This is a genomic window from Scopulibacillus darangshiensis (assembly GCF_004341035.1).
GTDB classification, from domain to species: domain Bacteria; phylum Bacillota; class Bacilli; order Bacillales; family Sporolactobacillaceae; genus Scopulibacillus; species Scopulibacillus darangshiensis.
Genome location: NZ_SLXK01000027.1, coordinates 1 through 57,671 on the forward strand (window position 1 = coordinate 1; position 57,671 = coordinate 57,671).

Consider the following 57,671-nt stretch of genomic DNA (forward strand, 5'->3'; position numbering starts at 1 on the left):
CTTTTTTCATTTATTTGATGCGTAATAGTATGACGAAATCGCTTGATGGGTAAGCATTTCTGTCTTATTGAGGATTTTCTATGAATAATCTAGGACCAATGTTGTTGGTGTTTCAGCTGTGCGAGACCTATATGGAACTGTACTTAATGAAGGTGCCACTAAAGGAATCTTAGTTTCAACCGCTGATTATGGACCAGATGCTTATAGTTTTGCTAAAGATAAACCGATCACACTTTTGAATGGAAATAACCTTTTACATTTACTGCAGAAACATGGTCATAAAGCAAAAATCGATTTGAAATTGGCCAAAAAAGAATTACTAGAGAGGGCAAAGGACGAAAATTAGATTGTTTTAACGCACCTCAACATAAGCATATTGTTAGGATTTCTATCGGACTGTCGTTCCGCTATTTGTGACAAAATGCTATATTTTATGAGCGTATAGGACTGTGGTTCCGTTATTCGGGGAGTCAAGAGGTCATTTGAGTAGAATTTGGGCAAATAGCGGAATCCGAGTCCTATAATTTCAGGAAAGTGGCACTTTTTATAGAAAAAGCGGAATCTGAGTCCTATAAATGAATGAGTGAAGCTTTCATCGAGTTTGTAAGTTCATTATCATTAGCATTTGCTATGACAATGAAAATTCAATGGAGAAGTCAAATGCAATCGATCGTCCATTAATAAATCCCGAAGCAGCAACTCCAGCTTCGGGATTGTCCAATCTATTACTTAACCTTCCAAATATCCAGCAAATCATTGACCTGCCCACTCAATGCATCCTTAGCATCAGAGGTAATATACTCTTGCATGGCTTTGTTGTTCACGGCCTCTAAGAAATCCTCCAGATGGCTGACAGCATGGTCAGTCGAACCGGCCTCAAGCTGGTGTTCGGCTTGCTGTAATTTGTTCATTAGTTGCCCCTTGAGCGGGTCTTTTAAGTCGCCGGATGCACCATAGCTCTCAGTCAATTCACGAACCTTGGCTAACTTTTGTTCTTTGTCTTTGAACATATTAAGAATCTGCATCCTATCAAGGGCGTAGCTGCCGTTGAGATATTTTTCGGCGCCGGATTCAAATATAACGTACAGTTCCCCGCCCTGTTCCCTCATTCCGCCGGATAACGGTGTCATCGTTAAAGAATCCTTATAGGTTTGGCTGTCGAGAAACCAAACGGGTACGGAATTGCCGCTTAGATCTATGGTTTTATGTGGATTCTCGCTTAGCGGATTTTTATAAAACCAAAGGTAGCTTTTATTAAATCGTCCATAGGATTCACTTAAGACAAGTTCATTGTCCAAGAAGCCCATACCTTGAATTTTGTCCGGAATTGATAAGACCAAATCCGGGACGATTGAGCCATCGGGGTTCTTGGGTTTACCTTCAGGAATAAGCTCCCGCTTCTCATCCAAACGATAACCGGCCACCCATCCCGTATAAAGCTCGTTGTCCCGATTCACAATATGATGACTTTCCTTTGTCGGGTATTTGTCGCCATTGGCAAAATCCCCGACCCAAAGGACACCGTTCTTATAATCAACAAAAGAGGCCCTGGAATCTACGTGAAAATGACCTTCAAAAGATATGAGCTTTTTGTTGCTATGAATAATATCTGCTAGCTTTATATAATTCACTTCGCTTCCTGAAGCAATCCACAGATGCCTTTTACTGACTGTGGCGACACCGCCGGAATGTAAGACGTAAGGCGTGCCATCTTCATTTTCCAATTGAAAAGACTTAATAAGCAATCCTGTTTTGGCATCGACGATCGTGATCATGCTCGATAAGTCGCCGTCCCGGTAGTTGGAAATCACGAACCAGTCTTTCGACTCAATGTAATCCACGTCCTGTGGAACTAGACCCTGTTTCAAACCCGGAACGATTGGTCCTTCTTTCTTCAAATCAAAAAATCTTTGATAGTCATCCGACCACACCGCATTGCCTTGCACTTCTTCTTGCGTAATCCCATTGTCATCTGCTTGTCCACCGCTTTTCGCATCTGCATGTTTGGTAAACGACAATGTCCCGATTAACATAACACAACAAAAATAAGCAACGGCCTTCCTTATCGACTTTGCCCCTGATAAATAAATGATCTTTCGCCTCCTTAGAGATTAAGACATGAAAAAAACCACACAAAGTTCCCGTAAGAGGAATTTGTGTGGATCTCCGTGTCTCCATATCCAGTAATATGTAATTAACTCTATTAAAGCAGGATAGAAAATGGTTGTCAATATATTTTTAAAATTAAAAAAGGTTAGGCACCCTATTCACTCAAATATTTACATTCACAATTAAAAAGCTTATGATATAATAAAAAGTGTGAAAATTCATATTAAGGTCTGAGACGAAGAGAGGCCGCAGTATCCCCTTTAAAAAGGGATGTCTGCGGCCTTTTTGTTTTAAACAATGAAATAAAAGGTTTGAGTCCAGAGAAGCCATTACCAAAACCATCATATGATGGTCATTAAGTGATGGCTTTTTTACGTGTGAAAAAAGAATTAGAGCTGTAAGGGTTTTGTCTGGCTTCAGCGCTTAGCCCCTCGAGTCACTTCGGTCCCCTGCGGCGGCGACAGCCTCCTCGGAGGCCCTCCAGTGCTTTTCGGGGCTGACCAAGGCGCTTACGCCTTTCTTATAAAAAGCGGATATTAAAGGATGTGTGGGAATGGTGGAAGACCGAAATTTAGCGTTCATTTTTGATCTGGATGGGACATTATATTTGGGTGATGAGATCTTGCCGGGAGCAAAGGAGACCCTGATATGGGTCCGGCAATTGGGTGCCAAGGTCCGGTTTGTGACAAACAATCCAAGATACGGCCGTGATACGTATTCAAAAAAGCTGATGAGGCTCGGTATCCCGGCATTGGTTGACGAGGTGGTCACCTCTGCGCAGCTAACGGCTGATTATTTAAAAGCCAATCAGGAATTTGGGAAAATATTCATTATAGGCGAGGACCAGTTAAGGTACGAATTATTGTCGGCGGGGCTAGACATCACGAACAGCCCGAATGCGGACACGGTTCTAGTCAGCTTTGATACAACATTAACGTATGAAAAGATCATGACGGGCTATCAAGCATTAAAAAATGGGGCGAGATTCATTGCAACAAATCCTGATCCCGTCTGCCCGAGTCCAGATGGAGGGCTCGTTGATGCTGGAGCAATTATTGCGGCCTTAGAAGCAGCTACTGGCAGGGAAATTGAAGTGATCGTTGGCAAACCATCGAAACTCCTCGGCCTATGGCTGTCCGACCAGTTAAAGACACCCCCGAAGAACTGCATTGTTGTAGGGGACCGCTTAAATACAGATGTTCGATTGGGGAAACAGGCGGGCATGATCACCGCCTGGATTAATCCGACAAATGAAAAATGTATTGATGCAGAGCTGAAGCCGGACATAATATTGGCATCCATTGCAGAGCTTCCGGATGCCTTGTCTCAATTTTTTAAACAAGGCAATGGAAAAAGAGGCCTCACGTATTAAAGGCCTCTTGTGTTTCAGCATTTTTAAGTTTTTGCTTAATTTTTGATGAAAGATGCCATAGTTCGGTGCTGCTTCCAGAAACACCTTTAGCGCCATTTTTTAAAATGTATAAGGACTCATCCTCCGTGTTGATAAGTCCCCCGGCGATTACAATTTGCTTAATATTATTTTTAAGTTGGCCGCGAATGTGGGGGACCGCGATGCCAGGCAGGATTTCAACAGCATCAGGATTCGATTCACGGACAGATTTGAACCCTTGTTCAATTGAAGCGGAATCGAGAATAAACACACGTTGTATGGTAAGTAACCGGTATCGTTTGGCGGCGGGAATGAGGTTCATATGTGTCGTCACTATTCCGTCGATGCCAACATGTTCTGCGAGATATCGAATACTTGAAGCATCTTTTTTTAACCCTTTCATAAGGTCGATATGTACAAAAATCAATTTATCGGTTTCTTTAATGCGTTTAACAATCTGGTTTAAAGTACAAATATCCGCATGAATAAGAATGATAATACTGCTTTCCGCAACCAAGGCTTTTTCCAGATCATCTTGATCAGTTAAAGAGACAATAATTGGATGCCTTGATAAAGCGTATTCAAGAGTGTCCATAGTCCTTACCCCTCAATTGATGGATTTTTCCTTAGTTAATCAGAAAGTATAAACTTTCTGACGCACATAAGTGCAACTAAGCCTCTGGCTACGCCATTTTAAAGGCTCGCCAATCGGCAAGTTTTCTTTATAATAACACAGAAGTACGCAGGCCGTATACACTCAGTGTTGCCAGTTTAAAAACAATTTAGAAAAAACAGATTCCTATATTGACAAAATATTTCCTATTTGATTTAATAAATATAAGTTAATAAAACGGATGGAGACATGAGATCCACACTAGCTTTCCGTATAGGAGGAGCTGTGTGGATTTTTTGCTTTTGAAAATCTTCGAAAGGGGGCGCGTGTTGTGGAAATAGAAAGAGATACGAATCATTCAATCATTTATTCTAAAAAGGCCCGGAAAAAGGAGGAGCGAAAGTTATTAGGCATTGGTTTAATTTACTTGCTTCCTGCTCTAATTCTGTTAATTGTCTTTTTATTTTATCCCATTTTGAAAACGGTTTATTTTAGTTTCTTTGTCGTTAAAGGCGGCGGCACAACAGAAGGATTTGTGGGTTTTCAACATTATAAGGATTTGATTATGTCACCGGAATTTAGAAAAAGCATGGCAGCCACATTTTTATTTATTATTTACACCGTTCCCGCGGAGATTATTATTTCTCTTTTTCTAGCCATGATAGCCAGTGAGAAATTAAAAGGCATCGGTTTTTTTCGAACGATTTTCTCGTCAACCTTGGCGGTATCCGTCGCGGCAGGTGCATCAATCTTTCTTTTCTTTTTTGATCCGTCAGTTGGCATCCTTAATCATTTTCTAGGTCTTATAGGGCTGTCAGGTGTTGAATGGCTGACGTCACCAACATGGGCGCTGGTTTCAGTAGCCCTAACAACTGTCTGGATGCATATTGGCATTAACTTTATCTTGCTGCTTGGCGGGTTGCAGAACGTATCAGAAGAATTGTATGAGAGTGCAAAGATCGATGGTGCGGGGTATTTTCAGCGCTTGTTTAAAATAACATTGCCGATGCTTTCGCCAACTCTTTTCTTCGTTCTGATTATAGGTATGATAAGTTCCTTCCAAACATTTGGACAGATAGACATCCTAACCGGAGGGGGGCCGGCTAATTCTACCAATCTCATTGTTTATTCGATTTATAAAGAAGCATTTGCCTATAATAATTACGGCTTTGCCAGTGCTCAAGCGATTGTCCTATTTTTAATTATTCTTATTGTGACTGGACTGCAGTTTCGAATCGGGGAAAAGAAGGTGCATTACCAATGATACTGATAAGGAAAACGCTTTTTTATGTGCTGCTTATTTTGTCGGCCTTGGTTCTCTTTTTTCCGATTTTGTATGCTGTTTCGGCAAGTTTTATGTCACCGGCAGAAATTTTCGGAGGGAAGGTCCTGCCCTCTTCATTTAGCTTTGATGCTTTTAAAGAAGTCATGCAAAGCATTCCCTTGCTTCATTTTATCTTGGTGAGTTTTTGGATGTCCTTTTCAATCATGATTGGGCAATTAATTGTTTGCAGTCTCGCTGCCTATGCTTTCGTTTTTATTCCATTTAAGGGAAGGAACATGATCTTCTATTTATTTTTATCAACGATGCTTATTCCGTGGGAAGCAACCATCATTCCTAACTATTTGACGATTCTTCACCTGGATTGGGTAAATACGATCCAAGGGCTAGTCTCACCGCATATCGCTTTGCCGTTCGGGATTTTTCTGCTCAGGACGCAGTTCCTCACTATTCCTAAGGAGTTATGGGAATCGGCAAAAATGGATGGCTGCTCAAGGATCCGATTCTATTGGTCTTTTGCATTGCCCCTTTCAAAATCATCATTAAGTGCACTTGGAATCTATGGCTTTTTGAAAGCTTGGAATGAATACCTATGGCCGCTTCTTGTAACCAATGACAATAGTTTGCGACCAGTGCAAATCGGATTAAAAATGCTTATTTCTCAGGAAAATTCAACGGCTTGGAACCAGGTTATGGCTGCTGTAGTCATTATTTTATTGCCTACATTGCTATTATTGTTTATCGGCATTAAATACATTCGCAAAGGCTTAACTGCAGGAGCCTTAAAAGGCTAAAAAAAATAAAAGGGGCGGGTAAAATGAAAAGAACGATCAGTATCTTCGCTTCACTGTTGTTAGTTGTCGTATTGGGGCTTTCAGGGTGCAGTAATGATCAGCATAGTTCAGGTAAAGCAAACAGCGGCAAAACAGAAATTGCTTTCTGGCATTCAATTAGTGGTGATAATGGCAAAGCATTGGAAAAAATCGTTGAGGCATTTAATAAACAATCTAAAGATGTTCACGTCAAACCAGTTTACCAAGGAAGCTATACCGACCTATTGAACAAGATACAAGCAGCCGGCGGCGGTGGCTCTAATGAAATGCCTGCTGTCATGAACACCTACGGACCGGCAACGAATTATGTAGCAAACAGTGACTTTATTACGCCGATGTACCAGTTTATCAAAAAGGATAACTTTGATATATCAAAAATTGTAAAGAATGTATCCGCGCACTATGAGGTGAATGGCAAACTCTATTCCATGCCATTTAGCGCTTCAAATGCGGTGATGTTTTATAATAAAGACATGTTCAAGAAGGCAGGGCTTGACCCAAATGATCCGCCAAACACATATAGTGAAATAAAAAAGGCTGCGGAAAAGCTGACGGTAAAAAAAGACGGCAAAACAATGACCTATGGATTTTCAATGGCAACAATCGGATGGTTTTTCGAAGAATTATTAGCCAATCAAAATGCTTTATATGTTAACAATGAAAATGGGCGAAGCGGTAAGCCAACGAAAGCATTGGTGAACGAAGAGCCTGGCCTTAAGGCATTTAAATGGCTAAACGACATGAATAAGGAAGGTGTTTTTAAAAACTATGGCCGCAAATACGATGCGCCTAGAGCAGCTTTTTATTCAGGACAATTGGCAATGTTTGTGGACTCTTCTGCTAACACAAGACAGAATATCAAAAACGCCCCGTTTGAGGTAGGTGCAGCCTATTACCCAGCGGCTGATGATGCCCCTCCCCATGGTTCCACAGTTGGAGGGAACCAAAATTGGATAACCAATAAGGTTTCCAAAAAGAAACAAGAGGCGGCATGGGAATTTGTAAAGTATCTCGTTAAACCCGAAGTTCAAGCTGAATGGGATGCAGCAACAGGCTATTTCCCGGTAACAACCGATGCAACTCATGTTGATGAACTGAAGAATGTCTACCAAAAGTATCCGCAAATGAAGGTTGCTGTCGATCAGCTTAATGACACAAAATTAGGGCCGGCCACGGAAGGACCGCTAATGGATATTTATGAGGAATCAAGAGGCATTATTGAGGATGCGCTGGAAAAAATGTATCAAGGGACAGCACCGCAAAAAGCGCTCGATGATGCAGCCAAACGAATTGATCAAGCGCTAAAAAAATAAAAAAGTATTTTTAAAACATTATTAGCAGAGGGAGTTTTATCTTGACTATCTATTTTGCCCATAGAGGTTCAGTGACTGAAGCACCGGAAAACACGTTATCATCCTTTCAAAAAGCGTTAACGCACGGAGCAAAGTTCTTAGAGCTTGATGTTCAATTAACAAAAGATAATGAACTGATTGTGTGCCATGATCAAAGACTAGACCGTGTTGCTAAAAATAAGAAAGGGTTAATTAAAGATTTTACACTGGCTGAAATTAAGGAGATTGATGTCGGGTCTTCATTTTCAAAGGAATACGAAGGTGAACCCTTAGCGACACTTAGTGAAATTCTAGATATTTGTCCTTCTGAGGTTTTCCTAAATATTGAAATTAAAAATATCCCCATCGTTTATGAAGGGATAGAAAAACGGGTTTTAGACTGTGTCGGTCATCACAGGACGACGGACCAATTTATGGTTTCTTCATTTGATCATTTGGCACTAAAAAGAGTCGAAGTATTGGATCCATCAGTTAAATTGGGATTGTTGTCAATGGACCGATTAATTGAGCCGTGGCATTATGCCGAGAACTGTGGGTTGAATATATATAGCCTCCATCCCCGGCATGTTTTTGTTGATAAAGAATATATAAGGGAAAGCCATGCGGCGGGATATAAAGTATATCCTTGGACAGTGGATAAATTCGATGAATTGGATCGTTTATTAAAATTGGATGTGGACGGGGTTATCACTAACAATCCTGAAATGTTTGGGTCTAAATAAGGGAATGCATCAAATGATACCGTATCGGCAATCATTAACAGGTATACTTCGATTAAATTTAATTAGATCATAAAAGCGGGCTTATTGGAAAGGGGAGTGATTTGGCAATTATTTAACTTCGGATTAAGCAATACAAAAATTAACCAGTTGACAGTCTGTCTGCAATAATTTACAATCAATTTAATGTTTTTAGTATAATTCAAAAGTATATCGGTAGTAGTTATAAGACATTAGTAAATACCAGTTAAACCTATGGTTACTAGGTAATTGAATATCACTTAGCTCAAAGTAGCAAGTTAATAGGGAGCGGTGTAGTGCAGGAAAATGTGCTATATTGCCCCTTTTTTGCATTTTTTGGGAAGGGTGCACTTCAAAGTGAATGAAATATTGAATCCAGGCAGTTTGGATGCAATGATGTACATGGTATTATTAGATGATGTCTTATATCTTCTGCTAGAAAAGAGAGTGGTTATATTATGCCATTAGATCGAAATCAATTAATTGGTAAAGAGGCCATCTTGCTTCTTTTACAGGATAAGGATCAATTACCGGAAAGACTGAGACAACTTAATTGGAAATTCTGCAAGGGAAAAGTCGGAGCGATGGATGGGAAAAAGGTTGTGGCCGCAGTTGAGACAGCTGCAAAAAATCAAGGTATTGTAAAACCCGATCTTTACCGGGAAACACACGCCTTGTATCATGCCATCCTTGAGGCAGTAAGCGGTGTTACACGCGGGAGCAACCAGATTGGCACTTTGCTTCGAACCGTTGGACTGCAATTCGTGATCGTGCGCGGCAACCCTTATCAAGATAAGGCAGAGGGTGAATGGCTTGCTGTCGTCCTCTATGGAACCATCGGCGCTCCAGTTAAGGGCTTGGAGCACGAAGCGATCGGACTTGGAATTAATCACATATAATCAGGACGCAAAAATCCCAAGGCGCGCATAAACCATAGGTGCATAAATTAAAGTGACTCCATCTTTTATTAGATGGAGTCACTTTTACATATTCCCTTCAAATCCCCCCATACTGAAAGCGTTTTATAGTATAATTATAGTTGAAAGAGTATCAGAATTTTCTACCATATAAAGATATGCATCTTGGGGGGGAAGCAATTGACCATACAATATGATTCTATGAATCAGGTTATTGACAGGGTAATAGAAAATGTAGAGAAAGTGCTGGTGGGCAAAAGGCATACTGCTGAGCTTGCTATTGTCGCCTTGCTGGCAAATGGGCATGTGTTATTGGAAGATGTGCCGGGGGTTGGGAAAACCATGCTCGTTCGTGCCATTGCGAAATCGCTTGGAGCTGAGTTCAAAAGAATCCAGTTCACACCTGATTTGTTGCCTTCCGATTTGACAGGTATGTCAATATATAACCAAAAAGAGATGAATTTCGAATTCCGTCCGGGACCGCTGCTGGCAAACATTGTGCTGGCTGATGAAATAAATCGGACATCCCCCAAAACCCAAGCTGCATTGCTGGAAGGGATGGAAGAAGGCAGTGTGACGGTTGACGGCGAGACCCGCGTTCTGCCGAGACCTTTCTTTGTCATGGCAACCCAGAACCCAATTGAATATGAGGGGACATTTCCACTTCCGGAGGCCCAGCTTGACCGATTCATTATGAAGATTTCAATGGGCTACCCGACAAGGAGTGAAGAAGTGGAAGTGTTAAACAGGATGATTACAAGCCAGCCTATCGAGGACATTAAACCGGTTATTACCATCGAGGAAGTCCTTCAGTTACAAGAAAAAACAAAAGAGGTTCATGTTGAAGATAGCATTAAGGAGTATATTGTAGAAATCATTACAAGAACGAGGCATCATCATGATATCTACCTTGGTGTCAGCCCGCGGGGGTCTTTAGCTCTTTTAAAAGCGTGCCAAGCCTATGCCTTGATTAATGAAAGAGATTACGTCATTCCGGATGATGTCAAGCATCTGGCGCCGTATGTCCTTGGCCATCGGCTGATTCTAAAGCCGGAAGCCAAATTTACAAATGTTGAGGTCGGAGAAGTTATCGCTGATGTCATCAAGCGGGTGAAAGTGCCGATCTTCAAAAGGGGCGGGACCGCATGAAAAGACTGCTAAAAGGAAGAACGGTAATAGGAGTCATTTGGACTTTGGTTCTTTTTATCATTGCTTTTATGTATGCGATGTTCCAAGGAGGCTTTGTCAGCTGGTTTGTTTTTTACAGCTTCTTGCCAATCCTCTTTTACGCTCTTATTATAAACTTCTATTCTTTAAAAGACTTTAAGGCCGAAAGAGAAATTGTCAATCAATCCCTTCAGGCTGAAGATACGCTTCAGGTTAAAATCACTTTGACAAGAAAATGGCGGGTGCCGCTTTTTTACCTTATTGTTGAAGACCATTTACCCGACAAGCTGCTCAAAAATCAAAGTGGAAAAACAAAGGGATTATTCTCTGTTAACTTTCGCAAAAAGATCGTTTTAACTTATGACATTACATCATTGCCCCGAGGGGAATATCGGTTGAATGAGATTGTTTTAAAGTCGGGGGATATTTTTGGCTTTATTCAAAAGAAAATATCTTTGGAGCTTGAAGATACCATTATTGTCTATCCTAGAATCCGCCCTTTGCCTCATTGGTTTCCGGCCGATCACTCAGCAGGCGGCCATCATCGCTCAAAAAAGCAATTTGAGCATGATTTAACCGCCATTTCAAGTGTACGGGACTATAAGCCTGGAGATCGCTTAAGCTGGTTGGATTGGAAAACGACAGCAAGGACAAACAAACTGGTAACGAAGCAATTTGAATTTCCACTGAACCGTGATGTGATGGTTGTGCTGGACCGGACCCGGCGGAGCCCTTCTGTGTCTGAACAATGTTTTGAACGATCTGTTTCTTTAGCCGCATCATTTATCCAACGATCCCTGCATGTCGGTTCAGCGGCGGGACTGATCTCGGTCGGCGAAAGGCACACCTTTTTTCCATTAGAGGAAAGTGACCAGCGGCCTTGGCAAATTCAGCGGCATCTAGCCCGAACCAATATGGAAGGACATTTACACCCCGCCCCAACTATACAAGCTTATTTAAAAAGAATCCCCTACCAGACCACCCTTTTATTTGTCAGTCAGACCATTGATGATCAGCTTGTTGCCTTATTTTCAGAATGTGCTTATCGGGGGATAACTGTCCGGCATTATCTTGTTGGCAATCATGAAAGACTCTCTAACGAACAGCAATGGCTGCTGCAATCTCTTCCAGGTATGGGTATCGGTTCGTATCTGATAGATAGCGGTCATTTTGATGAATTATTGAGGGCAGGTGGACGCCGTGCGACAAGTTAAATCCAAATATTATTCGCTGCTTCTGTACCTGCTCGGGTTCATGCTGTTTTGGGAATGGCTCCGGCCTATATCAGAAATAGCCCATGTTAATGACACGTATCTGTTTCTTTTTTTCACGGCCTTTTGTTTTATCTTATCTTATATGAGATGGCCTTTATGGCTGACTTTCCCTATGAAGTTTGTTGCAATGCTGTTTTGTCTTCATACGTTATTTTTTATTAACAGCTCTATTATAAATGTCGAGTGGCTCATTTATGTGGTTGAAGACACTATTAAGAACATCTCCTTTATGTTTTACGGTAATTGGGAAGGACTCAGCGATCTTTTCAGGACGTTTCTCTTCTTCGTCCTGCTATGGCTTGTAAGCTTTCTCATGCATCATTGGCTAATCCAAACCCGAAGATTGTTCCTATTCTTCTTTATCACCGTTTTCTACTTGGCGGTAATTGATACCTTCACACTTTATCACGCTGATCAGGCCATCGTCCGGACGATTGTCATTGGGCTCGTGCTTCTCGGTTTGCTGCGGATCGCCAGCATCCAGGAGAGGGAAAATGTAACGTTCGAAAGAGGCAGGCTGCCTATTTCGTTATTTGTCACTTTGGCGGTCACAATCCTTTTGGCATCCGTCGTCGGCTATGCGGCTCCCAAGACTGGACCGCAATGGCCTGACCCAGTTCCTTTTATCAAAAAAGCTGCAAATGGCTATGGAGACAAAGAAGAAGGGGGCGGCCAAGGCGTACAAACGATCGGTTATGATGAGGACGATACCCATCTTGGAGGACCCTTTCAGATGGATGATACGCCGATTTTCGATACGATAACGAAGGAATCAACATACTGGCGGGTTGAATCGAAGAGCGTCTATACGGGAAAAGGGTGGGAGTCTGCGGAAGACGACAAAATTAATATGGACAAAACACCATATAACCGTATGTATGCTGCTTTGGATTTATACGGAAAAGGCGTAAAGACAAAGGATGTTAAAGCCGATATTTCATTTAAAGGAGAAAGTTTTCCGCAGCTGCTCTATGACGGTGAATTAGAAAAGGTGACAGGAATCGGCGGGAAGCTAATATTGAATCAAATAACAGGGAAAATAGAACCGATGAAGGTCAGCCGCCATATCACACCAAAAAATTATACACTCACTTATCAATATCCAACCTTTTCTGTCGGAAAGTTAAAGAGCATCACTGATGACAGCCATGATCCTGATTCTGTAAAAGAGCGGTATCTTCAGCTGCCGAAGTCGTTGCCGGAGAGGGTCAACAGGCTGGCATTAGACATCACAAAGGGAGAGACAAACCGTTATGCTAAGGCTAATAGCATTGCTGACTATTTCGCCACTGGGGATTATGAATATAATACTAAAGATGTGGCTGTTCCAAAAGGCGGGCAAGATTATGTTGACCAATTCTTGTTTGAATCAAAGCGGGGATACTGCGACAACTTTTCATCTTCAATGGTCGTCATGCTAAGGACGCTCGGCATTCCGGCAAGGTGGGTTAAGGGTTTTACACAAGGTGAATATAAGGATGCCACCGAGGACGGCCGTTTCAAGTTTGAAATCAAAAATTCTGATGCACACTCCTGGGTTGAAGCCTATTTTCCTGGAAGCGGCTGGGTGCCTTTTGAACCGACGAAAGGATTTAATAACATTTATTCCTTCGATCACAATTCAGACACAGACGCCTCCAAAGCATCGGCTGCTGTGAAAGGAGAGCCGAAGTCAAAGCCTGAGCCAAAGAAGGAACAACCGGTGAATAAGGAAACGGATCATAACAGCAGCACGTTGTCACTAAAGGATCAGTCGCTTAAAGCGATTGTTTTAGCCTGTATTGCTTTTACTGCAGCTATCCTTATAATTGCGGCGGTTTTTTACAAAACACGGAAAAAGTGGCTGCCGAAAGTTATTTTACGGCGGTATCGTTATAGGAAAGACAAAGACGCTTTTGAAAAGGCCTATGTGAGTTTGATGAAGCTGCTTAATATCTATGGCATCAAGAAAGAAGATAATCAGACACTTAGAGAATACGCTTATGTTGTGGATCGGAAACTAGATACAAGAAATATGCGTGACCTTACACTAGATTTTGAAAGGCAGCTATATGGCAATCAACAGACAAAAGGGCAATGGCTGCAATCGAAAGAATTATGGGAAAATATAATTAAAAAATTACAAGCTTGAAGAACGCTTCCGACATTGGTAGAATGGTTCCATGCAAAAAAGTATAATTCCTTCATATATGCTTAAGAATAAGGCTTAGGCGTTTCTACAAGGGCACCGTAAATGCCCCCGCTATGAAGGTAGCGATCTTCTTCTTATGTTGTTCAAACAAGAACTAGATTTCTGCCTTCATTGCAGAGTCTAGTTTTTTTACGATAAATATTTAATATTCGGGGTGACGTTATGGAGCAGCAAGATATGATTATCGTTATTGACTTTGGCGGTCAATATAACCAGCTTATTGCACGAAGAATCCGTGATTTTGGCGTTTACAGTGAATTATTGCCGAACACGATGACAGCTAAAGAAATTGCGGAGAAAAAACCAAAGGGTATTATTTTTTCTGGCGGACCAAACAGCGTTTATGGCGAAAATGCCCCTACGTGCGATCCCGCCCTTTTTGACTTGAACGTCCCAATTCTAGGGATTTGCTATGGCATGCAGCTTATGAGCGCACATTTTGGCGCTAAGGTCTCACGGGCTAATCATCGTGAATATGGCAAGGCTATGATCGACGTTGATCCGAACAGTGTATTCTATAAGGACCAGCCCGAGAAGCAGTCTGTATGGATGAGTCACGGTGATTTAGTTGAAGCTCCCCCTGAAGGCTTCGAGGTCGATGCTAAGAGCATATCTTGCCCAGTGGCAGCTATGAGTGATGCGTCCCGAGGGCTATACGGTGTTCAATACCATCCAGAGGTCCGTCATAGTGAATACGGGAATGACTTCTTGAAAAACTTTGTTTTTAATGTATGCCATGCAGATGCGACATGGACGATGGAACACTTTATCGATGAAAAGGTTGAAGAGATTCGGCAAATTGTCGGAGACCGCAAAGTATTGTGCGCACTCAGCGGCGGTGTGGATTCTTCCGTTGCAGCGGCATTGGTGCATAAGGCGATTGGCGATCAATTGTATTGTGTATTTGTTGACCATGGCCTCTTGCGAAAAGGAGAAGCTGATGGGGTTACGGAGACATTTAGTAAAGATTTCCACATGAACTTTATAAAAGTTGATGCGAAGGACCGTTTCCTCACCAAGCTGGAAGGTGTCAGCGATCCAGAAAAGAAACGAAAAATCATCGGTAATGAATTTATTTATGTATTCGAGGAAGAAGCAGGCAAGCTAAAAGATATCTCATATCTTGTTCAAGGCACGTTATATACGGATATTGTGGAAAGCGGCACACACTCAGCTCAAACAATCAAGTCACACCACAATGTGGGCGGGCTGCCTGAACGAATGATGTTTGATTTGATTGAGCCGTTAAATACATTGTTCAAAGATGAAGTACGCCTATTAGGTTCCGAACTTGGTCTTCCAGATGACATTGTTTGGCGTCAGCCGTTCCCAGGTCCTGGGCTTGGGATTAGGGTTTTGGGCAGCATTACAGAAGAAAAGCTGAAGATTGTTCGTGAATCAGATGCGATTCTCCGCGAAGAAATTGCTGAAGCTGGTCTTGATCGAGACATTTGGCAATATTTCACCGTTCTTCCGGATATCCGAAGCGTTGGTGTTATGGGTGATGCAAGGACTTACGATTACTGTATCGCCATTCGTGCGGTGACATCCATCGATGGCATGACATCAGACTGGGCCCGGATACCATGGGATGTATTGGAGAAAATTTCGACGAGAATTGTAAACCAAGTGGATCACATCAATCGTGTCGTTTATGACGTAACATCTAAGCCGCCGTCAACAATCGAATGGGAATAATCTCGAACGATTTACTCTAAATTCACCTTATTGTTCGGTTTCTCGTTGACTGGTCCAATGGGCCTTGGTATAATGAACGAGAAGCAATAATGTTATGGTTATTGTTTCGTATAATCTTGGGAATAGGGCCCGGGAGTTTCTACGAAGTCACCGTAAATGACTTTACTACGAAAGCGGCAGTCGTGTTCACAACAATTGCCGGATCCTTTTGTTGTTTAGGAAGCTCCAGGTCATAGACCTGGAGCTTTTTTGATGCGTTAATCAGAAAGTATAACTTTCTGACGCACATAAGTGCAACTACGCCTCTGTCTTCGCCAAAGGCTTGCCAATTGGCGAGTTTTCTTTAAAGAATCGATTTTCTAAGGGGGAAGGACCTTGAATAATAATTGGCTTGCCCGCTACTTTCGTTTTTCCGAGTTAAATACGACGATGCCGCGAGAGGTCATTGCAGGCTTGACTACATTTTTGTCAATGGCTTACATTCTTTTTGTTAACCCGGTTGTTCTTTCGGAAGCGGGAATGGACAAGGGTGCTGTTTTTACGGCAACTGCTTTGTCTGCAGCTTTTGGAACGCTCGTCATGGGGATATTAGCAAGATATCCTATAGCTCTTGCACCCGGAATGGGGTTGAATGCCTTTTTTACTTATTCTGTTGTCATTGGCATGGGTATTTCTTGGCAAACAGCTTTAGCCGGTGTTTTCATTGCAGGTGTTATCTTTTTAATTATTACTGTCTTTCGCATTCGTGAAATCATTATCAACGCGATCCCGCCGGAACTAAAGTTCGCGACGGCGAGCGGGATTGGTCTTTATATTGCTTTTATAGGATTTAAGAATTCCGGTATTATTGTGTCAAACCAGGATACTTTTGTAGCTTTAGGCGATTTGACTGATCCAGGGACACTCCTTGCTGTTATTGGGGTCGTTATAACTGTCATTCTTATGGTGAGACAGGTCAAAGGTGCTATTTTTTATGGAATGATCATTACCGCCATAGTTGGTATGGTGTTTGGCGAAATTCCGCTGCCAAATCAAATTATTTCAACCGCACCAAGCCTGGCGCCGACGTTCGGCGTCGCTATCACACACTTATCGGATATCAATAGCATTGATTTAATTATCGTAGTATTAACCTTTTTATTTGTGGCTTTCTTTGATACAGCCGGAACACTGATGGCTGTAGCGACACAAGCGAAATTAATTGTAAATAATAAGCTGCCGCGGATTGGACGGGCATTAATGGCGGATTCCTCTTCCATGGTCGTTGGTTCAGTGCTTGGTACATCACCAACAACAGCGTATATTGAATCATCAGCTGGTGTTGCTGCTGGTGGGCGTTCAGGATTTTCATCTGTTGTTATCGCGATTTTATTTTTGTTTGGATTATTGTTTTCGCCGCTTCTTGTTGTCGTGACATCTTCCGTTACAGCTCCGGCTTTGATTATCGTTGGTGTACTAATGGCATCATCACTTGGAAACATCAAATGGCAAGAATTTGAGACGGCGGTCCCGGCCTTTTTAACCATATTAACGATGCCGCTCACTTACAGCATCTCAACTGGTATCGCCATGGGATTCGTCTTTTACCCTATTACAATGCTTGTTAAAGGACGAGGCAAAGAACTTCACCCAATCATGTATTTTCTGTTCTTCATCTTCCTTATATACTTTATTTTCTTATCAAGATGACGTTAAAAAACCTTCCGCGAAAGCGAGAAGGTCTTTTTATTGACAGAAGCCTATTGTCCGTAACTTTTTACTTAAATAGGGAGTTATTGATGATCTTAAGAAATTGTAAAAATTGGGGGCCGGACTATCCGACATTAACCCATATTGGTTAGGATTTTTATCGGACGTCGTTCCTCTATTTGTGACGAAAAGCTATATTTTATGAGCGTACCGGACTGTGATTCCGTTATTCGGTCGTTCAATAGGTTATTTGAGTGAATTTTGGGCAAATAACGGAATCTGAGTCCTATAAAGAATGAGTGAAACATTTATTGCGGTTTGTAAGTTTGCTCGAGCTCTTTTCCATTTGCTATGACTAGATTTTCTTATCAACCGGACCTTTTGCTTAAAAGAGCCTTCTTAAAAAACATAATCATGCCGAAATAAGGTCATACTTAGAATAAATAATTGAGCTTAAGGACGTGTTAAAAATGGTCGCCTTATTTATTTCCATTATTTTTTGGCTAATCGGTCTTGTTATCATATTTTCGGGACGGCTGGTAATCAACAGAATACACAAAATGGATCATGAACTGGAGAAAAAGGCGAAAGCTCTTAAATTTAAGGATAATTCCGCAAGCATGGCCGCGACCATCGAAGATAAGGCGCTAGACATGGTGCCGTGGTATTTGGTGCGACTTTCTGCGACAATTATAGGGATGATTTTTATTGTGTTTGGATTTGTAGCGCTCGGTTTTATGTTCGATTAATCGTCCTCGTCCATGACAACAACCTCACTGACTTCCCTGTCTTGAAGACGCTGCAACACCAGTGTCAGCAACCCCTTTTTGTAAGATGCATCTGAAGGAACCTGGTGAACGGGATAGGGAAGCTCAATAGACCGCTCGAATCGTCCGTTTGAAAATTCCTCATGCACGGGCTGGTAACCGCTGATTTCGCTATTAATAACGCCCCTTAAAGTGATGGATTGATGATTGACATAGATATGGACATCTTCCTTTTTTTCCAAACCAGGCAAGGCGATCAAACATAACAAATAGTTTTGCGATTCATAAACATTCACTAAGGGCCATTCCTTCATAAAAACATCCTGAAAGTCCTGCCAAAATTCCTTGCCTAAAAATCCGCTGACCGACTTTTTCCAATCCTGAAATTTCGTTTCTTTCAAGCTGCACACCTCCATTTAGTATTTTATGGGCAAATATCCAATACTGTGTCTTTATTGCGGAAAAAAATCTGTGATATGATGTAAAATATGGTCCCTACTTAGAATGCAGAGGAGGATGCCCGATGTTAAGCAACACTTTTGCCATGGTTGCCATTATTTTCGTTATTAATATTGTCTATGTATCGTTTAATACGATTCGGATGATCCTTACGTTGAAGGGTTATCGGTATTATGCGGCATCGTTAAGTATGGTAGAAGTCCTTGTATATGTCCTTGGATTGGGTCTTGTCATTAACAACCTTGACCAAATACAAAATCTCATTGCTTACGCATTAGGTTATGGGTCAGGTGTCATCATTGGAATGAAGATCGAAGAGAAGCTTGCTCTAGGCTACATTACGGTAAATGTTATTACGGCAGAACTTGAGAAAGATTTACCGAATTATTTGCGAAATCGCGGGTATGGCGTCACGCATTGGACGGCACATGGCAGAAAGGGAGAGCGATTAATGATGGAGATTTTAACACCAAGACGCAATGAATTTGATTTAATCGATGCTGTTAAATCATATGATCCCGTTGCTTTTATCGTTTCGCAAGAGCCAAAATCCTTCCGCGGCGGTTTCTGGGTAAAATCAATCAGAAAGAGTATGAGACCATGACTAAACCAAGAAAAAAGAAATTTATTGTTGATATAAATGGTTCGATTGAAGCGTGTCTTAATCAAATGGAGGAAGAAGGTTATTTACCCGTCCGGCGGATTGAAAAGCCGGTTTTTAAGGAAAGCAAAAAAGGGCCGGAGTTAATCGGGCAGCATATCATTTTTGAAGGGTTGCTAAAAGGCGAACATTAGAGTGGATATTACTGGTTAATGTTCGATAATTATATTGACATCAGCGGAATCCAGCTGTTATGATGATAATGTCATAAGGAAAAGGAAATTATACCTCATATATCATTGGGAATACGGCCCAACAGTTTCTACCCGGCAACCGTAAATTGCTGGACTATGGGGAAAGTTGAAGCGTTCTGCAGATCGTATATTAAGTGAAAAGGCTTGCCCGATTAAAGAATCTTCAATTCAAAGGGTATCATGCTTTTTTTCACTATGCGATTTCTAGTCCAGGCGGTTCGCTTTCTCATTCAGAGAAACGGCCGATCTGGATTTTTCTATGTCTAAATTTAAGAGGTGGTCACAAAGTGGTACCGTCAGTTGGAATTATAATGGGAAGCAAATCAGATTGGGAGACGATGAAGCATGCTTGTGAGGCGTTGGATCAGTTAGACATCGCCTACGAGAAGAATATTGTATCGGCTCACAGGACACCTGATCTCATGTTTAAATATGCCGAAACAGCAAGAGAACGAGGGCTTAAGGTTATTATTGCCGGAGCGGGCGGGGCTGCACATTTACCTGGAATGGTTGCTGCCAAAACAACTTTGCCGGTAATCGGCGTACCGGTCCAGTCCAAAGCCTTAAATGGCTTAGACTCCCTGCTTTCAATCGTTCAGATGCCCGCGGGGATCCCGGTAGCGACAGTTGCGATTGGCAAAGCTGGGGCAACAAACGCCGGGCTCTTGGCGGGTCAAATGCTGTCCGCATTTGACCCGGCAATAAAGGATCGGATGGAAGCGTACAGAACGGCATTAAGTCAGAAAGTAAAGGAAAGTGATTTAGATTGAAAAAACACATTTTACCTGGTGAAACAATTGGTATTCTCGGCGGTGGGCAGTTAGGTCGGATGATGGCGATATCAGCCAAAGAAATGGGATTTCGTGTTGCCGTTCTTGACCCAAAGGCAGACAATCCATGCGCACAGGTTTCCGATCATGCGATTTTAACGGATTACGATGACCCGAACGGCGCCAAACAATTGGCGGATGAGACTAGTGTGATTACTTATGAATTTGAAAATGTTGACCTGGGAACGGTTGGTTATCTTGAAAAGCATGCTTTTTTGCCTCAGGGCGGAGAGCTTTTGAAGATGACTAAAGATAGGATAAATGAAAAAAATACAATTAGCAGCCACGATATTGCCGTCGCGCCTTATCATCCTGTCAAAAGCCTTAATGATCTAGAGGAGGCTTACGCAGAAATCGGCCTTCCGGCAGTTCTGAAAACATGTCAGGGCGGTTACGATGGAAAAGGCCAGTATGTGTTGAGGACAGAAGCCGATCTGGATGACGTCAGACCGCTGCTTAATGGGGATACGCCATTTGTGTTTGAAAAGTGGCTGACCTTTGAAAAAGAAATCTCAGTTATTGTAACGAGAAGCACTCAAGGGGAGACAGCTGTTTTCCCGGTTGCTGAAAATATTCATAGAAACAATATCCTCCATCATACCATCGTTCCGGCAAGGATATCTGATACTGTTCAGAAAAAGGCTGAAGCATTGGCCGTTAAGCTTGCTGAAAAGATCGATTTGATCGGGACGCTGGCCGTTGAAATGTTTTTAACACAGGACGGAAGTATATATGTGAATGAATGTGCGCCAAGGCCGCATAATTCAGGTCACTTTTCGATAAATGCATGCATCACATCACAATTTAGACAGCACATTCGGGCGATTTGCGGTTGGCCGCTGGGAAGCACAGCATTGCTTAAGCCGGTGATTATGGTTAATATTCTTGGTCAGCACTTGCAGCCGGTGCTTGACGTCATCGATCAATTCGCCGATGTTCACCTCCACCTTTATGGTAAAGACGAGGCGAAAACGGATCGGAAAATGGGCCACGTCACGATTTTGGCCGACACCGTAGACGAAGCGATAGAAAAAGCTGAATCATTAGGCGTATGGAAAATAAAAGACAGGGTGGAGATTTCGAAATGATTGAACGTTATACAAGACCGGAAATGGGTGCGATTTGGACAGAAGAAAATAAATTCAATGCGTGGCTTGAGGTTGAAATTCAAGCTTGTGCCGCATGGTCCGAACTGGGTGTTATTCCTAAAGAGGATGTCGAACAGCTTAGAGAAAAAGCGTCATTTAATATTGAACGGATCCGTGAGATTGAACAGGAAACAAGACATGATGTTGTTGCTTTTACAAGAAACGTATCTGAGTCGCTCGGCGAGGAAAAGAAATGGGTCCACTATGGTTTAACGTCTACGGATGTTGTTGATACAGCGCAAAGTTATCAGCTTAAGCAAGCGAATGATATTTTGCTTAAAGATATTGAGCGCATGATTGAAGTGATTAAGAAAAAGGCACAAGAACACAAAACCACTATCATGATGGGAAGAACTCATGGCGTTCACGCCGAGCCGACGACGTTCGGACTGAAAATGGCGCTGTGGTATGAAGAAATGAAGCGCAACCTTGAACGCTTCAAGCAAGCAGCTGAAGGGATCCGTTACGGGAAGCTGTCCGGAGCGGTCGGCACCTATGCCAACATTGATCCATTCGTTGAAAAATATGTTTGTGAGAACATGGGGCTTAAGCCTGCACCGATTTCAACGCAAACATTGCAGCGTGACCGCCACGCCCACTACCTTTCAACTCTGGCCCTTGTAGCGACATCGATCGAAAAATTTGCTGTCGAGGTGCGCGGCTTACAAAAGTCAGAAACTCGCGAAGTTGAGGAATACTTTGCTAAAGGGCAAAAAGGGTCATCCGCGATGCCTCACAAACGCAATCCAATCGGATCGGAAAATATGACCGGCATGGCTAGAGTAATCAGGGGCTATATGATGACTGCCTATGAAAATGTGCCTTTATGGCATGAGCGTGATATCTCCCACTCTTCGGCGGAGCGCGTTATTTTACCTGACGCAACGATCGCCCTTGACTACATGCTTAACCGTTTTGCAAATATTTTAGAGAAGCTTACAGTCTTCCCGGAAAATATGAAACGGAACATGCAGAGAACATTCGGCTTGATCTTCTCCCAACGCCTGTTGCTCACCCTTGTTGATAAAGGCCTTAGCAGAGAAGAAGCTTACGATATTGTTCAGCCAAATGCCATGAAGGCCTGGGAGACGGAAACACCTTTTAAATCACTTGTTGAAAAAGAAGACCGCATCACTAAGAACTTGACACAAAGCGAAATCGACGAATGCTTTGATGAAACCTATCATCTTAAGAATGTGGATGCGATTTTTGACCGGCTTGGTTTAAATAACTAATTCTAAAGGGGACGAGCGGCATGCAATTACTATATGAAGGCAAGGCAAAGAAGATCTTTCTGACAGATGACCCGGACATCTTGCATGTTCAATATAAAGACCATGCGACAGCTTTTAATGGGGAGAAATTTGCGGTTCTTCCCGGGAAAGGCCGTTTGAATAACTTAATTAGCTCCAAGATCTTTGAAGTTCTAAGTGAAAAGAATGTGACGAATCATTTTGTTAAAAGCCTGTCGGAAACTGAGCAGCTTGTCAAAGCAGTTGACATTATCCCGATTGAAGTTGTCGTAAGAAATGTTACTGCAGGGTCGCTCGCCAAGCGCCTCGGTCTTGAAGAAGGCGAAACGCTTAAATCTCCAATTATTGAATTTTATTATAAGAATGATGAACTGGGAGACCCGCTTATTAACGATGATCACATTGCTATGATGGAGCTGGCAACATCTAGGCAGTTGAATGCTATACGCCTGGCAGCCCAGGAAGTTAATACAATATTAACCAGGGTTTTTGATGATATCGGCATCATGCTCGTTGATTTCAAATTAGAATTTGGCACGCTCAAATCAAATGGGGAACTGGTTCTTGCGGATGAAGTATCTCCTGATACATGCCGGTTATGGGATAAAGAAACCCGTGAGAAGTTTGACAAAGATGTGTTTCGCCGTGATCTAGGCGATTTGCCGGAAGTCTATGAAAAATTGCTAAGAAGGCTGGAGGGTGTCAAATGAAAAAAGTAAAAGTCTATATCACCTTAAGAGAAAGTGTTCTTGACCCACAGGGGCAGGCCGTAAAGGATTCACTTCATAACATGGAATACAAAAATGTGCAGGATGTCAGAATCGGTAAATTTATTGAACTTGAACTAGATGACACTGCAGACATCGATACACAAATTAAAGAAATGTGTGAAAAGCTGCTTGCGAACACTGTCATTGAAAACTACCGTTATGAAATCGAGGAAGGTGTCATGCAGTGAAAACAGCAGTCATTGTGTTCCCAGGGTCCAATTGTGACAGTGACATGTTCTATGCCATTAAGGACGGCTTAGGTGAGGATGTCTCTTATGTCTGGCATACTGAAACAACATTGGATGATTATGATGCTATTATGATCCCAGGCGGTTTTTCTTACGGTGATTACCTTCGTTCCGGTGCGATTGCCCGCTTTTCTAATATCATGCCAGCGGTCGTGAAGGCAGCAAAAGCAGGCAAGCCAATCCTCGGCGTTTGCAACGGGTTTCAGGTTCTTCTTGAAGCAGGTTTACTCCCCGGTGCAATGCTGAGAAATAAAGAATTGAAGTTTATTTGCCAGACGACTCCGCTTGTTGTCGAAAATAACAATACAATATTCACCAAGGAATATGAAGATAACGAAGTCATCCAAGTACCGATTGCACACGGGGAAGGGAATTACTTTTGTGATGGCAGGACCCTTCAACAGCTTGAGGAGAATAATCAAGTCGTATTCAAATATCACAGCAAAAATCCGAACGGTTCAGTTGCAGACATTGCCGGAATCATTAATGAACAGGGCAATGTCCTCGGCATGATGCCGCATCCTGAGCGCGCGGTTGACGACATATTAGGAAACAAAGACGGATTACGCCTATTCCAATCGATATTAAAGCACTGGAGGGAATCACATGCCGCTGTTACATCATGAGCCATCACCCGAGCTGATTTATGGAGACAAAATTTATCGTCAAATGGGGCTTTCGGATAAAGAGTATGATATGGTTCAAGATCTTCTTGGCCGCAAGCCAAACTATACCGAAACAGGTTTGTTTTCGGTCATGTGGTCGGAGCATTGCAGCTACAAAACATCCAAGCCCGTATTGAAAAGGTTCCCGACGAATGGTGACCATGTGCTTCAAGGCCCTGGCGAAGGTGCCGGTATTGTCGACATTGGTGATGAACAGGCTGTCGTCTTTAAAATCGAGAGTCATAATCACCCATCAGCGATTGAGCCTTATCAAGGGGCTGCGACAGGTGTCGGCGGGATTATCCGCGATGTTTTTTCAATGGGGGCACGCCCGGTGGCACTCCTCAATTCCCTTCGGTTCGGTGAGTTGACTAGCCCAAGAGTTAAATATCTTTTTGAACAAGTCGTAGCGGGGATTGCAGGTTATGGGAACTGCATGGGAATTCCAACAGTCGGCGGTGAAATTCAATTTGATCCGTGCTATAACGGCAACCCGCTCGTCAATGCGATGTGTGTTGGTTTGATCGACCATAAAGACATTCAAGTCGGTCAAGCGAAAGGCATCGGCAATACAGTCATGTATGTTGGGGCGGCGACAGGCCGTGACGGTATTCACGGCGCGACATTTGCTTCAGAGGAATTGACTGACCAATCTGATGAGAAGCGTCCAGCTGTTCAAGTTGGTGATCCATTTATGGAGAAGCTGCTGCTTGAAGCATGCCTTGAGCTTGTTAAGTGTGATGCGCTTGTCGGCATTCAAGATATGGGGGCTGCGGGTCTTACCTCATCATCCAGTGAAATGGCAAGTAAAGCGGGTGTAGGGATCAGGATGGATCTCGATCGCATTCCACAGCGTGAGACGGAAATGACACCATATGAAATGATGCTTTCGGAATCCCAAGAGCGTATGTTGATTGTCGTTAAAAAAGGACGAGAAGACGAGATTCAGGAAATCTTTGAAAAATGGCATCTTCATGCAGTGGCTGTCGGGGAAGTTATCGAGGAAAAAGTCCTTCGCCTTGAACACCATGGTGAAATGGTAGCTGACGTGCCGGTCGATGCCCTTGCGGAAGAAGCGCCTGTCTATCATATGCCTTCCGAGGAACCGGAAATCTATCAATCTTTCCAATCTGGGCAGCCTTGGATGCCGCAAGCAGACTGTTTGGATGAGACGCTTATAAATCTATTAAAGCAGCCAACGATTGCCAGCAAGGAATGGGTCTACAACCAATACGATCATATGGTGCAGACAAACACGGTCGTCACTCCAGGATCCGATGCCGCTGTTGTAAGAGTTAGAGGAACGAAAAAAGCTTTAGCCATGACAACGGATTGCAATGCAAAGTATCTGTATCTTGACCCTGAAGTCGGCGGCAAAATTGCAGTCGCTGAAGCTGCCCGCAACATCGTTTGCTCAGGAGGCAGACCGCTCGCTATTACAGACTGCCTGAACTTCGGCAACCCTGAAAAGCCAGAAGTGTTCTGGCAAATTGAAAAGGCAGTCGACGGTATGAGTGAAGCATGCAGGACGCTTGAAACGCCAGTTATCAGCGGCAACGTGTCCCTTTATAATGAAACAACCAAGAGACCTATTGACCCGACACCGGTCGTCGGTATGGTTGGTTTGATTGACGATGTGGCTCATGTCACGACAGTGAGCTTCAAAAATGAAGGAGATGCCATCTATGTTATCGGCCGTGCTGATAACGAATTTGAAGGCAGTGCATTACAGCTGATGCTTGAGCAAAAGGCTTCAGGCCGTCCGCCGCAAATCGACTTAGCAATTGAAACCAAGCGGCAGGCACAACTTTTACAAGCGATAAAATCGGGAAGTGTCCGTTCAGCTCATGATATATCTGACGGCGGTCTAGGTGTTGCCTTGGCAGAATCATTGATGGATACAGGATTTGGGGCTGAGATTGAGCTTACTGGCGACCCGGTTACGGCACTGTTCAGTGAATCCCAGTCACGTTTTCTCGTATCGGTTCCGCAAAGTGAACAGGCAGCTTTTGAAAAGCTTGTTGATGATGCCATTTATCTTGGTCAAGTTACAAATCAACCTTCCTTAAAAGTTGCGACTGAAAATGAAGAGATTTTGAACCTTAATGTCACGGATCTTGAGCACGCTTGGAAAGGGGCGATCTCATGTTTTATGACGAAAGAGAACTAAAAGAAGAATGTGGTGTCTTTGCAATCTGGGGCCATGATCAAGCGGCGACGCTTACTTATTATGGCCTGCACAGTCTTCAACATCGCGGCCAGGAAGGTGCAGGGATCGCGGTAACCGATGGTGAGAAAGTTTATGACCATAAGGGTGTTGGTCTCGTCAATGATGTCTTTGATTCCAATCAGCTTGAGAGTCTAGACGGTCATGCGGCGATCGGTCATGTTCGCTATTCAACACAGGGTGAAAACGATTATGCCAATGTCCAGCCGCTCGTCTTCCGTTCTCAGACTGACACATTGTCACTTGCGCATAACGGCAACCTAGTAAATGCTCAAGCGCTTAAGTGCCAGCTTGAAGCGCAAGGCAGCATCTTCCAAACAACATCAGATACGGAAGTCATTGCCCATTTAATCAAACGAGGTGGTCCTCTTCGCCTTATTGATAACGTCAAGCATGCGCTGTCAATGATTAAGGGTGCTTATGCTCTTGTCATGTTGACCGAGAATCAATTAATTGCAGCCTTGGATCCCAATGGATTGCGTCCTCTTTCTCTCGGGAAGCTTGGGGATGCTTGGGTGCTCGCTTCCGAAACGTGCGCATTTGACCTCATTGGTGCAACCTATGTACGTGATGTTGAACCTGGCGAATTAATTACAATCGACCATTCCGGTATGCGGAGAGAAGCTTTTTCTACCTCAACACAGAGGGCGATGTGCAGCATGGAATACATCTATTTTTCCAGACCGGACTCTAACATCGAAGGCATCAATGTACATGCCGCTAGGAAAAGTCTTGGGATAAAACTTGCCGAGGAAGCGCCGATCGAAGCGGATGTTGTAACTGGTGTTCCTGACTCAAGTATTTCAGCTGCGATTGGTTATGCTGAAAGCTCGGGTATTCCGTATGAACTCGGGATGATCAAAAACCGTTATGTCGGCAGAACCTTTATACAGCCTTCACAGGAATTGAGAGAACAAGGTGTTAAAATGAAATTATCCCCGGTCCGAGGCATTGTTGAGGGTAAGCGCGTCGTGATGGTGGATGACTCCATTGTCAGAGGGACAACAAGCCGTAGGATCGTTCGGATGCTAAAGGAAGCGGGAGCGAAGGAAGTGCATGTTCGCATCAGTTCCCCGCCGATTGTCCATTCTTGCTACTATGGCATAGATACTTCAACAGAGGGGGAATTGATCGCTGCAAGGCATTCTGTTGAGGAAATACGTGAAGAAATCGGTGCTGATTCCCTCGAATTCTTAAGTGTTGATGGTTTGATGGCTGCGATCGGCAGAGACCCATCCATGAGCCAATGCGGACAATGTTTAGCCTGTTTTACAGGTAAATATCCGACAGAAATCTATCCAGATACAGTGCTGCCGCACGAAAAAGAAATGCTCGTATAAGGAGGGGCCTTATTTATGACCAATGCATACAAACAGGCCGGTGTCGATATTACGGCGGGCTATGAAGCTGTTGACCGAATAAAGCAGCATGTTAAGCGGACGATCAGACCGGAAGTGCTCGGAGGCATTGGTGCCTTTGGCGGCGCTGTTGATTTGTCAGCGCTGAATATTAAGGAGCCTGTCCTAGTCTCCGGAACCGACGGCGTCGGGACAAAATTGATGATCGCCATTGAAATGGATCGTCACGATACGATCGGTATCGATGCTGTAGCGATGTGTGTCAATGATATTGTGACACAAGGCGCTGAACCATTATATTTCCTGGATTACATTGCTTGCGGGATATTAAAGCCGGAGAAGATTGAAGCGATCGTTAAAGGTGTAGCCGATGGCTGTGAACAATCAGGCTGCTCGCTTATAGGCGGGGAAACTGCCGAAATGCCAGGCATGTATAGTGATGCAGATTTTGACATTGCCGGCTTTGCAGTAGGTGTTGTAGAGAAATCCAAAATGATTACCGGAGAACATATACAAGACGGGGATCAGTTAATTGGCATCGCCTCTAACGGCATTCACAGCAATGGCTTTTCACTAGTTAGAAAAATCGTTCAAGATGCAGGTCATGGATTCGACGATCGGTTTGGCGAAGGAGACATGACAATCGGGGATGAGTTATTAAAGCCGACTCGTCTCTATGTCAAACCCGTTCTGGAATTATTAAAAAAGTATGATATTAAAGGCCTCGCTCATATTACCGGCGGCGGTTTATATGAAAACGTCCCTCGGATGCTTCCTTCCGGCGCAGGCGCCGTGATTAACCTAGGATCTTGGGACATTCCGGATATTTTCCGTTGGCTATCGGAAAAAGGCAGTATTTTGGAAAATGACATGTACAGTACCTTTAATATGGGTATTGGCATGGTTGCGGCTGTAAAGGAAGAGGACGTAAAAGCCGTTATAGCAGAATTAAAAGAACAGGGCGAACAAGCCTACCATATTGGACACGTTACAAGCGGGAAGAGTTTGTTGCTTAAGGGTGAGGACCATGCGTAAGCTGGCAATCTTTGCATCCGGGAACGGCAGCAATTTTCAGGCACTGGCGGATTCAGTCCAAAAGGGGACGCTTGATGCTGAAATTGTTCTCCTTGTTTGTGATAAGAAAGATGCATTTGTGATTCAGCGCGCTAAGGAAGCCGGTATTCCGGCTTTTTCCTGCTCACCAAAAGAATATGAAAACAAAGCGGCCTATGAACAGGCCATTCTTGATCAGCTGCACATTGCAGACGCCGAAATGATTATCCTAGCAGGTTACATGAGGCTGATCGGGCCAACGCTTTTATCAGCGTACCGTGGCAGAATCATTAACATTCACCCGTCACTGCTTCCGGCATTTCCTGGTTTGAACGCTATTGAACAGGCTTATGAAAAAGGTGTAAAAGTGACCGGTGTGACTATTCATTACGTTGATGAAGGCGTTGATACCGGACCAATTATCGCGCAAGAAGCTTTGCAGATAGAGGGGTCAGAAGCAATCGAGACATTGACGGCGCGGGTCCATAGAGTGGAACATGCCCTTTATCCAAAGACAATCGCAGCATTACTCAAGAAAAGTGAAGGAGTGACCTGAATAATGTCAACTAAAAGAGCCCTAATCAGTGTATCCGATAAAGAGGGACTAATTCCCTTTGTCAAAGCGCTTGCAGAACGCGGCGTCGAAGTCATTTCTACCGGCGGAACCAAACGAATGATTGAGGAAAACGGACTCCCGGTACGGTCAGTTTCGGATGTGACCGGTTTTCCGGAAATCCTTGATGGCAGAGTAAAGACCCTTCATCCTTCCATTCACGGCGGGCTGCTCGCCGTGCGCGACAATACTGAACATATGAGTGCTATTCAAGAACAAGACATCACGCCGATCGATTTTGTTATTGTGAATTTATATCCTTTTAAAGAAACGATTTCAAATCCTAATGTCTCTTATGAGGATGCCATTGAAAACATTGATATCGGCGGTCCAAGCATGCTTCGTTCAGCGGCTAAGAACCACCGTTCAGTCACGGTAATTTGTGATCCTGAGGATTATCAAACCGTACTTGACAACTTAGATACAAGAGTAGATGTTCCTTTTGAAATAAAAAGAAAATTGGCCGCAAAAGTATTCCGCCACACAGCGGCTTATGACGCACTCATTGCTGATTATTTTACAAAGCAAACAGGTGAGGCATTCCCTGAGAAGCTGACCGTCACCTATGAAAAGAAACAGGGGCTGCGTTATGGTGAAAACCCTCACCAACAGGCAGCGTTCTATAGTGCACCATTAAAAAATAAAGCGACGATCTCAGAAGCTGTCCAACTGCATGGGAAAGAACTGTCCTATAACAATATTAAGGATGCCGATGCAGCACTTGCGATGGTTAAGGAACATCATGACCCAGCTGTTGTAGCGGTAAAGCACATGAATCCGTGCGGTATTGGAACAGGTCAAACGATTAAAGCAGCTTTCGATGCAGCATATAAAGCTGACCCGGTTTCTATTTTTGGCGGCATTGTTGCAGCGAATAGGGAAATTGATGCGGAAACAGCAGCAAAGCTCCATGACATTTTCCTGGAGATTGTTATTGCTCCAAGTTTTTCAGAAGAGGCACTTGAGGTATTGACTAAAAAGAAAAACATTCGATTATTAACGATTGATTTTACCGCAGAAAAAACTGCAGCACCTCAATATACATCGGTCCACGGCGGACTGCTTGTCCAAGAGTTTGATGATAAAGGGCTTCAGGATGTTGAACTCAAAACAGCAACGAAGCGGGAACCGACTGAAGATGAATTAAAGGCATTAGCCTTTGCCTGGAAAACAGTCAAACATGTGAAGTCAAACGCGATCGTCCTTGCTAAGGATGGACGGACTATTGGTATTGGTGCCGGACAAATGAACCGTGTCGGTGCCGCAAAAATTGCTATTGAACAGGCTGGCGTTGACGCGCATGGCTCGGTCATGGCATCAGATGCCTTTTTCCCAATGAATGATACTGTTGAAGAAGCCGCGAAAGCTGGGGTAACAGCCATCATCCAGCCTGGCGGGTCTATCAAGGATCAAGAATCGATTGACAAGGCCAATGAACACAATATCGCTATGGTCTTAACTGGGATGCGTCATTTCAAGCATTAATAAATTAATTGAATGGTCCGAAAATAGACTTTCCTTAAGGAGGAAGTTATGAAGATTCTAATTATCGGAAAAGGCGGCAGGGAACACGCGATGGCCTGGAAAGCAGCACAAAGTGAGCGGGTAGAAACAGTGTTCGCTGCACCGGGCAGCGATGGAATCGCTGAAGTTGCCGAGTGTCTGCCCATTCAGGAAACGGATTTTGATGGATTAGTTCAATTTGCTAAGCAGAAAGCGATTGACTTAACGATTGTCGGTCCAGAACAGCCTTTGGTTGAAGGGATTGTTGACCGCTTTAACCAAGAGGGTCTGGAAATTTTTGGCCCAACGAAGGCAGCGGCAGAAATCGAAGGCAGCAAGGACTTTGCCAAAAGTTTAATGAAAGCTTATGGCATCCCTACAGCGGATTATGAGACATTTACAGATTATGAAGATGCGCGGGCCTATATTAAAGAGAAGGGCGCACCGATCGTATTGAAAGCCGATGGCCTTGCAGCGGGTAAAGGCGTCATCGTCGCAATGACGGAGTCCGAAGCGCTTGAAGGACTTGAAGACATGATGGCCCATGCCAAATTCGGAAAGGCTGGAGAGCGGGTTGTTATTGAAGAATTTCTAGCCGGCGAGGAGTTTTCGCTGATGGCGCTTGTGTGCGGTGAAACAGTGGTGCCTTTGGACATTGCCCAAGACCATAAACGGGCCTTTGAAGGTGATAAGGGCCCGAATACTGGCGGCATGGGCGCGTATTCCCCAGTGCCGTACATTGAGGATGCAGTCGTCAAGAAGGCCGTTAAAACCATTTTAAGACCGGCAGCTAAAGCCATGGTAACAGAAAATAGATCCTTTACTGGCATTCTCTATGCCGGCCTCATTTTAACTGCCCATGGGCCAAAGGTCATCGAATTTAATTGCCGTTTCGGTGATCCCGAAACCCAGGTCATTCTTCCGCGTCTTCAATCTGATTTGGTTGAAACGATTCTGCAGGTTATGGAAGGAAAAGCTCCTGACTTAGCCTGGTCCGAGCAGTCTGCCGCTGGGATCGTTCTGGCATCGGAAGGTTATCCCGAGGCGTATGAAAAAGGAAGAGTCATTAACAAACTTGATGCAGTCGATCAGTCAGCACTTGTTTTTCATGCCGGCACTAAGCGGGTTGATGGTGACTGGGTGACGGCTGGAGGCAGAGTTCTGCTCGTCGCTGGCCTTGCCGATCATTTGAAGGATGCCTCCCGCCTGGCAAACTCTGAAATCGGAAAGATAGAATGCCAGGGCGCCTTCCACCGCCGCGATATCGCCTATCGCGCACTTGAAAAAAGCACCCAAAATTAAAAGAAGAGGGCTGACGACCGGATTATTGGTCGCCAGCCTTTTTAAGTAAGGCGAAACACGATGTCCGGGTTTTTTAACACTTCTCCTGTAACTTTTCAGCTAAAAGACAATTTTGTTTACGAGAATCGGAAGGAATTTTCCCCTTTCATATCAAATCATTCTAAGGAGGAAGTTTTAAACGGATGACAGTGCAAAAACTTTAATTATTTAATTAATTAATGTACTATAGTATTATGGTCAAAATCAAAATGAAAGCGCTTAATAAATTATAACAGATTGCAACAGGAAATGAGGTTATGACATGACGATCCGCAAACGCAGCTGGGATCTTGAAACCCTAAGAAGACATACCGCGGTGGTAAGGGGCGAGGCGCAGCCAACGAAGGTTCTCTTCAATGGCAAATACTTAAATACATACCTTAAGCGGTGGGAGTCCGCTAATATCTGGATAGATGGCGACCGTATCGTCTATGTCGGGCAGCAGCTCCCTAAGCAAACGGAAGGCGTCCAGATGATAGATTGTGAAAATCGATATTTGGTGCCGGGTTATATTGAGCCGCATGCTCACCCCACCCAGCTGTATAATCCGCAAACACTTGCTGAGTATGCTGCCAGAAGGGGAACGACGACACTTGTTTGCGATAACTTTGTTTTTTACCTTACACTGCCTGATGAGTTGACTTTTGAAATCATGGATCGGCTTGATTCACTGCCGACGTCACTATACTGGTGGTGCCGCTATGATCCGCAGACTGCGATGCTTGAAGATCCATTCATCTCTGAGAGAATTCGCAAATGGATGCGCCACCCGCTCGTCATCCAAGGAGGGGAGCTGACAAGCTGGCCCCAAGTTTTAAAAGGTGATGACCAAATTTTAGATTGGATGCAGGAAACGAAAGCCTTAGGGAAACCCGTCGAAGGCCACCTCCCGGGTGCATCCAAGAAAACACTTACCCAAATGCGCCTCCTGGGAATAGATTGTGATCATGAGGCGATGACCGGTGAAGAAGCCGTTGCGAGACTGCAGCTTGGCTTGACGACATCTCTTCGTTATTCTTCTATACGCCCGGATTTGCCGCAGATCCTTACGGAAATGTTGGATCTTGGTGTGAAGCATTTTGGCCACGTCTACATGACGACTGACGGCTCAACGCCTGCTTATTACGAACAGGGGCTTGCAGACAGGTTGGTTCTGATTGCCCTTGAACAAGGCATTAGTGACATTGACGCATATATGATGGCATCGGCAAACATTGCTGACCATTATAATATGAATGGTCTAGTCGGACACATTGCTCCCGGCCGGCTCGCCCATATCAATATATTAACATCTCCAGGGGTCCCGCTCCCCGAGAGTGTCCTTGCTAGGGGGGAATGGGTGAAAAAGAACGGGGAGTATTGCTATGATTTCTATTCGGATTATGACTTTAAAGATGATCTGAAACCTTTAAAACTGAACTGGTCTTTACATGAATCGGCTCTTAAGGCGGAAAAGCCTGTTGGGATTGACATGATAAATGCCGTCATCACGAAGCCGCTTAATTTTGAAAAGCTTCCGGAAGAACATGATTTGCCAGAAGACCTCTCCTTTCTGTCTCTCGTGGATCGACAGGGCGGTTGGATCATTAATACGTTTGTAAGAGGTTTTGCTAAGGGTATATCCGGATTTGCCAGCAGTTTTTCAAATACAGGTGATGTGATTTTGCTGGGACGACATAAAGCTGATATGATCATAGCCTTTAATAAGATAAAGGAAACCGGCGGAGGCATTGTTTTAGCGGAAGAGGGAAAGATTGCAGCAGAAATCAAACTTCCCGTATCAGGGGGAATGTCCGACCAACCGCTCGTGTCTCTAATAGAAGAGGAGAAAGTTTTAACTAGCAAGCTGAGAGAAAGAGGCTATCAATTTGAGGATCCTATATACAGCCTGCTCTTTTTCTCTTCAACACATCTGCCTTATATCAGGATAACGCAACAAGGGTTATATGATGTGATGAAACAAAGGATTATTGAACCGTCAAGAAGAATAATAACTTAAATACATACAACGGAGGTTGTGGTTATTTGAAAAAACTGATTTGGGCAGCTGCAATGCTCTTTGCAGTGGCGGTATTAATGATCGGTTGCAGCAGTGAGAAAAACGGCGAAAAGAACAAGTCTGACAATGATAAAGTCGGTGATGTGTCAAATTCCGCAAACGATGGTAAAAAATATCCGCTTACAGGACTGGCTGCCAAAGGCGATATCGATCAAAGGGTCGTAGGGGTTATGGTAAATAATCATCATAAAGCCCGTCCGCAATCAGGAATTTATAAAGCTGATATTGTTTACGAAGTTTTGGCTGAAGGGAATATCACACGTTTTTTGGCACTATTCCAAAGTGAAAAGCCAAAGATCATCGGCCCTGTTCGGAGTGCCAGACCATATTTTATTAAGCTTAACAATGGCTATCACGGCCTGTTCATTGCCCACGGGTGGAGTCCTGATGCGAAGAAGATGTTGAAATCGGGTGCAACGGATAACATCAACGGACTATTTTACGACGGCACGCTGTTTCACCGTGTTGATTTTAGGAAAGCGCCTCACAACTCCTATATTCCTTACAAAAATATTGTCAAAGGTGCAAAGGAGAAGGGCTATTCGCTGCGGGATGATGTCAAGCCGCTGCCGTTTTTAAACAAAGAAGAGGTCAAGCAAATTAAAGGAAGTTCAGTTTATAAAGCAACGATAAAATATGGCGAGCAAAATGTTGTCAGTTATGTTTATAATGATAAAGCTGGTGTTTTTGACCGGCTAATAAATGGAGAGAAGTCCCATGACAGGGAAACGGAAACACCGATCACGGCTGCCAATGTTTTGATTGTGACGAGCGATCACCGCTACATTGACAGTTATGGACGAAGGGCAATTGATTTGAAATCCGGCGGAGATGCTTACCTTTTGCAAAAAGGTAAATTGAAAAAAGTGTCATGGAAAAATAAGGATGGACGAATTCTGCCATACAAGAACGGCAAACCGGTTAAATTCGTTCCGGGGAAAACATGGATCAATATTATCCCGAGCGAACCCGGATTAGATAATGTCAAAATTGAGAATAAGGAGTCGTGATAAATCATGCAAATAGATAAACTAAGGGGAAAAGCACTTGATCAGCTATTTGATTCCATATTGTCTTTAAAGGATAAAGAGGAATGCTACCAATTTTTTGATGATTTGTGCACAATGGGCGAAATTCAATCTCTGGCCCAAAGGTTGGAAGTGGCCAGAATGCTGATGGAAGGCCAAACCTATCATCGCATTGAAGAAGAAACCGGAGCAAGCACCGCAACGATCTCCCGTGTGAAGCGCTGCATCAATTACGGCAATGACGGCTATCAAATGACACTTGACCGAGTCAAGGACGAAAAAAAGGAACTAAAGTAAGGGTCTGACCCCTAGGGGTCAGACCCCTTATTATATGTTATAATCCTCAGATAGAGAGTGTTTTAGGAGGAAGAGGCAATGGATACGTACAAAGAGTGGCGCCACGTCTTTAAATTGGATCCTAATAAGCCGATTGGTGATGACGCGGTTGAAAAAATATGTGAATCGGGCACAGATGCAGTCATCGTCGGGGGGACTGACGGTGTCACTTTAGATAATACATTATATCTGCTCTCACGCATCAGACAGCATGCAGTGGAGTGCGCTTTGGAAATATCGAATATCGATGCCGTCACACCTGGCTTCGATTATTATTTCATCCCAACGGTATTTAACAGCTGCAACACTGATTGGCTCATCGGCCGCCACCATGAGGCAGTTAAAGTATTCGGTGAAACGATCAACTGGGATGAGGTTGTAATGGAGGGATATTGCATTCTTAATCCAGAAGCCAAAGCGGCCAAATTAACTGCAGCAGATACAGAGCTTAATGGTGAAGATGTAGCGTCATACGCAATGATGGCGGAGAAAATGTTCAATCTGCCGGTCTTCTATATAGAATACAGCGGACAATTTGGCGATATGGACAAGCTGCGCAAGGTGAAAGATAAGCTGCAGCAAACCAGATTATTTTACGGCGGCGGGATAAATAACGCAGAACGGGCGAAGCTTGCAGCGGAGTATGCAGATACGGTTGTTGTAGGCAACGCAATTTATGATAATCTTAAAGTAGCATTAAAAACTGTACGGGCAGTAAAATCAGTGACATTATGAATGACCTTAATTACAGGATGGTGTTAACATGCAAGACATTTTACAACAATTATTAGACGGCTTAAATCCGGAACAGAAAAAGGCGGTCAAGCATTCCGATGGACCGCTGCTCTTAATGGCTGGTGCAGGCAGCGGAAAAACCAGGGTGCTTACCCATCGCATAGCTTATCTGGTTATCGAAAAAGAGGTTGCGCCTTGGAACGTTTTGGCGATCACTTTTACTAATAAAGCCGCCAAAGAAATGCAAAAAAGAATTGCTGAACTGACCGGACCGCTTGCAAATGACATTTGGGTATCGACCTTTCACTCGATGTGTGTGCGCATCCTTAGAAGAGATGTGGACCGGATCGGGATTAACCGAAACTTTTCTATTCTGGACTCAACAGACCAGCTTTCTGTCATCAAAAAGATTCTTAAGGACCAGAATATTGACCCGAAAAAGTTCACGCCTCGGAGCATCTTGGGGACGATCAGCTCTGCAAAAAACGAAATGAAAACCGCCGAGGACTATGCGAAAGTTGCGAGCAACCCTTATGAGCAAATAGTGAGTGACGTTTATGATGAATATGAAAAACGGTTAAGAAAAAATCATGCCCTTGATTTTGATGACCTGATCATGACGACCATTCATCTTTTTCAAAGAGTGCCGGAGACGCTCGCCTTTTACCAACGGAAGTTTCAGTACATTCATGTCGATGAGTATCAGGATACAAACCGGGCACAGTACTTGCTTGTTAACATGCTTGCTGACCGCTTCAAAAACCTATGTGTTGTCGGTGATTCGGATCAGTCCATTTATCGGTGGCGCGGGGCGGATATCCAGAATATCCTTTCATTTGAAGAGGATTATCCAACTGCTGAGGTCATCCTCCTTGAGCAAAATTACCGGTCAACGAAAAAGATCCTTGAAGCTGCCAACTACGTGATTAAAAACAACCATAACCGCCGGGCGAAGAAGCTTTGGACATCAAATGATGACGGCCAATTAATCGAACATTATCAGGGCGGCACTGAGCATGAAGAAGGCCATTATGTCGCAGGAAAGATGAGTGAGCTTTATAAAGACGGCTTTAATTATTCTGAGATGGCTGTACTTTACCGCACCAATGCGCAATCACGTGTGATTGAGGAAACATTGATGAAATCAAACATCCCTTATCGAATGGTTGGCAGCATTAAGTTCTATGACAGAAAAGAAATCAAGGATGTTTTAGCTTACCTGCGGTTGATTGCAAATCCTGACGATGACATCAGTCTTGCCAGGGTCGTGAATGAGCCAAAGCGGGGAATCGGGGCGGCGTCGATGGACCGGCTTGCTGATCATGCTTTAAGATATGATCTTTCCCTAATCCAGGCCATTCAAGAAGTTGATCAGACTAATGTCTCCAAGCGGGCCGCCAATGCTTTGGCGGGATTCGGCGAACAGATCATGAATTGGTCGGCAATGCAAGAATATCTCTCTGTCACCGAGCTTGTTGAAGAGGTGCTTGAGCAAACGGGCTACCGTAAGGCTTTAAAGGACGAGAAAACGCTTGAAGCTGAGAGCCGGCTTGAAAATATAGACGAATTTTTAACAGTAACCCAAGAGTTTGAAAAAAATAATGAAGACAAATCACTCATTGCCTTTTTAACCGAACTGGCGTTAGACTCCGATATTAATCAGGATGAGGAAGAACAGGCAACCGATGATACGGTCACACTCATGACGCTTCATTCAGCGAAGGGCTTGGAATTTCCTGCGGTATTTCTGATTGGAATGGAAGAAGGGATTTTTCCGCATATCAGAGCGCTTGATGATGAGGAAGAAATGGAAGAAGAACGCCGTTTGGCCTATGTTGGCATTACCCGGGCGGAAAAGGCGCTGTTTATAACGAATGCGAAGCTCAGGACCTTATTTGGACGAACGAACATGAACCCTGCTTCACGTTTTATTGGAGAAATACCTGGTGAGCTCGTGAATGACACAACACCGGCAGCTGAGTCACAAGCTCAATCCGGCGCCATGGGGCATTTTGGCAAAGCCTCAGGTTTTCAAAGCCGAAGACCGCAAGCTTCAGCCATGTCATCACGTAAGCCTTTCTTAGAAAAAAAGGTAAACAAGACATCGGAGGATTGGGAAGTCGGCGATCAAGTGCTGCACAAGAAGTGGGGCAAGGGAACGGTTGTTAGTATGAAAGGTGAGGGCGATGCGGTTGAGCTTGATATTGCTTTTCCAAAGCCAGTCGGCTTAAAGCGATTGCTGGGGTCGTTTGCCCCGATTGAAAAAGTGAAGTGATCCTGTAAGGAGTGACAACGTTTGGAGAAAAAAGTGTCCGAGCAAATTGATTCTTTAAGAGAGCTATTAAATCAATACAGCTACGAATATCATGTATTGGATAAACCCAGTGTGCCTGATGCCGAATATGACCGCTTGTTGCAGGAGTTAATTCAACTGGAAGAGAGCCACCCGGAATTGGTGACAGCTGATTCCCCGACCCAGCGTGTCGGTGCGGAACCTTTAAAGGGCTTTCGAAAGGTTGATCACCGGATTCCGATGCTAAGCCTCGCCAATGCCTTCAATGAACAGGATCTCCGTGATTTTGACCGCCGTGTTCGGCAAACAGCGGGCGATGCCGTCACATATGTATGTGAATTGAAAATCGACGGATTAGCGGTATCCCTATCATATGAGGACGGACGCTTTGTTCTCGGCGCCACTCGTGGTGACGGAACAACAGGCGAAGACATTACGAGCAACCTCAAAACCGTCCGGTCGATACCGTTGAAGCTAAAAGAAACGGTCGATTTAGAAGTGCGAGGCGAAGCTTTCATGCCCAAACGTTCATTTGAGGCGCTGAATAAAGTTCGGGAGGCAAAGGTTGAAGAACCCTTTGCCAACCCACGGAATGCTGCAGCAGGGTCACTTAGGCAGCTCAATCCAAAGATTGCAGCAGAACGAAATTTAGATATCTTTTTATATGGTGTTGGTGAGCTTGCCGGGGACACGATTGAATCGCACAGTGATGCTTTAGACAAAATCCAGGCATTAGGCTTGAAGACCAACCCTGAATGGCGGGCCTGCGGTTCTATAGATGATGTGATTGCCTATATTGAAAATTGGACGGAAAAACGTCCGGATCTTTCTTATGAGATTGACGGGATTGTCATTAAGGTTGACGGCCTCTCCCAACAAGAGAAGCTCGGTTTTACCGCCAAAAGTCCGCGCTGGGCGATTGCCTATAAATTTCCGGCAGAAGAAGTAGTAACAACTCTGGAGGGAATTGAAGTGAGCATTGGCCGCACGGGGGTTATTACACCCACTGCTATGCTGACACCCGTAAGTGTAGCAGGGACCACGGTCAAAAGGGCATCCCTTCATAACGAAGATTTAATTCGGGATAAGGATTTGCGGATTGGTGATTCTGTCGTCATAAAAAAAGCGGGAGACATTATTCCGGAAGTCGTAAATGTCCTGACTGAACGCCGGACCGGGGATGAAGAACCGTTTCATATGCCGACCCATTGCCCGGAATGTGACAGTGAACTGATAAGAATTGAAGGTGAAGTGGCCCTTCGCTGCATTAATCCAAAATGTCCGGCGCAAATTCGTGAAGGCCTGATCCATTTCGTTTCGAGAAATGCGATGAATATCGATGGATTAGGGGAAAAGGTCATCACACAGCTTTTTCAAAATAAGTTGATTGAAGATGTGGCTGATCTTTATACACTGAAGCATGATGATCTCATTCAAATGGAACGAATGGGGGAAAAATCAGTAAATAACTTATTGGAAGCCATAGATGTTTCCAAGCAAAACTCTCTGGAGCGCTTGCTTTTTGGTTTGGGGATCCGCTATGTGGGCTCCAAGGCTGCCAAAACATTAGCACAGGCTTTTAAAACGATGGATGAGCTGACGCAAGCTTCCGAGGAAGATCTGCTTGCCGTCAGTGAAATAGGCGATAAGATGGCTGATTCAATCCATACCTATTTTCAAAATCAAGAAGTGCTGGAATTGATTGAGGAACTGAAGGAATACGGACTTAATATGGCTTACCTGGGTCCCGTCCCGACTGAGGGAGCTGCAGATTCTCCTTTTAAAGATAAAACGGTTGTACTAACAGGGAAGATGGAGAAGCTTGCAAGAGATGAAGCGAAAGAAGAAATCGAACGATTGGGCGGCAAGGTCACAGGCAGCGTCAGCAAAAAGACGGATATTGTTGTTGCTGGCGAGGATGCCGGTTCAAAATTAGAAAAAGCTCAGAAACTTGGCATTGAGATCTGGGATGAGGGGCGTTTTATTGACGCTCTGGATAGGTAGGGAGTGTTCAGTTTTGTTAAAAAAGTGGTTGGGATTATGTGTCGTATGCTCGATGCTCATTTTGAGCGCTTGTTCCTTCGGGTCGGATGATAATAAGAATAAAGTGATAAAAAATACACCCAAGGGTGACGATCAAAAGGTCACACTGATCCCGCAGGTCAACAGTAAAGATTACCAGAGCATACAGCCAAAGAAACCGAGTGACACACGCGGCTACATTACTTACGGTGTCACTAATCGTACAGACATCGATGAGCTGGAAATGGGATTGATGAGGCTGTCGAAAGATCCCTTTAGCCCTAACGATTATGTTTTTCAAAGCGGTCAGTATCTAACTGAAAAGGATATTAACGGGATGCTTTACCGGAAGAGCAAGGATACACCCCATGGACTTAATCCGCCGCTTGGGGATGGGAAGGATGTCCGAGAAAAGGCGGAAAACAGTCCCAAGATCCTCAGCTATGTGCTTGAGCAGGATTATTTGAAGAAGTCAGGCAAAGATGAATATAAGCTTGGCGGCGTGTCCCTGGCCATTTCACTTAATCAGGTCTATGCCGACAAAGTGATGGACAAAGAAGGAAAGACATACGAGGTAAAGAAAGATTTAGACATTAATAAAGTGAAACAAAAAGGAAAAGAGTATGCTCAGGAAATCGTCAAACGGGTTCGCGGAAAAAAGGGATTGGGACAAGTGCCTATTTTTGTGACACTCTATTTGGAAGCTCCACCTGAATCTCTGGTCCCTGGGCATTACTTTGCGAAGGCATCCGTTTCCCAAGGATCAAGCAGCATCGGCAAATGGGACAAAGTCGATTCCGAATACATCTTGTTCCCATCAAGTAAAGCCAATAAGGATTACAAATCAGATGCTGATATCTTTAATAATTTTAAAAAGGACGTTGAGGATTACTTCCCTAACTTTATCGGTGTGATCGGCAAAGGATTCTACAAAGGCGGCGAATTGGATAACCTGACGTTTGATATATCGATAAAATTCTATGACAAAACCGAAGTTGTCGGATTTACAAACTATGTAGCTTCGCTTCTTCAAAATAACTTCCCATTCCCGGGAAGCGTACCGGTGCAGATTTATATTAAATCAGCAAACCAGCCAGAAGCTGTGATCGTTAAGAAGCCGGATCAGGACAAACCTTTTGTCCATATTTACCGTCAGTAAAATTTAAGGTGTATAAAACAAGAAGCATTCGTGCTTCTTGTTTTTTTGCACATGGCTACCCGATTTAAATCCAATTTGTATGAACGTAAGATTAAAACCAAACAATAAGGGCGAAAGGAGGTTGATGATATGAATAAAGACCGCCAGGAAAAGAAGCTGAAACAGTCAAGACGGGTGGAGTCTGACCGGGACCAGGCCCTGCATTATCCCGGTGCGACTAAATTAGATACCCCAGAAGAGGCACGGAAAGATAACCGGTAGCCGCACTCTCAAATCATTATAAAAATTGCGTTTACTTTTAGATAACTTTGGCGTATACTATGGTTAACATTGAATTGGAAGGGGTTGTGTTTTATGAAGATTGTATATACGGAATTTCCCGCGTTAACAGTTGAATATCATGCAGCCCCACGGAAAGATTTTCTCCTGTTTTAATTGGCATCAGAAAAGTTCCTGCGGGCCTGCATGTCATGCCCAGGGTTATGTGTGCACGTCAGAGCGTTTTGATTTGCAAATACAACTATACACACTTTAAGACCGTGGAAACGCGGTCTTTTTTGGTGTCCAAATACAGGAGGAAACAACATTGAATTTAATCGATTTTGGTTGGAATGAGCAGTTAGACAAACAGGCAAAAGCATTAATAAAAGAAGAATATACAGTAGGCAGAGTGATTCTTGAACACAAACATATTTATCGGGTCGTGTCAGAGAGCGGTGAGTATCTGGCAGAAATCACTGGGAAGCTGAGGCATAACGCGGCATCCCGTGAAGATTACCCGGTTGTAGGAGATTGGGTCATTATCGAGGAAAGACCTGGTGAGAAGAAGGCGACCATTCAGAGCGTCCTTCCACGGTTTAGTAAATTCTCCAGAAAAGTCGCAGGTGCCCAAACAGAAGAACAAATCGTTGCGGCAAATATTAACACGGTATTCCTTGTCACCGCTTTAAACCATGATTTTAACGTGCGGCGAATCGAACGATACTTGATTATGGCATGGGAAAGCGGGGCCAATCCGGCTATTGTTCTTACAAAGAGTGATTTGTGTGACAATGTCGAGGGGAGAATGGCGGAGGTTGAATCGGTAGCCTTTGGCGTCCCGGTTCATCCCGTCAGTGCCATGGCGAACAATGGGATTGATGCGCTCGCACCTTATTTGGAAAAAGGGCAAACTGTGGCGCTGCTTGGTTCCTCAGGAGCGGGGAAATCAACACTAACCAATCGGCTTTATGGGGATGATATTCAAACGGTAAAGGAAGTGCGCGCGGGCGATGACCGAGGAAGGCATACGACAACTCACAGAGAATTGATTATTATACCGGACGGCGGAGCTATTATTGATACACCGGGGATGCGGGAGCTCCAGCTTTGGGAGGCTGATTCTAGTTTGTCACAGAGCTTCGGTGACATCGAAGAACTTGCGGAGCAATGTCATTTCCGGGATTGCCAGCATAATAATGAACCGGGCTGTTCGGTACAACAGGCACTTGCGGATGGGACGCTTGACCAAGGCCGTTACAACAATTATTTAAAATTGCAGAAAGAACTGGCTTACCTTGAACGGAAGGCAGATAAAAATGCCCAGCGTAAGGAGCGGGACCGCTGGAAGAAAATTGCCGGGGATAGAACTAGGGTCCATAGAAAATGATAGCAGACGGGGAGAACCCCCGTTTGTTTTAGTTAATCAGAAAGTATAACTTTCTGACGCACATAAGTGCACTGGCTAAAGACGTAACATCCTGTTACAACGCCAGTACTAGCACGTCCTGTGCGTCGCAACTACGCCTCTGTCTTCGCCAAAGGCTTGCCAATCGGCAAGTTTTCTTTAGTCTTGCGCTTTTCTTGCGACTCGGGATTTGAACTATTCTATTAATTCGTGTGAATTGAACTCAACAATTTCTTGGGTTAAAATAGAAATTGGAGTTGAAAACGCTTAATTAAGGAGGTTTTTTGCCGTATGATTCCATACAGACATGAACCAGCAGTCGATTTTTCAAAAGAAGAAAATAAGAAGGCCTTCCAAGCTGCATTAGGCAAGGTAGAATCAGAATTAGGGAAAAGCTATGACCTTATTGTCGGAGGCGAACACATCTCTACTAATGAAAAAATCACATCCATCAATCCTGGGAAAAAGGATCAGGTCATTGGTGTTGTATCTAAAGCAAATAAAGAAATTGCCGAAAAGGCGATGCAAACAGCTCTTGAAACATATGAAACCTGGAGAAAATGGGATGCAAAGCTTCGCGCTGACATCCTGTTCAGAACAGCAGCGATCGTTCGCCGCCGCAAGCATGAATTCTCTGCATGGATGGTATTGGAAGCAGGCAAGCCCTGGGATGAAGCAGATGGCGATACATCTGAAGCGATCGATTTTATGGAATTCTATGCTCGCCAAATGCTGAAATATGACAAAGGTTATGATTGCCTGTCAGAACCTGGCGACCATAATGAAATGTTTTACAAGCCAATGGGGGTTGGCGTTGTTATCTCGCCGTGGAACTTCCCGTTCGCTATCATGGCCGGCATGACAGTGGCCGGTGTTGTAACCGGGAACACCATTCTTCTCAAGCCAGCCAGCAATACGCCCGTTGTTGCTGCTAAATTTATGGAAGTACTTGAAGAAGCCGGACTTCCAAAAGGCGTTGTGAATTTTATTCCTGGAAGCGGAAGCGAAGTCGGTGACTACCTCGTTGACCATCCCAAGACACGCTTCATTAACTTCACTGGTTCACGTGATGTTGGGACACGCATCTATGAAAGAGCTTCTAAGGTACAAGACGGTCAAGTTTGGCTGAAGCGCGTTGTTGCTGAAATGGGCGGCAAAGACACCATTGTTGTAGACAATGATGCTGATCTCGAATTAGCTGCTCAGTCAATCGTGTATGCGGCATACGGATATGCTGGACAAAAATGCTCCGCTTGTTCAAGGGCTGTTGTTCACGAGGACGTCTATGATGAAGTGCTTAACCGTACGGTAGAAATTGCTAAAGGCCTTTCAGTTGGCGAACCGAAAGATGAGAACTATATGGGTCCTGTTATCGATGAAGGTGCATTTAAGAAAATTGCCAGCTACATCGAAATCGGAAAAGAAGAAGGCAAGCTTGTTCTTGGCGGTGAAGTTGATGATTCAAAAGGCTATTACATCCAGCCGACAATTATCGCTGACCTTGACCCTGAAGCACGCTTGATGAAAGAAGAAGTCTTCGGACCTGTTCTTGCCTTTGCAAAGGCCAAAGACTTTGATGAAGCGATTGAGATTGCCAATAATACCGACTATGCGTTAACAGGCGCCGTGATCACAAGAGATCGTCAGAAGATCGCGATTGCCCGCCGTGATTTCCACGTCGGCAATCTGTACATCAACCGCGGCTGCACAGGATCAGTTGTTGGCTATCAGCCATTCGGCGGCTTCAAAATGTCCGGCACAGATGCGAAAGCCGGCGGACCAGATTATCTTTCAAACTTCCTTGAAGCGAAGACATATACTGAAAAACTTTAATTAAAAAGATTGAAATTAGGGGCCAGACCATCGTCTGGCCCCTTAAATTATTGCTTTAGAGCTGTAAAATTTGATATTATCAAAGTATTGCACGAGCGATTGACGGAGGTGACAGGAATGGATCGAATTACAAAGGAACAGGTCAAGCATGTGGCACACCTTGCCAGGCTTTCATTTGATGATGAGGAAACCCGCATGTTTACAAAACAGCTTGATAATATTATCGATTTTGCCGAGCAGCTGAACGAGTTAGATACAGAAGGTGTTGAGCCGACGACACACGTTCTCGATTTAGCGAATGTTTTGCGTGAAGATGTTGTTCGCGTATCACTGACAAGGGAAGACGCATTGAAGAACGCACCGGACCAGCAAAATGGACAAGTTAAGGTGCCGCCGGTAATGGAACAAGACTAAGAGCAAGAGGAGGGATAGTACATGTCATTATTTGATAAAGGCCTCATTCGATTGAAGGATCAAATACATAATAAGGAATTGAAAGTATCGGATCTTGTTGATGAAGCATATAAGCGTATTAGTGAAGTGGACGGCGATGTTCAAGCCTTTTTAACACTTAATGAAGAGGATGCACGGACAGCAGCCAATGCAATAGATGAGAAAGGCGCAAAACCAGGCGCATTTATTTCAGGCATGCCGATCGGCATCAAAGATAACCTTGTAACAGAGGGTTTAAAAACAACGTGTTCAAGCCAGCTCCTCGCTAACTTCGAACCGCTTCACAATGCGACTGTTGTTAAAAAAATTAAGGAGCAGGAAGGCGTTGTGATCGGCAAGCTTAATATGGACGAGTTTGCGATGGGCTCCTCTAATGAAAACTCTGGGTTCCAGGTGACACGAAATCCATGGGATCTCAGCCGTGTACCAGGCGGATCCAGCGGCGGATCTGCGGCAGCGGTAGCAGCGGGTGAAGTTTTATTTTCATTAGGATCTGATACAGGCGGATCGATCCGTCAGCCGGCATCATTCTGCGGTGTCGTCGGCCTGAAACCAACATATGGAAGGGTATCCCGCTTTGGGCTTGTAGCTTTTGCATCATCTCTTGACCAAATCGGCCCGATTACCAGAACCGTTGAAGACAATGCTTACTTACTGCAAACGATATCTGGCCATGATGACTACGATTCAACGTCAGCAAATGTCGATGTTCCGGATTTCTCATCATTTTTGACTGGGGATATTAAGGGTCTTAAGATTGCTGTTCCAAAGGAATACCTTGGTGAGGGCGTCGATTCTAAGATCAAAGACCATGTCCTTGCTGCATTGAAACAATTAGAAGCACTCGGTGCGACTTGGGAAGAGGTTTCACTGCCGCATTCAAAATATGCGCTGGCAACTTATTACCTTATTTCATCATCTGAGGCATCAGCCAACCTTGCCCGCTTTGACGGGGTCCGCTACGGCGTCCGTGCCGAGGCTGAAAACCTTTTAGAAATGTATAAGAAGACAAGAAGCGAAGGCTTTGGTGATGAGGTCAAACGGCGGATCATGCTTGGCACCTTTGCACTCAGCTCAGGCTACTATGACGCTTATTATAAGAAAGCACAGCAAGCGCGGACATTAATCAAACAAGACTTTGAAAAGGTCTTTGAAAAATATGATGTGATTATCGGGCCTACAACACCGACGCCGGCATTTAAAATCGGTGAAAACATCGATGATCCGCTAACAATGTATGCCAACGATATTTTAACCATTCCGGTGAACCTGGCGGGTGTCCCGGCAATCAGCGTGCCATGCGGCCTTACTAATGGCTTGCCTGTTGGTCTGCAAATTATCGGTAAACCATTTGATGAAGGCACGATATACCGCACTGCCCATGCTTATGAGCAGGCTGCAGGTCACAAGTTGAAGCCTGAGCTTAAAGGGGTGACAGACTAATGAATTTAGAAACGATCATCGGCCTTGAGGTCCATGTTGAGCTTAAGACGAATTCAAAAATTTTCTGCGGTTGTTCTACTGAATTCGGTGCACCGCCAAACACGCATACTTGCCCGATTTGCCTTGGTCATCCCGGCGTCTTGCCTGTATTGAACCACCAGGCGGTCGAGTTTGCCATGCGGGCGGCGATGGCATTGAACTGTGAGATCGCGGAGGATACAAAGTTTGATCGCAAAAACTACTTCTATCCCGATAATCCGAAGGCTTACCAAATTTCACAGTTTGATAAGCCGATCGGTGAGAATGGGCATATTGAAATCGAAGTAAATGGCAAGAAAAAACGGATCGGGATTACGAGGCTGCATCTTGAGGAGGATGCGGGCAAGCTGACACATAGTGGAGATGGCTCGCTTGTCGACTTTAACCGTGTCGGCACCCCGCTCGTTGAAATTGTATCCGAACCTGATATCCGGACACCTGAAGAGGCCTATGCTTATCTGGAAAAGCTGAAGGCGATCATGCAATATACTGGCGTATCGGATTGTAAAATGGAAGAGGGGTCACTCCGCTGTGATGCCAACCTTTCACTACGTCCATATGGCCGTGACGAATTCGGGACGAAAACAGAGCTTAAGAACCTGAACTCCTTCACTTTTGTTCAAAAGGGACTTGAACATGAACAGAAGAGACAGGCTGAAGTATTAATGTCAGGCGGCATCATTGATCAGGAAACACGCCGTTATGATGAAGCTTCTAAGAAGACGATTCTGATGCGTGTGAAGGAGGGCTCTGACGATTACCGTTACTTCCCTGAACCTGACCTTGTAAAGCTGAGTATTGACCAAGACTGGATGGATAAGGTTAAGGCAGAAATTCCTGAGCTTCCTGATGCAAGAAGGGAACGCTATATCCAGGACCTTAAGCTTCCGGCCTATGATGCGATGGTTCTGACTCAATCTAAGCCGATGTCCGACTTCTTCGAGGAAATGATGGCAATTGGCGCCGATGCCAAGCTTGCTTCCAACTGGCTGATGGGCGAGGTGTCTGCTTATCTTAATGCTAATAATAAAGAGATAGACGATGTGCCATTAACGGCCGCTGGTCTTGCTAAAATGATTCAGCTGATTGAAAAAGGCACGATTTCATCAAAAATCGCGAAGAAAGTCTTTAAAGAATTGATCGAAAAAGGCGGCGATCCTGAGGAGATTGTTAAGGCAAAAGGGCTTGTCCAAATCTCTGACGAAGGTGCCCTGCGCGATGCGGTTATGCCAATCTTAGAGGAAAATAAACAATCTATGATTGACTACAAAAATGGCAAAGACCGGGCGCTTGGCTTCCTTGTGGGCCAAGTGATGAAGGCCACAAAAGGCAAAGCCAACCCGCAAATGGTCAATAAGATTATTTTAGAAGAAATTGAAAAGGTGTAAAAATGAGGGAAACCAGAAGGTGATAATACCTTCTGGCTTTTTCATATGAAACAAAGGAACTATAAAATGGTCGCCTTGAGGATTATTTATTGGGATTTTCGGATAAATCATCAATGATTTGTATAAAAAACCACCCGCTCCTCACCGTGAACTGGACATTAGGATCCTTATCGGACTGTCATTCCGCTAATCGATCATTTAGGAGTTATTTTGAGTGTCATTATGGCAAATAGCGGAACCTGGGTCCTATAAATTCAAAAAAGGGGCACTTTTCGTACAAATAGCGGAATCTGAGTCCTATAATGAATGAGTCAAGCCTCTATTGCAGAATGCAAGTTCGTCGCTTCCCTTATTTTTATATTAACTATTCAACATCATTATTTTCAGCCCAAGCAGTATATGAGCCGCTTCCATCGCAGCCTTTGCACTCGAGTGCTGAAGGGAATTCATAGCTGTATTCAGTCAGATAACCCCTGCCGCTGCAATCCGGGCAGCGATCTGCGTCCTTTAGTCTGGATAAATGCTTTTCATATCTTCCTGATTTCCAATTCGATAGTGCGTTAAATAGATTCATTTTACCACCTCTGAAACAATCATTTTCTTTAGTTTGTATAAGGTGGTTAAGTTTTTATACATAAATGGTGTGCTTTCTTTGTACAATTCGCCATGTTAAGATGGCAATTAGTTATTAGAATGGCTGCTCAGGGGGAATGCAGGTGGAAAGGAATATACAAGAAAGAACGCCGAAGAAATTGCTAACGCCGGCGAGCGGCTATTTAAAAGGGTACAGCCATACGCTCAACCCTTACGTCGGCTGTGCGTTTGGCTGCTCTTACTGCTATGTCAGACGAATGCCTGTAGCACTGTTTCGGAAGGAAGAGTGGGGGACGTGGGTCGATATCAAGCGTTCAGCGAAGGAATCCTTTAAAAGAGAATTAAAAAATGCAAAAAGAAAAGACCCGCTCACCATCTTTATGTCTTCAAGCACCGATCCCTATCAACCAATTGAGCATCGTGAAAAAATAACACAGGCACTCCTTGAAACGATGGCAGAGGAGCCGCCGGATTTTTTGTTTGTGCAAACGAGAAGCCCGCTCGTGACAAGAGATATTGAACTATTCCGGGCACTTGGAAAACGTGTCTTGATCAGCATGACCGTTGAAACTGACCGGGACGATATTCGAAAAGCTTTCTCCCTTGCGGCACCGCCGATTCCGGCTCGGCTAAAAGCCATGGATACCATGAAAAATGCCGGCTTGGCCGTTCAGGCTGCTGTCTCCCCCGTGTTGCCAAGCACCGAGGATTTTGCCAAAACCCTTGCTGACCATGTTAGCCGGGTCGTTGTCGATGACTTTTTCATGGGTGACGGGACGGGCGGCAAGCGAACCAAGCAGCTTGGCATCCACAAGCTTTTTAAAGAATTGGATGTTGAAGAATGGTACAACGATAAAGCATATATGAAAGTGGTGGAGGACCTTGAGGCATATTTCCCGCCTGATAAACTTTTTATCAGTCAGGAAGGCTTTTTGCCTGGATAATAAAGAGATTTTTCTCTTAAACAAACGTTTGATTAATGCCGCTGGCCGCCTGTGCGATATGGTCATCCCCATCTTCTCGCTAAAAGTTGATCAGATGTTCACATATTTTTACAACCAGCATTTTGATTTTAACGGACAATTGCCATATAATAAGAATGGTGATTTTTGGCTCTCTTTTGGATGAGGGCTTTTAATTTTAGAACGGGTGATATGTTATGAAGAGAGCAAGGTTGATATATAATCCAACTTCAGGCCGGGAATTAATGAAAAAGAATGTGGCGTATATCTTATCCCGGCTTGAGCAAGCAGGATATGAGACATCGACACATGCGACAACCGGTGCCGGTGATGCGACGACAGCAGCGCGCTTAGCGGTCAAGCGGGAGTTTGATCTGGTGATTGCAGCGGGTGGGGACGGCACGATTAATGAAGTGGTTAATGGACTGGCTGAGCAACCCTATCGTCCCAAACTTGGCATTTTGCCTATGGGGACGACCAATGACTTCGCGAGGGCCATTAACATGCCAAAAACGATTGTCAAAGCCTGTGACGTCCTTTGTGAGGGTGTGGAAATGCCGATCGATGTCGGGAAGTCCAATGATATCGGAACAGAGAATGATAAATATTTTATTAATATCGCCGGCGGCGGTAAGCTGACCGAATTAACGTATGACGTGCCGAGCAGGCTGAAAACGATGCTTGGCCAGCTTGCTTATTATCTTAAAGGCATCGAAATGCTGCCGTCGCTTAAGCCGACAAATGTCAGGATTGAATATGATGGGCGTTTGTTCGAAGGCGATATCATGCTGTTCTTAGTTGCAAACACGAATTCAGTCGGCGGATTTGAGAAACTGGCGCCTGACGCTTCATTAAATGACGGGATGTTCGACATGCTGATCTTACAAAAAACGAATTTAGCGGAATTTATCCGTCTGGCAAGCCTGGCGCTTAGAGGCGAACACATGAAGGATCCGAAGGTTATCTATGCCCAAGCGAACCGGATCAAAATTTATACCAATGAAAAGCTCCAGCTGAACATTGATGGCGAGTATGGCGGCGATCTGCCAGGCGAGCTCGTCAATCTCTACCAGCACCTTCAGCTGATCGTGCCAAGAGAAACAGCGGAAAAGCAAATGCTGCAAAAAGAAAAAACAGAGCTGCCCTCATAAAGTGTTCGGATAAAAAAGATGGACAGGATTGTCTGTCTTTTTTAACAATGGTTTAAAGAAGATGGTGAAAATAAAATGGCGGAAACACTCCCAGTAAAAAAGAATGATATTGTAGAAGTCACGTTCAACGATCTGACCCATGACGGATCGGGTGTTGCGAAGGTTGGCGGCTATGCGCTTTTCGTACCTGATGCCTTACCCGGAGAAACGGCCAGTGTGAAGGTTTTGAAAACCAAAAAAGGCTATGGCTATGGAAGACTCCTTGAAATAAAAGAAAAAAGCCCGAAGCGAGTCGATCCGCCTTGTGACATTTATGATCAATGCGGCGGCTGCCAGCTTCAGCATTTCAGCTATGAGGGGCAGCTTGATTACAAGCGTGGCTATGTTCGGGACGTTCTTGAACGGATCGGCGGTTTAAGCGGGATAAAGGTACATCCGACGCTTGGCATGGACGAGCCTTGGAGCTATCGGAATAAGGTCCAGGTACCTGTCGCGGAAAAGAACGGCGAGCTGATCGCCGGCTTTTACCGCAAGCGCAGCCACAGCATTGTCGACATGGACCATTGCCTGATTACGGATAAGGTGATCGATGAAATCGTACAAACGGTCAAAAAGGTTGCCAAAGCTTGCGGGATTGCCCCTTACAACGAAGAAACCCACCGCGGGGTCCTGAGACACATTGTTGCTAGAATCGGACGGAACACCGGTGAAGTGATGGTTGTCCTCGTTACCAAAGGACAAGACCTACCGTTCCGCAAACGCTTTATCAAAGAGATTACCGAGAATTATCCAGCGGTGAAGTCGATTGTCCAGAACATCAATAATAAAAGGGCAAACACGATATTTGGCGCGGAAACACGAACCATATGGGGCCGCGATGTCATTTATGACAACATCGGCGACATCAGATTCGCCATCAGCGCCCGTTCGTTTTTTCAGGTCAATCCGAAGCAAACGCAGGTGATGTATGACCGCGCCCTGGAATACGCCGGTTTAACAGGACAGGAAACCGTCATCGACGCCTATTGCGGCATCGGCACGATCTCCCTGTTCCTGGCACAAAAAGCCGGCCACGTATACGGCGTTGAGATCGTTCCGGAAGCGATTGAAGACGCTAAAGCCAATGCCGAGCTTAATAATCTCGATAACGCCACATTTGAGGCGGGTAAAGCTGAAGACATCATCCCCGCTTGGTACGACGCCGGCGTCAAGGCTGACGTCATCGTCGTCGACCCGCCCCGCAAAGGCTGCGACGAAGCCCTTCTCCAGACGATGATCGACATGAAGCCGAAGCGGATCGTCTATGTCTCCTGCAACCCCGCCACATTAGCGCGGGATTTGAAGGTACTGGAAGCAGGCGGCTTTAAGACAATTGAAGTCCAGCCCGTCGACATGTTCCCGCAGACCATGCATGTGGAGAGTGTGGCGAAGTCGGTTTTGGATGTGTCTAACTAAAATAAACTCTTCCGACACAAAATAAACGTATTGGATTCCAGGGTTTACTATAGTTTGATAAAAAGTGCTTAAGCATGGTATAGGTTTTATAAGAAGCCGGGACATCTTGGCTTTTTATTTTGGGGAAAAAGGCTTGTCTTGATGTCCCATAATGAGAGGATTTGAAATATGATAGATAATTTTTGGCGTGATTTACCACGACCGTTTTTTATACTCGCACCAATGGAAGACGTGACGGATGTTGTTTTCCGCCATGTAGTAAGCGCGGCAGCCAGACCTGATGTGTTTTTTACAGAGTTTACAAACACGGAGAGTTATTGTCACCCAGAGGGGAACCATAGTGTGCGTGGGCGATTAACTTTTACAGAAGATGAACAACCAATTGTGGCTCATATATGGGGGGATAAGCCTGAATTGTTTCGGCAAATGAGTATTGGTGTGGCGAAACAAGGTTTTAGAGGTGTGGATATCAATATGGGCTGTCCTGTAGCTAATGTGGCACCCAAAGGGAAGGGAAGCGGCCTTATCCGCCGTCCAGAAGTTGCTGCAGATATAATACAAGAAGCAAAAGCTGGGGGATTGCCGGTAAGTGTGAAGACAAGGCTTGGTTATACAGAAGTAGATGAATGGCATGACTGGATAACGCACTTATTGAAACAAGACATCGTCAATCTATCTATTCATCTGCGTACAAGAAAGGAAATGAGCAATGTGGATGCTCATTGGGACCTGATTCCGGAGATTAAGAAACTTCGTGATCATGTGGCACCAGATACACTTTTGACAATCAATGGAGATATTCCCGACCGTCAAACTGGCCTCTCGCTCGCTAATCAATACGGTGTTGATGGGATTATGATAGGGCGTGGTGTTTTTAATAATCCATTTGCATTTGAAAAACAGACGAAAGACCATAGCAGTAAGGAATTGCTTGATCTTTTAAGATTGCATCTGGATCTCTTTGATAAATATTCAACAGAATTAGGGCCGCGTCCATTCAAACCGCTTCGCCGCTTTTTTAAGATATATGTCCGCGGTTTTAGAGGGGCGAGTGAATTAAGAAATCAATTGATGGCGACAGAGTCAACAGATGAAGTGCGTGCCTTGCTCGATAACTTTGGGTGAAAGAAGTTAATACTTCTTTCTACTATGTCCAACTAATAAATACTCTTCCGACCCAAAATAAACATTTCCGATTCAGAAAAAACGGTCATAAAAAGACAACACATACAAATTCAGGCTGGACTCAGTAGTGATTCAGCCTTTTTCTTTTTGTCCAACATTTCTCATACAATAGGACATCCAACATCCAGACAACTCGTTTATTGGGAACCAGCCGAGCGGGTTGCACAGCTAAGAGGCGTAAAGTCCAATGTGTTACCACAGTCCTATATGATCACCAAAAACGACATTTTAACCAAAATAGCGGAATGACAGTCCTATAACTATATCAACCACTACAAGGATGAGTGGGAATTTAGGGTACAACACCTATTTACTTTCAGATGCCACAGCAGCTTTCGGAATGTAGGATCATAGCGGCAATTATATAGATGAAGGTCGTGAATATAGCAGAGAAAGACGATTCCTACGGGAGAAAACTGGAATATACCCGGAGCAGGATTGATTTCGGGTAAAGAAATCATCCAGATAGCACGTCAAGCAACTGGTAACCGAAAGATAAAAGGAGTTAATTGAACATTACACTTGCATTTGGTATTAAATTTGGTTATTATGTAATTGATTAATCAATAAATAACTATGAGTAGGTGCTTTATTATGATTAGACCAAAAAAGGGAAATCGTAAGGAAGAAATTCTCGAGGCGGGATTAGAAGTATTTTCAAAAAGAGGTTATTATAATACAACTACCGCACTCATTGCAGAAGAAGCAGGCATTTCTCAACCTTATGTCTTTAGATTCTTTAAAACGAAGGAAGAGTTGTTTATCTCAGCATTAGACCGAGCATTTGAAAGGATCCTTCAAACTTTTAAAAATGTGGAGTCGAGCCCAGAGCAACTCGTTGCCAAAATGATTGAAGCCTATGAGGAGCTGTCTGTATTATATCCTAATGAAATTGCCTTGCAGGTGACAGGCATTTCAGTAACAGAAAAAGCTATACGGAATGCCATGAAAAAGGGGTTGTCCAGCATTAGAAGCTACACTTTGGAAAGATTTAAATCAGCAGGGATAAAGAACGTTGAAAGAGAAGTTACTACATTTTTGGCAAGAGGGATATTATGCAATATTTCTTATTTCTTAGATCTTCCTGAGCTTATTGATGGTCAAATAAAATAAATAATCGAGTCAAGTTGATTATTTATTTTTCATATAAACTTTAGTAATTGATTGATCAATAACTTTTGTGGAGATGAATAAATTAAATTAAACGCATTTGACTATGTTTCTATCGCGATTATTTTGGTCGTCAGTTGATGGGACTTAATCCCAAAGAAAATGGTTTGAAACGTTAACATATTGGGTTCTTTTCGATATTTATTGATTGATCAATCAATAACTAAAAAGGAGCGATATAAAATGAAAACGGCGATTGTATTAGGAGCAACTGGTGGAACAGGTCAGGTTATTGTTCCAGAATTACTGGACAGAGGAATAGAAGTCATTGCTTTCGGGCGTTCCCAAAATAAATTGAAAGCATTAGTGGAGGAACACGATTACAATCCAAGATTGTCATACAAGCTGGGGGATATATTTGATTACCAAACAATTGTAGACGCTGCAAAAGATACGGACGTTATATTCCAATGTGCAAATGTTAAATATCAAGAGATGGAAAAACAACTTCATTTGCTTGGGGAAAGTGTTATGAAAGCAGCAGAAATTCTAGGAAAAAGGATTGTCATTGTAGATGGTATCTATGTATATGGACATCAAGTTGCGAAGGGGAATGAAAATCATCCACAACAGCCACATACGAAAAAAGGTAAAATAAGAGTAGAATTCGGGCAAATGATATTCAGTAACAAATGGAAAAGGGCAAAAGCATTAATTGTCAGGTTGCCGGATTATTACGGTCCTACCTCACAAAATTCTTATCTGCAGCCTACACTAGAAGGGATGGCTGCCAATAAAATTTCTGTTTTTATTGGGAATTTGAAAACACCTCGTGAATATGTCTATTTGCCGGATGCCGCCAAAATGATTGTGAATATAGCGGAAAAAGACGATTCCTACGGAGAAAACTGGAATATACCCGGAGCAGGATTGATTTCGGGTAAAGAAATCATCCGGATAGCACGTCATGTCACTGGTAACCGAAAGATAGTTATCCCTCTAACTATAAATGCTATTCGTTTCACCGGATTGTTTAATTCGTTTATGAGAGAAATAGTTGAGATCATGTACCTTACCAAAGAAGGATTTGTTTTGAGTGGGGAAAAATATGAAAAACGTATCGGCCCAATCCCAGTAACTCCTTTCAAAAACGGCCTTGAAGAAACATTACGACTTTTAATGCGTAATAAAAATTAGCGTTCAGGGATATCAACCTGAATGTGTTATAGATTAATATACAATAAAGATTATTTAGTCAGACCCCGGAAAAAGTAAAAGCATTTTAAATTGTATAATGGGATGTACGAAGGAGAGAAAATAATGGATAGCGAAATTATAAAGATAAGAAAAGCGGTTTTAACCGACGCAAAAGGAATAGGAAAAGTACATGTTGACAGTTGGAAAACAACGTATGTCAATATTGTTCCTGACGAATACTTGAATAATCTATCTTATGAAAAAAGAGAAGAGTTATGGCTAAACAACATCGCTGAAGGCGGTGTATATATAGCAGAAAACCAAAATGGAGAAATTGTTGGATTTTCCTCTGGAGGTAAAGAAAGAAGTGGTAAATATTGTGGATTTGATGGGGAATTATACGCCATCTATATTTTAAAAGAGTATCAGGGACAAGGTATTGGAAAGGCACTTATCAAACCAATCATAGTTGAAATTAAAGAAATGGGATTAAACTCAATGCTTGTTATTGTTTTAAAGGATAATATTTCTCGTTTATTCTATGAAGCACTTGGTGGCAAAAAATTAGATGAAATTTATACAGAAATTGCAGGGAAGCAACTATCTGAATTTGTGTATGCCTGGGAAGATATTAACAATATTTAAATTTTCTATATAAAATAGTTACAATCATTCGCGAAATGAGGTTTTAGTATGAAAAGTGAAATAAGGAAGTTGTCACCAGAACAACATGAAGAGATACTTAGAACATTGAAAGCCCGGTTTGAGAAATACATGAATCGCCATAAGGAACTTGAATGGGCAAAAGTACAAGAAAAGCTAGAAACTAATACTGATAAACTGTGGTCGCTTAATGAGATGGAAAGAACTGGCGGTGAACCGGATGTTATCGTTCATGATAAACAGACAGACGAATACGTTTTTTATGATTGTTCGGCGCAAAGTCCCAAAGACCGCAGAAGTGTTTGTTACGACCGTGAAGCGCTGGAGTCAAGGAAAAAACACAAACCACAAAACAACGCTATTGATATGGCTGCTGACATGGGTATAGAGATTTTAACGGAAGAACAATACCGGGAGCTGCAGGGACTTGGAAATTTCGATACTAAAACATCGAGCTGGGTGAAAACACCTGATAATATTAGAAAGCTCGGTGGGGCCATCTTTTGTGACCGGCGCTATGACACTGTCTTTGTGTACCACAATGGAGCAGACTCC

51 protein-coding genes, 3 pseudogenes and 3 riboswitches (1 of these 57 running past the window's edge) are annotated in these 57,671 nt (G+C 43.8%); of the genes and pseudogenes, 50 read left to right on the forward strand and 4 right to left on the reverse strand.

The features are described 5' to 3' along the window. Positions 1-106: 106 nt before the first annotated feature. Positions 107-346: pseudogene (locus EV207_RS15825) on the forward strand (restriction endonuclease); the annotation flags it as partial. Between the two features lie 379 nt (positions 347-725). Here the strand turns inward: EV207_RS15825 and EV207_RS15830 are convergent. Then, positions 726-2,033 carry an FIMAH domain-containing protein gene (locus tag EV207_RS15830; RefSeq protein ID WP_165886970.1) on the reverse strand — a complete coding sequence of 436 codons (1,308 nt, stop codon included), beginning with the start codon at positions 2,031-2,033 and terminating at the stop codon, positions 726-728. Positions 2,034-2,662: 629 nt separating this feature from the next. Here EV207_RS15830 and EV207_RS15835 point away from each other — a divergent pair. After that, positions 2,663-3,481, forward strand: coding sequence for an HAD-IIA family hydrolase (locus tag EV207_RS15835; protein WP_132747134.1), 819 nt, complete (start codon positions 2,663-2,665; stop codon positions 3,479-3,481). Here EV207_RS15835 and EV207_RS15840 read toward each other — a convergent pair. Continuing rightward, positions 3,471-4,094, reverse strand: a complete 624-nt coding sequence (locus EV207_RS15840; protein ID WP_132747135.1) for a glycerol-3-phosphate responsive antiterminator — start codon at positions 4,092-4,094, stop codon at positions 3,471-3,473. The two genes, EV207_RS15835 and EV207_RS15840, sit on opposite strands and share 11 nt — an antisense overlap. 349 nt (positions 4,095-4,443) lie before the next feature. Here EV207_RS15840 and EV207_RS15845 point away from each other — a divergent pair, with 349 nt between their 5' ends. The 11 genes from EV207_RS15845 (at position 4,444) to EV207_RS15895 (ending at position 18,004) form a co-directional block, all read left to right on the forward strand. Beyond that, complete coding sequence (locus EV207_RS15845; protein WP_132747136.1) at positions 4,444-5,376, forward strand: carbohydrate ABC transporter permease; 933 nt, start codon at positions 4,444-4,446, stop codon at positions 5,374-5,376. Further along, positions 5,373-6,188 (forward strand): carbohydrate ABC transporter permease, encoded by an 816-nt coding sequence (locus tag EV207_RS15850; protein ID WP_132747137.1) that lies wholly within the window; start codon positions 5,373-5,375, stop codon positions 6,186-6,188. The genes EV207_RS15845 and EV207_RS15850 overlap by 4 nt, the downstream gene beginning before the upstream one ends. 23 nt (positions 6,189-6,211) lie before the next feature. Beyond that, positions 6,212-7,540, forward strand: coding sequence for an ABC transporter substrate-binding protein (locus tag EV207_RS15855; RefSeq protein WP_132747138.1), 1,329 nt, complete (start codon positions 6,212-6,214; stop codon positions 7,538-7,540). A gap of 41 nt (positions 7,541-7,581) precedes the next feature. Continuing rightward, positions 7,582-8,301 carry a glycerophosphodiester phosphodiesterase gene (locus EV207_RS15860; protein WP_165886971.1) on the forward strand — a complete coding sequence of 240 codons (720 nt, stop codon included), beginning with the start codon at positions 7,582-7,584 and terminating at the stop codon, positions 8,299-8,301. A 476-nt stretch (positions 8,302-8,777) separates the two neighbouring features. Further along, positions 8,778-9,218 carry a hut operon transcriptional regulator HutP gene (gene hutP / locus EV207_RS15865; RefSeq protein ID WP_132747140.1) on the forward strand — a complete coding sequence of 147 codons (441 nt, stop codon included), beginning with the start codon at positions 8,778-8,780 and terminating at the stop codon, positions 9,216-9,218. A gap of 219 nt (positions 9,219-9,437) precedes the next feature. After that, a complete protein-coding gene (locus EV207_RS15870) occupies positions 9,438-10,385 on the forward strand; it encodes an AAA family ATPase (RefSeq protein WP_132747181.1) in 948 nt (315 codons plus the stop codon). Further along, on the forward strand, positions 10,382-11,617 hold the full coding sequence (locus EV207_RS15875) for a DUF58 domain-containing protein (protein ID WP_132747141.1): 1,236 nt from the start codon (positions 10,382-10,384) through the stop codon (positions 11,615-11,617). Before EV207_RS15870 ends, EV207_RS15875 begins: the two co-directional genes overlap by 4 nt. Then, positions 11,604-13,808: a DUF4129 domain-containing transglutaminase family protein gene (locus tag EV207_RS15880; RefSeq protein WP_132747142.1), complete on the forward strand. Its 2,205-nt coding sequence runs from the start codon at positions 11,604-11,606 to the stop codon at positions 13,806-13,808. The genes EV207_RS15875 and EV207_RS15880 overlap by 14 nt, the downstream gene beginning before the upstream one ends. 32 nt (positions 13,809-13,840) lie before the next feature. Beyond that, positions 13,841-13,942, forward strand: a riboswitch (purine riboswitch). A gap of 88 nt (positions 13,943-14,030) precedes the next feature. Beyond that, positions 14,031-15,566 (forward strand): glutamine-hydrolyzing GMP synthase, encoded by a 1,536-nt coding sequence (guaA, locus tag EV207_RS15885; protein ID WP_132747143.1) that lies wholly within the window; start codon positions 14,031-14,033, stop codon positions 15,564-15,566. An 86-nt stretch (positions 15,567-15,652) separates the two neighbouring features. Continuing rightward, positions 15,653-15,754: riboswitch (purine riboswitch) on the forward strand. A gap of 187 nt (positions 15,755-15,941) precedes the next feature. Then, positions 15,942-17,255, forward strand: coding sequence for an NCS2 family permease (locus EV207_RS15890; protein ID WP_132747144.1), 1,314 nt, complete (start codon positions 15,942-15,944; stop codon positions 17,253-17,255). A 470-nt stretch (positions 17,256-17,725) separates the two neighbouring features. Next, positions 17,726-18,004, forward strand: coding sequence for a hypothetical protein (locus EV207_RS15895; RefSeq protein ID WP_132747145.1), 279 nt, complete (start codon positions 17,726-17,728; stop codon positions 18,002-18,004). Here EV207_RS15895 and EV207_RS15900 read toward each other — a convergent pair. After that, complete coding sequence (locus EV207_RS15900) at positions 18,001-18,423, reverse strand: Hsp20/alpha crystallin family protein (RefSeq protein ID WP_165886972.1); 423 nt, start codon at positions 18,421-18,423, stop codon at positions 18,001-18,003. The genes EV207_RS15895 and EV207_RS15900 overlap by 4 nt on opposite strands. A gap of 122 nt (positions 18,424-18,545) precedes the next feature. Between EV207_RS15900 and EV207_RS15905 the strand changes: the two genes are divergently transcribed. The 27 genes from EV207_RS15905 (at position 18,546) to gatB (ending at position 48,799) form a co-directional block, all read left to right on the forward strand. Beyond that, on the forward strand, positions 18,546-19,085 hold the full coding sequence (locus tag EV207_RS15905; protein ID WP_132747147.1) for a DUF2179 domain-containing protein: 540 nt from the start codon (positions 18,546-18,548) through the stop codon (positions 19,083-19,085). After that, entirely contained in the window at positions 19,082-19,276 is a 195-nt protein-coding gene (locus EV207_RS15910; protein WP_132747148.1) for an NETI motif-containing protein, read from the forward strand. Before EV207_RS15905 ends, EV207_RS15910 begins: the two co-directional genes overlap by 4 nt. A 75-nt stretch (positions 19,277-19,351) precedes the next feature. Further along, positions 19,352-19,453, forward strand: a riboswitch (purine riboswitch). A 170-nt stretch (positions 19,454-19,623) separates the two neighbouring features. Continuing rightward, positions 19,624-20,106, forward strand: a complete 483-nt coding sequence (purE, locus tag EV207_RS15915; RefSeq protein WP_132747149.1) for a 5-(carboxyamino)imidazole ribonucleotide mutase — start codon at positions 19,624-19,626, stop codon at positions 20,104-20,106. Continuing rightward, a complete protein-coding gene (purK, locus tag EV207_RS15920; RefSeq protein ID WP_132747150.1) occupies positions 20,103-21,254 on the forward strand; it encodes a 5-(carboxyamino)imidazole ribonucleotide synthase in 1,152 nt (383 codons plus the stop codon). The genes purE and purK overlap by 4 nt, the downstream gene beginning before the upstream one ends. Beyond that, positions 21,251-22,549 carry an adenylosuccinate lyase gene (gene purB / locus EV207_RS15925; protein WP_132747151.1) on the forward strand — a complete coding sequence of 433 codons (1,299 nt, stop codon included), beginning with the start codon at positions 21,251-21,253 and terminating at the stop codon, positions 22,547-22,549. Before purK ends, purB begins: the two co-directional genes overlap by 4 nt. Positions 22,550-22,569: 20 nt before the next feature. Then, a complete protein-coding gene (purC, locus tag EV207_RS15930; protein WP_132747152.1) occupies positions 22,570-23,277 on the forward strand; it encodes a phosphoribosylaminoimidazolesuccinocarboxamide synthase in 708 nt (235 codons plus the stop codon). Then, positions 23,274-23,525, forward strand: coding sequence for a phosphoribosylformylglycinamidine synthase subunit PurS (gene purS / locus EV207_RS15935; protein ID WP_132747153.1), 252 nt, complete (start codon positions 23,274-23,276; stop codon positions 23,523-23,525). Before purC ends, purS begins: the two co-directional genes overlap by 4 nt. Then, positions 23,522-24,211 (forward strand): phosphoribosylformylglycinamidine synthase subunit PurQ, encoded by a 690-nt coding sequence (purQ, locus tag EV207_RS15940; RefSeq protein WP_132747154.1) that lies wholly within the window; start codon positions 23,522-23,524, stop codon positions 24,209-24,211. The genes purS and purQ overlap by 4 nt, the downstream gene beginning before the upstream one ends. Then, positions 24,192-26,420 carry a phosphoribosylformylglycinamidine synthase subunit PurL gene (gene purL / locus EV207_RS15945; protein ID WP_132747155.1) on the forward strand — a complete coding sequence of 743 codons (2,229 nt, stop codon included), beginning with the start codon at positions 24,192-24,194 and terminating at the stop codon, positions 26,418-26,420. The genes purQ and purL overlap by 20 nt, the downstream gene beginning before the upstream one ends. Continuing rightward, on the forward strand, positions 26,396-27,817 hold the full coding sequence (gene purF, locus EV207_RS15950; protein WP_132747156.1) for an amidophosphoribosyltransferase: 1,422 nt from the start codon (positions 26,396-26,398) through the stop codon (positions 27,815-27,817). Before purL ends, purF begins: the two co-directional genes overlap by 25 nt. A 15-nt stretch (positions 27,818-27,832) precedes the next feature. Continuing rightward, positions 27,833-28,870 carry a phosphoribosylformylglycinamidine cyclo-ligase gene (gene purM, locus EV207_RS15955; RefSeq protein WP_132747157.1) on the forward strand — a complete coding sequence of 346 codons (1,038 nt, stop codon included), beginning with the start codon at positions 27,833-27,835 and terminating at the stop codon, positions 28,868-28,870. After that, entirely contained in the window at positions 28,863-29,444 is a 582-nt protein-coding gene (gene purN, locus EV207_RS15960) for a phosphoribosylglycinamide formyltransferase (protein ID WP_132747158.1), read from the forward strand. Before purM ends, purN begins: the two co-directional genes overlap by 8 nt. Positions 29,445-29,447: 3 nt before the next feature. Continuing rightward, complete coding sequence (gene purH, locus EV207_RS15965) at positions 29,448-30,986, forward strand: bifunctional phosphoribosylaminoimidazolecarboxamide formyltransferase/IMP cyclohydrolase (RefSeq protein ID WP_132747159.1); 1,539 nt, start codon at positions 29,448-29,450, stop codon at positions 30,984-30,986. A gap of 48 nt (positions 30,987-31,034) precedes the next feature. Next, positions 31,035-32,306: a phosphoribosylamine--glycine ligase gene (gene purD, locus EV207_RS15970; protein WP_132747160.1), complete on the forward strand. Its 1,272-nt coding sequence runs from the start codon at positions 31,035-31,037 to the stop codon at positions 32,304-32,306. A 301-nt stretch (positions 32,307-32,607) separates the two neighbouring features. Next, positions 32,608-34,344, forward strand: a complete 1,737-nt coding sequence (locus tag EV207_RS15975; protein ID WP_132747161.1) for an adenine deaminase C-terminal domain-containing protein — start codon at positions 32,608-32,610, stop codon at positions 34,342-34,344. A gap of 53 nt (positions 34,345-34,397) precedes the next feature. After that, on the forward strand, positions 34,398-35,414 hold the full coding sequence (locus EV207_RS15980; protein WP_132747182.1) for a DUF3048 domain-containing protein: 1,017 nt from the start codon (positions 34,398-34,400) through the stop codon (positions 35,412-35,414). A 6-nt stretch (positions 35,415-35,420) separates the two neighbouring features. Further along, complete coding sequence (locus EV207_RS15985) at positions 35,421-35,729, forward strand: YerC/YecD family TrpR-related protein (protein ID WP_132747162.1); 309 nt, start codon at positions 35,421-35,423, stop codon at positions 35,727-35,729. 78 nt (positions 35,730-35,807) lie between these two features. After that, positions 35,808-36,503 (forward strand): heptaprenylglyceryl phosphate synthase, encoded by a 696-nt coding sequence (gene pcrB, locus EV207_RS15990; RefSeq protein WP_132747163.1) that lies wholly within the window; start codon positions 35,808-35,810, stop codon positions 36,501-36,503. A 28-nt stretch (positions 36,504-36,531) separates the two neighbouring features. Next, positions 36,532-38,778: a DNA helicase PcrA gene (gene pcrA / locus EV207_RS15995; RefSeq protein ID WP_132747164.1), complete on the forward strand. Its 2,247-nt coding sequence runs from the start codon at positions 36,532-36,534 to the stop codon at positions 38,776-38,778. A 21-nt stretch (positions 38,779-38,799) separates the two neighbouring features. After that, entirely contained in the window at positions 38,800-40,800 is a 2,001-nt protein-coding gene (gene ligA / locus EV207_RS16000) for an NAD-dependent DNA ligase LigA (protein WP_132747165.1), read from the forward strand. Between the two features lie 13 nt (positions 40,801-40,813). Then, positions 40,814-41,977 carry a CamS family sex pheromone protein gene (locus tag EV207_RS16005; RefSeq protein ID WP_243647110.1) on the forward strand — a complete coding sequence of 388 codons (1,164 nt, stop codon included), beginning with the start codon at positions 40,814-40,816 and terminating at the stop codon, positions 41,975-41,977. Between the two features lie 129 nt (positions 41,978-42,106). Continuing rightward, complete coding sequence (locus EV207_RS16010) at positions 42,107-42,238, forward strand: YpzI family protein (RefSeq protein WP_132747166.1); 132 nt, start codon at positions 42,107-42,109, stop codon at positions 42,236-42,238. Between the two features lie 325 nt (positions 42,239-42,563). Beyond that, positions 42,564-43,625 carry a ribosome small subunit-dependent GTPase A gene (gene rsgA, locus EV207_RS16015; RefSeq protein ID WP_132747167.1) on the forward strand — a complete coding sequence of 354 codons (1,062 nt, stop codon included), beginning with the start codon at positions 42,564-42,566 and terminating at the stop codon, positions 43,623-43,625. 309 nt (positions 43,626-43,934) lie between these two features. Then, on the forward strand, positions 43,935-45,476 hold the full coding sequence (gene pruA / locus EV207_RS16020) for an L-glutamate gamma-semialdehyde dehydrogenase (RefSeq protein ID WP_132747168.1): 1,542 nt from the start codon (positions 43,935-43,937) through the stop codon (positions 45,474-45,476). A 117-nt stretch (positions 45,477-45,593) separates the two neighbouring features. Next, the gene (gene gatC, locus EV207_RS16025; RefSeq protein WP_132747169.1) at positions 45,594-45,890 is read left to right on the forward strand and encodes an Asp-tRNA(Asn)/Glu-tRNA(Gln) amidotransferase subunit GatC; all 297 of its coding nucleotides are present in this window, start codon (positions 45,594-45,596) and stop codon (positions 45,888-45,890) included. Positions 45,891-45,911: 21 nt separating this feature from the next. Then, positions 45,912-47,372, forward strand: a complete 1,461-nt coding sequence (gatA, locus tag EV207_RS16030; RefSeq protein WP_132747170.1) for an Asp-tRNA(Asn)/Glu-tRNA(Gln) amidotransferase subunit GatA — start codon at positions 45,912-45,914, stop codon at positions 47,370-47,372. Then, positions 47,372-48,799 carry an Asp-tRNA(Asn)/Glu-tRNA(Gln) amidotransferase subunit GatB gene (gene gatB / locus EV207_RS16035; RefSeq protein ID WP_132747171.1) on the forward strand — a complete coding sequence of 476 codons (1,428 nt, stop codon included), beginning with the start codon at positions 47,372-47,374 and terminating at the stop codon, positions 48,797-48,799. Before gatA ends, gatB begins: the two co-directional genes overlap by 1 nt. Before the next feature lie 364 nt (positions 48,800-49,163). Here gatB and EV207_RS16040 read toward each other — a convergent pair whose 3' ends face one another. Next, the gene (locus EV207_RS16040) at positions 49,164-49,373 is read right to left on the reverse strand and encodes a methionine aminopeptidase (RefSeq protein WP_132747172.1); all 210 of its coding nucleotides are present in this window, start codon (positions 49,371-49,373) and stop codon (positions 49,164-49,166) included. Positions 49,374-49,509: 136 nt separating this feature from the next. On the opposite strand from EV207_RS16040, the gene EV207_RS16045 reads away from it, so the two are divergent. From EV207_RS16045 to EV207_RS16090, 10 genes and pseudogenes are all read left to right on the forward strand, one after another. Then, positions 49,510-50,337 carry an SPL family radical SAM protein gene (locus EV207_RS16045; protein WP_132747173.1) on the forward strand — a complete coding sequence of 276 codons (828 nt, stop codon included), beginning with the start codon at positions 49,510-49,512 and terminating at the stop codon, positions 50,335-50,337. Between the two features lie 215 nt (positions 50,338-50,552). Further along, positions 50,553-51,506 carry a diacylglycerol kinase gene (locus tag EV207_RS16050; protein ID WP_132747174.1) on the forward strand — a complete coding sequence of 318 codons (954 nt, stop codon included), beginning with the start codon at positions 50,553-50,555 and terminating at the stop codon, positions 51,504-51,506. A gap of 75 nt (positions 51,507-51,581) precedes the next feature. Further along, entirely contained in the window at positions 51,582-52,961 is a 1,380-nt protein-coding gene (gene rlmD, locus EV207_RS16055) for a 23S rRNA (uracil(1939)-C(5))-methyltransferase RlmD (RefSeq protein WP_132747175.1), read from the forward strand. A 168-nt stretch (positions 52,962-53,129) separates the two neighbouring features. Further along, entirely contained in the window at positions 53,130-54,086 is a 957-nt protein-coding gene (locus EV207_RS16060) for a tRNA dihydrouridine synthase (RefSeq protein WP_132747176.1), read from the forward strand. 310 nt (positions 54,087-54,396) lie between these two features. Then, positions 54,397-54,489: pseudogene (locus tag EV207_RS16065) on the forward strand (cysteine hydrolase); the annotation flags it as partial. Positions 54,490-54,520: 31 nt separating this feature from the next. Next, a pseudogene (locus EV207_RS23950) lies at positions 54,521-54,644 on the forward strand (epimerase); the annotation flags it as partial. 96 nt (positions 54,645-54,740) lie between these two features. Next, a complete protein-coding gene (locus EV207_RS16075; protein WP_132747177.1) occupies positions 54,741-55,259 on the forward strand; it encodes a TetR/AcrR family transcriptional regulator in 519 nt (172 codons plus the stop codon). 240 nt (positions 55,260-55,499) lie between these two features. Then, entirely contained in the window at positions 55,500-56,453 is a 954-nt protein-coding gene (locus EV207_RS16080; protein WP_132747178.1) for an SDR family oxidoreductase, read from the forward strand. Between the two features lie 123 nt (positions 56,454-56,576). Beyond that, positions 56,577-57,098, forward strand: coding sequence for a GNAT family N-acetyltransferase (locus tag EV207_RS16085; protein ID WP_132747179.1), 522 nt, complete (start codon positions 56,577-56,579; stop codon positions 57,096-57,098). A gap of 48 nt (positions 57,099-57,146) precedes the next feature. Continuing rightward, positions 57,147-57,671, forward strand: the 5' portion of a protein-coding gene (locus tag EV207_RS16090) for a DUF4256 domain-containing protein (RefSeq protein ID WP_132747180.1). It continues 42 nt past the right edge of the window; the window shows 525 of its 567 coding nt (coding positions 1-525); the start codon lies at positions 57,147-57,149; its stop codon lies beyond the right edge, outside the window.

Coding starts and splice junctions, on each gene's coding strand:
- EV207_RS15830 (WP_165886970.1), bottom strand. CDS start 2,033: ATGTTAATCGGGACATTGTCGTTTACCAAACATGCAGATGCGAAAAGC.
- EV207_RS15835 (WP_132747134.1), top strand. CDS start 2,663: ATGGTGGAAGACCGAAATTTAGCGTTCATTTTTGATCTGGATGGGACA.
- EV207_RS15840 (WP_132747135.1), bottom strand. CDS start 4,094: ATGGACACTCTTGAATACGCTTTATCAAGGCATCCAATTATTGTCTCT.
- EV207_RS15850 (WP_132747137.1), top strand. CDS start 5,373: ATGATACTGATAAGGAAAACGCTTTTTTATGTGCTGCTTATTTTGTCG.
- EV207_RS15855 (WP_132747138.1), top strand. CDS start 6,212: ATGAAAAGAACGATCAGTATCTTCGCTTCACTGTTGTTAGTTGTCGTA.
- hutP (WP_132747140.1), top strand. CDS start 8,778: ATGCCATTAGATCGAAATCAATTAATTGGTAAAGAGGCCATCTTGCTT.
- EV207_RS15870 (WP_132747181.1), top strand. CDS start 9,438: ATGAATCAGGTTATTGACAGGGTAATAGAAAATGTAGAGAAAGTGCTG.
- EV207_RS15875 (WP_132747141.1), top strand. CDS start 10,382: ATGAAAAGACTGCTAAAAGGAAGAACGGTAATAGGAGTCATTTGGACT.
- guaA (WP_132747143.1), top strand. CDS start 14,031: ATGGAGCAGCAAGATATGATTATCGTTATTGACTTTGGCGGTCAATAT.
- EV207_RS15895 (WP_132747145.1), top strand. CDS start 17,726: ATGGTCGCCTTATTTATTTCCATTATTTTTTGGCTAATCGGTCTTGTT.
- EV207_RS15905 (WP_132747147.1), top strand. CDS start 18,546: ATGTTAAGCAACACTTTTGCCATGGTTGCCATTATTTTCGTTATTAAT.
- EV207_RS15910 (WP_132747148.1), top strand. CDS start 19,082: ATGACTAAACCAAGAAAAAAGAAATTTATTGTTGATATAAATGGTTCG.
- purB (WP_132747151.1), top strand. CDS start 21,251: ATGATTGAACGTTATACAAGACCGGAAATGGGTGCGATTTGGACAGAA.
- purC (WP_132747152.1), top strand. CDS start 22,570: ATGCAATTACTATATGAAGGCAAGGCAAAGAAGATCTTTCTGACAGAT.
- purS (WP_132747153.1), top strand. CDS start 23,274: ATGAAAAAAGTAAAAGTCTATATCACCTTAAGAGAAAGTGTTCTTGAC.
- purL (WP_132747155.1), top strand. CDS start 24,192: ATGCCGCTGTTACATCATGAGCCATCACCCGAGCTGATTTATGGAGAC.
- purF (WP_132747156.1), top strand. CDS start 26,396: ATGTTTTATGACGAAAGAGAACTAAAAGAAGAATGTGGTGTCTTTGCA.
- purM (WP_132747157.1), top strand. CDS start 27,833: ATGACCAATGCATACAAACAGGCCGGTGTCGATATTACGGCGGGCTAT.
- purN (WP_132747158.1), top strand. CDS start 28,863: ATGCGTAAGCTGGCAATCTTTGCATCCGGGAACGGCAGCAATTTTCAG.
- purH (WP_132747159.1), top strand. CDS start 29,448: ATGTCAACTAAAAGAGCCCTAATCAGTGTATCCGATAAAGAGGGACTA.
- purD (WP_132747160.1), top strand. CDS start 31,035: ATGAAGATTCTAATTATCGGAAAAGGCGGCAGGGAACACGCGATGGCC.
- EV207_RS15975 (WP_132747161.1), top strand. CDS start 32,608: ATGACGATCCGCAAACGCAGCTGGGATCTTGAAACCCTAAGAAGACAT.
- EV207_RS15980 (WP_132747182.1), top strand. CDS start 34,398: ATGCTCTTTGCAGTGGCGGTATTAATGATCGGTTGCAGCAGTGAGAAA.
- EV207_RS15985 (WP_132747162.1), top strand. CDS start 35,421: ATGCAAATAGATAAACTAAGGGGAAAAGCACTTGATCAGCTATTTGAT.
- pcrB (WP_132747163.1), top strand. CDS start 35,808: ATGGATACGTACAAAGAGTGGCGCCACGTCTTTAAATTGGATCCTAAT.
- pcrA (WP_132747164.1), top strand. CDS start 36,532: ATGCAAGACATTTTACAACAATTATTAGACGGCTTAAATCCGGAACAG.
- EV207_RS16010 (WP_132747166.1), top strand. CDS start 42,107: ATGAATAAAGACCGCCAGGAAAAGAAGCTGAAACAGTCAAGACGGGTG.
- pruA (WP_132747168.1), top strand. CDS start 43,935: ATGATTCCATACAGACATGAACCAGCAGTCGATTTTTCAAAAGAAGAA.
- gatC (WP_132747169.1), top strand. CDS start 45,594: ATGGATCGAATTACAAAGGAACAGGTCAAGCATGTGGCACACCTTGCC.
- gatA (WP_132747170.1), top strand. CDS start 45,912: ATGTCATTATTTGATAAAGGCCTCATTCGATTGAAGGATCAAATACAT.
- gatB (WP_132747171.1), top strand. CDS start 47,372: ATGAATTTAGAAACGATCATCGGCCTTGAGGTCCATGTTGAGCTTAAG.
- EV207_RS16040 (WP_132747172.1), bottom strand. CDS start 49,373: ATGAATCTATTTAACGCACTATCGAATTGGAAATCAGGAAGATATGAA.
- EV207_RS16045 (WP_132747173.1), top strand. CDS start 49,510: ATGCAGGTGGAAAGGAATATACAAGAAAGAACGCCGAAGAAATTGCTA.
- EV207_RS16050 (WP_132747174.1), top strand. CDS start 50,553: ATGAAGAGAGCAAGGTTGATATATAATCCAACTTCAGGCCGGGAATTA.
- rlmD (WP_132747175.1), top strand. CDS start 51,582: ATGGCGGAAACACTCCCAGTAAAAAAGAATGATATTGTAGAAGTCACG.
- EV207_RS16060 (WP_132747176.1), top strand. CDS start 53,130: ATGATAGATAATTTTTGGCGTGATTTACCACGACCGTTTTTTATACTC.
- EV207_RS16075 (WP_132747177.1), top strand. CDS start 54,741: ATGATTAGACCAAAAAAGGGAAATCGTAAGGAAGAAATTCTCGAGGCG.
- EV207_RS16080 (WP_132747178.1), top strand. CDS start 55,500: ATGAAAACGGCGATTGTATTAGGAGCAACTGGTGGAACAGGTCAGGTT.
- EV207_RS16085 (WP_132747179.1), top strand. CDS start 56,577: ATGGATAGCGAAATTATAAAGATAAGAAAAGCGGTTTTAACCGACGCA.